The organism is Streptomyces sp. NBC_00273 (assembly GCF_036178145.1).
Classification (GTDB): Bacteria; Actinomycetota; Actinomycetes; order Streptomycetales; family Streptomycetaceae; genus Streptomyces.
Genome location: NZ_CP108067.1, coordinates 8104072 through 8161742 on the forward strand (window position 1 = coordinate 8104072; position 57671 = coordinate 8161742).

Annotated in this window: 41 protein-coding genes and 3 pseudogenes (2 of these 44 only partly in view); 28 read left to right on the forward strand and 16 right to left on the reverse strand. The window is 73.3% G+C overall.

Going from position 1 to position 57671, the window contains the following annotated elements:
* The 4 genes from OG386_RS36315 to OG386_RS36330 form a co-directional block, all read left to right on the forward strand.
* Window positions 1–122, forward strand: partial view of a tyrosine-protein phosphatase gene (locus tag OG386_RS36315; protein ID WP_328791611.1) — the final stretch only. 703 nt of this gene lie to the left of the window's left edge; 122 of the gene's 825 nt are visible here — the last part of the coding sequence; the start codon falls outside the window, past its left edge; its stop codon occupies window positions 120–122.
* A 69-nt stretch (window positions 123–191) separates the two neighbouring features.
* Complete coding sequence (locus OG386_RS36320) at window positions 192–1136, forward strand: hypothetical protein (protein ID WP_030011489.1); 945 nt, start codon at window positions 192–194, stop codon at window positions 1134–1136.
* A gap of 154 nt (window positions 1137–1290) precedes the next feature.
* Window positions 1291–1779 carry a hypothetical protein gene (locus OG386_RS36325; RefSeq protein ID WP_328791612.1) on the forward strand — a complete coding sequence of 163 codons (489 nt, stop codon included), beginning with the start codon at window positions 1291–1293 and terminating at the stop codon, window positions 1777–1779.
* Window positions 1760–2590 (forward strand): inositol monophosphatase family protein, encoded by an 831-nt coding sequence (locus tag OG386_RS36330; protein ID WP_328791613.1) that lies wholly within the window; start codon window positions 1760–1762, stop codon window positions 2588–2590. Before OG386_RS36325 ends, OG386_RS36330 begins: the two co-directional genes overlap by 20 nt.
* A 205-nt stretch (window positions 2591–2795) precedes the next feature.
* On the opposite strand, the gene OG386_RS36335 is transcribed toward OG386_RS36330, so the two are convergent.
* A complete protein-coding gene (locus OG386_RS36335) occupies window positions 2796–6155 on the reverse strand; it encodes a tetratricopeptide repeat protein (protein ID WP_328791614.1) in 3360 nt (1119 codons plus the stop codon).
* Window positions 6152–6610: a hypothetical protein gene (locus OG386_RS36340; protein WP_328791615.1), complete on the reverse strand. Its 459-nt coding sequence runs from the start codon at window positions 6608–6610 to the stop codon at window positions 6152–6154. Before OG386_RS36340 ends, OG386_RS36335 begins: the two co-directional genes overlap by 4 nt.
* Window positions 6611–7241: 631 nt before the next feature.
* On the opposite strand from OG386_RS36340, the pseudogene OG386_RS36345 reads away from it, so the two are divergent.
* A pseudogene (locus OG386_RS36345) lies at window positions 7242–7636 on the forward strand (helix-turn-helix domain-containing protein); the annotation flags it as partial.
* Between the two features lie 127 nt (window positions 7637–7763).
* Here OG386_RS36345 and OG386_RS36350 read toward each other — a convergent pair.
* Window positions 7764–8954 carry an SLC13 family permease gene (locus tag OG386_RS36350; protein WP_328791616.1) on the reverse strand — a complete coding sequence of 397 codons (1191 nt, stop codon included), beginning with the start codon at window positions 8952–8954 and terminating at the stop codon, window positions 7764–7766.
* Window positions 8955–9113: 159 nt separating this feature from the next.
* On the opposite strand from OG386_RS36350, the gene OG386_RS36355 reads away from it, so the two are divergent.
* A complete protein-coding gene (locus OG386_RS36355; protein WP_443053328.1) occupies window positions 9114–14993 on the forward strand; it encodes a TIR domain-containing protein in 5880 nt (1959 codons plus the stop codon).
* Between the two features lie 281 nt (window positions 14994–15274).
* Window positions 15275–16192, forward strand: coding sequence for an aminoglycoside phosphotransferase family protein (locus OG386_RS36360; protein ID WP_328791618.1), 918 nt, complete (start codon window positions 15275–15277; stop codon window positions 16190–16192).
* Between the two features lie 175 nt (window positions 16193–16367).
* Here OG386_RS36360 and OG386_RS36365 read toward each other — a convergent pair whose 3' ends face one another.
* Together OG386_RS36365 and OG386_RS36370 are read right to left on the reverse strand one after the other, a co-directional pair.
* Window positions 16368–17126 carry an anti-sigma factor gene (locus OG386_RS36365; protein WP_328791619.1) on the reverse strand — a complete coding sequence of 253 codons (759 nt, stop codon included), beginning with the start codon at window positions 17124–17126 and terminating at the stop codon, window positions 16368–16370.
* Complete coding sequence (locus OG386_RS36370; protein ID WP_223835653.1) at window positions 17123–17707, reverse strand: sigma-70 family RNA polymerase sigma factor; 585 nt, start codon at window positions 17705–17707, stop codon at window positions 17123–17125. The genes OG386_RS36365 and OG386_RS36370 overlap by 4 nt, the downstream gene beginning before the upstream one ends.
* A gap of 222 nt (window positions 17708–17929) precedes the next feature.
* Between OG386_RS36370 and OG386_RS36375 the strand changes: the two genes are divergently transcribed.
* The 4 genes from OG386_RS36375 (at window position 17930) to OG386_RS36390 (ending at window position 22696) form a co-directional block, all read left to right on the forward strand.
* A complete protein-coding gene (locus tag OG386_RS36375; RefSeq protein WP_328791621.1) occupies window positions 17930–18568 on the forward strand; it encodes a fasciclin domain-containing protein in 639 nt (212 codons plus the stop codon).
* A 107-nt stretch (window positions 18569–18675) separates the two neighbouring features.
* The gene (locus OG386_RS36380; protein ID WP_328791622.1) at window positions 18676–20256 is read left to right on the forward strand and encodes an SDR family oxidoreductase; all 1581 of its coding nucleotides are present in this window, start codon (window positions 18676–18678) and stop codon (window positions 20254–20256) included.
* Window positions 20257–20332: 76 nt separating this feature from the next.
* On the forward strand, window positions 20333–21712 hold the full coding sequence (locus tag OG386_RS36385) for a cryptochrome/photolyase family protein (RefSeq protein ID WP_328791623.1): 1380 nt from the start codon (window positions 20333–20335) through the stop codon (window positions 21710–21712).
* A gap of 45 nt (window positions 21713–21757) precedes the next feature.
* Entirely contained in the window at window positions 21758–22696 is a 939-nt protein-coding gene (locus OG386_RS36390) for an alpha/beta fold hydrolase (protein ID WP_328791624.1), read from the forward strand.
* Here the strand turns inward: OG386_RS36390 and OG386_RS36395 are convergent.
* The gene (locus tag OG386_RS36395; protein WP_328791625.1) at window positions 22684–23751 is read right to left on the reverse strand and encodes a MerR family transcriptional regulator; all 1068 of its coding nucleotides are present in this window, start codon (window positions 23749–23751) and stop codon (window positions 22684–22686) included. The genes OG386_RS36390 and OG386_RS36395 overlap by 13 nt on opposite strands.
* Before the next feature lie 99 nt (window positions 23752–23850).
* Here OG386_RS36395 and OG386_RS36400 point away from each other — a divergent pair, with 99 nt between their 5' ends.
* The 6 genes from OG386_RS36400 to OG386_RS36425 are packed head-to-tail and all read left to right on the forward strand — an operon-like array spanning window position 23851 to window position 29367.
* The gene (locus OG386_RS36400; protein ID WP_328791626.1) at window positions 23851–24582 is read left to right on the forward strand and encodes a sigma-70 family RNA polymerase sigma factor; all 732 of its coding nucleotides are present in this window, start codon (window positions 23851–23853) and stop codon (window positions 24580–24582) included.
* Window position 24583: 1 nt separating this feature from the next.
* A complete protein-coding gene (locus OG386_RS36405) occupies window positions 24584–25840 on the forward strand; it encodes an NAD(P)/FAD-dependent oxidoreductase (RefSeq protein WP_328791627.1) in 1257 nt (418 codons plus the stop codon).
* A complete protein-coding gene (locus tag OG386_RS36410; RefSeq protein ID WP_328791628.1) occupies window positions 25837–26598 on the forward strand; it encodes a DUF1365 domain-containing protein in 762 nt (253 codons plus the stop codon). The genes OG386_RS36405 and OG386_RS36410 overlap by 4 nt, the downstream gene beginning before the upstream one ends.
* Window positions 26595–27893, forward strand: coding sequence for a cyclopropane-fatty-acyl-phospholipid synthase family protein (locus OG386_RS36415; protein ID WP_328791629.1), 1299 nt, complete (start codon window positions 26595–26597; stop codon window positions 27891–27893). The genes OG386_RS36410 and OG386_RS36415 overlap by 4 nt, the downstream gene beginning before the upstream one ends.
* Window positions 27890–28711, forward strand: coding sequence for a DUF1295 domain-containing protein (locus OG386_RS36420; RefSeq protein ID WP_328791630.1), 822 nt, complete (start codon window positions 27890–27892; stop codon window positions 28709–28711). Before OG386_RS36415 ends, OG386_RS36420 begins: the two co-directional genes overlap by 4 nt.
* Window positions 28708–29367, forward strand: a complete 660-nt coding sequence (locus tag OG386_RS36425; protein ID WP_328791631.1) for an alpha/beta hydrolase — start codon at window positions 28708–28710, stop codon at window positions 29365–29367. Before OG386_RS36420 ends, OG386_RS36425 begins: the two co-directional genes overlap by 4 nt.
* A 44-nt stretch (window positions 29368–29411) precedes the next feature.
* Here OG386_RS36425 and OG386_RS36430 read toward each other — a convergent pair whose 3' ends face one another.
* The gene (locus tag OG386_RS36430) at window positions 29412–30263 is read right to left on the reverse strand and encodes a GNAT family N-acetyltransferase (protein ID WP_328791632.1); all 852 of its coding nucleotides are present in this window, start codon (window positions 30261–30263) and stop codon (window positions 29412–29414) included.
* Between the two features lie 116 nt (window positions 30264–30379).
* Window positions 30380–30885: pseudogene (locus OG386_RS36435) on the reverse strand (IS5 family transposase); the annotation flags it as partial.
* A gap of 53 nt (window positions 30886–30938) precedes the next feature.
* On the opposite strand from OG386_RS36435, the gene OG386_RS36440 reads away from it, so the two are divergent.
* Entirely contained in the window at window positions 30939–32168 is a 1230-nt protein-coding gene (locus tag OG386_RS36440; RefSeq protein ID WP_328791633.1) for a hypothetical protein, read from the forward strand.
* Between the two features lie 106 nt (window positions 32169–32274).
* On the opposite strand, the pseudogene OG386_RS47050 reads toward OG386_RS36440, so the two are convergent.
* A pseudogene (locus tag OG386_RS47050) lies at window positions 32275–32379 on the reverse strand (IS5/IS1182 family transposase); the annotation flags it as partial.
* A gap of 387 nt (window positions 32380–32766) precedes the next feature.
* Here OG386_RS47050 and OG386_RS36445 point away from each other — a divergent pair.
* The 3 genes from OG386_RS36445 (at window position 32767) to OG386_RS36455 (ending at window position 37615) form a co-directional block, all read left to right on the forward strand.
* Window positions 32767–33894, forward strand: a complete 1128-nt coding sequence (locus OG386_RS36445) for a sensor histidine kinase (protein ID WP_328791634.1) — start codon at window positions 32767–32769, stop codon at window positions 33892–33894.
* On the forward strand, window positions 33882–34556 hold the full coding sequence (locus OG386_RS36450) for a response regulator (protein ID WP_030011604.1): 675 nt from the start codon (window positions 33882–33884) through the stop codon (window positions 34554–34556). The genes OG386_RS36445 and OG386_RS36450 overlap by 13 nt, the downstream gene beginning before the upstream one ends.
* Window positions 34557–34663: 107 nt before the next feature.
* Entirely contained in the window at window positions 34664–37615 is a 2952-nt protein-coding gene (locus OG386_RS36455) for a helix-turn-helix transcriptional regulator (protein WP_328791635.1), read from the forward strand.
* 16 nt (window positions 37616–37631) lie between these two features.
* On the opposite strand, the gene OG386_RS36460 is transcribed toward OG386_RS36455, so the two are convergent.
* The 3 genes from OG386_RS36460 to OG386_RS36470 form a co-directional block, all read right to left on the reverse strand.
* Window positions 37632–39197, reverse strand: a complete 1566-nt coding sequence (locus tag OG386_RS36460; RefSeq protein WP_328791636.1) for an ABC transporter ATP-binding protein — start codon at window positions 39195–39197, stop codon at window positions 37632–37634.
* Window positions 39194–41881, reverse strand: a complete 2688-nt coding sequence (lanKC, locus tag OG386_RS36465) for a class III lanthionine synthetase LanKC (protein ID WP_328791637.1) — start codon at window positions 41879–41881, stop codon at window positions 39194–39196. The genes OG386_RS36460 and lanKC overlap by 4 nt, the downstream gene beginning before the upstream one ends.
* Window positions 41882–41988: 107 nt before the next feature.
* Complete coding sequence (locus tag OG386_RS36470) at window positions 41989–42159, reverse strand: class III lanthipeptide (protein WP_328791638.1); 171 nt, start codon at window positions 42157–42159, stop codon at window positions 41989–41991.
* Window positions 42160–42370: 211 nt separating this feature from the next.
* On the opposite strand from OG386_RS36470, the gene OG386_RS36475 reads away from it, so the two are divergent.
* The 7 genes from OG386_RS36475 (at window position 42371) to OG386_RS36505 (ending at window position 50442) form a co-directional block, all read left to right on the forward strand.
* Entirely contained in the window at window positions 42371–44689 is a 2319-nt protein-coding gene (locus OG386_RS36475) for a WD40 repeat domain-containing protein (protein WP_328791639.1), read from the forward strand.
* 144 nt (window positions 44690–44833) lie between these two features.
* Window positions 44834–45508, forward strand: a complete 675-nt coding sequence (locus OG386_RS36480) for a hypothetical protein (protein WP_328791640.1) — start codon at window positions 44834–44836, stop codon at window positions 45506–45508.
* 190 nt (window positions 45509–45698) lie between these two features.
* On the forward strand, window positions 45699–46895 hold the full coding sequence (locus tag OG386_RS36485) for a tetratricopeptide repeat protein (RefSeq protein WP_328791641.1): 1197 nt from the start codon (window positions 45699–45701) through the stop codon (window positions 46893–46895).
* A gap of 407 nt (window positions 46896–47302) precedes the next feature.
* Window positions 47303–47905 carry a hypothetical protein gene (locus tag OG386_RS36490; RefSeq protein ID WP_328791642.1) on the forward strand — a complete coding sequence of 201 codons (603 nt, stop codon included), beginning with the start codon at window positions 47303–47305 and terminating at the stop codon, window positions 47903–47905.
* 103 nt (window positions 47906–48008) lie between these two features.
* Window positions 48009–48482: a hypothetical protein gene (locus OG386_RS36495; RefSeq protein WP_328791643.1), complete on the forward strand. Its 474-nt coding sequence runs from the start codon at window positions 48009–48011 to the stop codon at window positions 48480–48482.
* A gap of 163 nt (window positions 48483–48645) precedes the next feature.
* Window positions 48646–49209 carry a hypothetical protein gene (locus tag OG386_RS36500; RefSeq protein WP_328791644.1) on the forward strand — a complete coding sequence of 188 codons (564 nt, stop codon included), beginning with the start codon at window positions 48646–48648 and terminating at the stop codon, window positions 49207–49209.
* A 210-nt stretch (window positions 49210–49419) separates the two neighbouring features.
* The gene (locus OG386_RS36505) at window positions 49420–50442 is read left to right on the forward strand and encodes a serine/threonine-protein kinase (RefSeq protein ID WP_328791645.1); all 1023 of its coding nucleotides are present in this window, start codon (window positions 49420–49422) and stop codon (window positions 50440–50442) included.
* Between the two features lie 80 nt (window positions 50443–50522).
* On the opposite strand, the gene OG386_RS36510 is transcribed toward OG386_RS36505, so the two are convergent.
* The 4 genes from OG386_RS36510 to OG386_RS36525 form a co-directional block, all read right to left on the reverse strand.
* On the reverse strand, window positions 50523–50783 hold the full coding sequence (locus OG386_RS36510) for a response regulator transcription factor (protein WP_328791646.1): 261 nt from the start codon (window positions 50781–50783) through the stop codon (window positions 50523–50525).
* 160 nt (window positions 50784–50943) lie between these two features.
* Window positions 50944–53382, reverse strand: coding sequence for a SpoIIE family protein phosphatase (locus OG386_RS36515; protein WP_328791647.1), 2439 nt, complete (start codon window positions 53380–53382; stop codon window positions 50944–50946).
* 129 nt (window positions 53383–53511) lie between these two features.
* Window positions 53512–54174, reverse strand: a complete 663-nt coding sequence (locus tag OG386_RS36520; protein WP_328791648.1) for a 4'-phosphopantetheinyl transferase family protein — start codon at window positions 54172–54174, stop codon at window positions 53512–53514.
* Window positions 54171–57671, reverse strand: partial view of a type I polyketide synthase gene (locus OG386_RS36525; protein ID WP_328791649.1) — the 3' portion only. The gene runs 1299 nt beyond the window's last position; only the last 3501 of its 4800 coding nucleotides appear in the window; its start codon lies beyond the right edge, outside the window; it ends in the stop codon at window positions 54171–54173. Before OG386_RS36525 ends, OG386_RS36520 begins: the two co-directional genes overlap by 4 nt.

Consider the following 57671-nt stretch of genomic DNA (forward strand, 5'->3'; position numbering starts at 1 on the left):
TGCGCTCCCGTCTGCTGACCGGCGCCGGCGACACCGACACCGACACCGACAGCGGCAGCGACAGCGACAGGGGCGGCGACAGCGGCCGCGAAGCCGGGGGCGAGGACCACCGCGCGACGTGAAGTCGCTCTGGTGGCGCCACCGGCGCGTCTCCTACCATCGGAAGACGGGTGGGGGAGGGGGGTGCGTTCATGGCGGCGCACGTAGGGCGGCTGGAACGCTTCGTTGCCTGGGTGCTGCGCAACGCCGACGTCGTGGTCGCCCTGGGCATCGCGATGGCGGTCGGACTCCTCGACATCTTCGGTGACGTGATCAGTGACGACGTCTCCTCCGGTGCCACCCTCGTCGTGCTCGGCCTCCTCGCGACCGGGTCGATCGTGGAGCGGGTGCGCCGGCCCGCGAGCATCCAGGAGGCGATGAGCGGGACCCGGCAGGCCCTGGAAGACCTCGCGATGGTGCGCTCGCTCTCGGGCAACGAGGTCGGCGAGGCACTGCGCAAGGCCCGCCAGCACACCAACCTCTGGTACTTCAAGGGCGGTACGGGCACCTACCTGCGGGCGGTCACGCTGCCCCTGTGCGTGGCCGCCGCGAAGGAACAGCGCTCGCAGCTCAACGTGAAGATCGACATCGTCAATCCGGCCGACGAGCGGGCCTGCGCCGCGTACGCCCGGTTCCGGCAGATGTTCGGCGGGCAGCGTCGCGGAGACGACGTGTGGACCACCGACCGGGTCCGCCGGGAGTCGTACGCGACCGTCCTCGCCGCCTGCTGGTACCAGCGGCAGCTGACCACGCTGGAGATCAGCGTGCACCTGTCGGCCGCCGTGCCGACCCTGCGCTTCGACCTGTCCGAGACCTGCCTCATCATCACCCAGGACGACCAGTCCCGGGTGAACCTGCTGGTGGAGCGCGGGCAGCCGCTCTACGACTACTACGTGACCGAGCTGCACCAGAGCCGCGAGCAGGCGACCGTGCTCGATCTGCGCGTCGCCTCCCCACTCGGTCAGGAGCCCACCGTCGACGAGGTGCGGACGCTCTTCGACGACCTGCGGCTGCCCTTGCCGCGCGTCTTCACCGACAGCGACATCGGCAAGATCATCGAAAAGGCCCTGCACGCGGAGGACCCCTACAGGAGGTGATGCGCTCCGGCGCGTGCCCATGGACCGCGAGCTCGAAAGCACTCTCGTCACCCTGGAGGAAATCGCCTCCGGGACACGGGAGTTACATGCCGTCCGTCATCCGCTCGGATTCCTCTGTCTGCCACTGCTGAGAGAGGGGCCGCGCGGGATCTGCGTGCATCTCTTCGAGATCGGCAACCGTGCCGATCCGGAGGCGTCGCCGATGCACGCCCACAGCTGGGAACTGCGCAGCCGCGTGCTGTACGGGCGGGTGGCGAACCTCCCCGTACGGACGAGTGCGGTCCGGGACGGCGAGGAGGGCGCCACCCACCGGGTCTTCGAGGTGTTCAGCGGGAGCGACGGCGTGGACGAGATCCGGCCGACCCCCCACCTGGTACGGAGCGAGCCCGGCCCCGCCCACATCAGCGCGGGCGGGGAGACGTACACCCTGGCGGCCGGCGAGTTCCACTCCACCGCACTGGAGGGCGTGGAACCCGCGGCCACCCTGGTGCACGGCACGTCGATCCCCGGGCAGCTCGACCTCTCGCTCGGCCCGCTCGACGGCCGACCGCGCCGCACGACCCGCCGGCTGTGCGACACCGCGCAGACCGTGCGCAGCGTCCACACCGTCCTCAGGAGGATCGATGCCGAGCAGCGGGCCTGATTTCGACCACGAGAGGCAGGTCGCCGTCTCCGCGGCGGAGGAGGCGGGCGGCCTGCTGCGCAGGCGTTTCGGCACGGCGCGGTGCGTGCGGACGAAGGGCGGGTCCGGGGACGTGCAGGTGGACCTCGACCTCGCCGCCGAGAAGCTCGTGCTCAGCCGGATTCAGCGGCACTTCCCGCACGACCGGATCCTCTCCGAAGAAGCCGGGCTCCTCGACGCGGCGGGCGAACGGACCTGGCTGGTCGACCCGTTGGACGGCAGCAACAACGTCGTGATCGGGCTGCCCACCTACGCCGTCGGGATCGGACTGTGCCTGGGCGGCGCCCCCGTGATGGGCGTGGTGCACGAGCCGGTCACCGGGGAGACCTGGCACGCGGTCAAGGGGTACGGGGCCCACGGACCGTCCGGCGTGCTGCCCGGCCCCGACCCCACCCTGCCGCGCCCCGGCCCCGTCGTCGCCTGGACCCAGGGGTACGCCGTGGAACGGGGCGACGTGACGGCGGTGGCCCTGCGCGCGGTGCTGGAGCTGCGCTGCCGGCGCGTCCTGCAGCTGTGGGCGCCGCTGCTCGGCTGGAGCCTGTTGGCGCGCGGCACCATCGACGCCTTCGTCGGCTACCGCGCCGAGGGCGTCGACCTGCCGACCGGGGCGCTGCTCGCGGCCGAGGCGGGCGTGGAGCTGCGCACGCTGTCCGGGGCGACGTTCAGACCCGGCTTCGCCGGGGCCGACACCGGGCGCAGCTTCGTGGCGGCGCGCGGCGAGACCCTCGCGTACCTGCTGGGGGAGGTGGGAGCCGTCCCCCCGAGCGCCTAGGACTTGCCCGCAAAGTACGCCGGCCGCCCGAAGGGCGGGCCCCGCGGCGTCCCGCTGGTTTTGCGGTTCGGCTGGGGAGTTCCTGCGGTGGGCGACCGGCTTCGAGGTTCACACCACCCCGAACTCTGCGACGGCATCGACGAGACGGGATGAGCCCTGGCCGCCCGTACGGGCGTACCTCCCAGGCCGGCCAGGGCGCTCGAGTTCAGCGGGCATGCTGTTCGCCGCGGACGGCGGCGGCTTGCTCGGGGTGGCCCAGGGCCTCCAGGGCAGCGGCGTGGACGATCGGGAAGTCGGGCAGGCCGGGGAAGAGGTGGTCGCCGCTCAGTTCCCCAGGTGCCAACAGCTGGCAGGCACGCAGTGCGGCGCCGCTCGCCCCCAGCGCGTCGGGGAGTTCCATACCTGCTTGGAGCCGCACCAGCGCGAACGCCTTCAGACTGTGGGCGCAGTCGGCAAGATGGGCCTGCTGATCGGCCTGGGCGAGCCGGCTGAGTTCCTCTGCGCCTTCACGCGTCGTCAGGAGTGCCTGGTCGAACTGGCCGGCCTGGGCGAGCCGTAGGCCGAGCAGGACCACGCCGCGCGCGATTTCGGGCTGATAGGAGGCCGGGTCGTCGTTGACGGCGGTTTCCAGGGCCCTGAGGGCGAGAGCGGTCACCCGCACCGCTTCCGACGTCCGCCCGGTTTCGACCAGGTACAGGCTGTACAGCGCCACGGTGCTGTGCAGCAGGGCGAGTTCGGCCACCTGCCCGGCCGCTGCGGCGCCGGTGCGCACCGCAACCTCCTCGGCCAGCGGCTCGAAGGCCTCCTGCACGCGGCCCGCGCGGCTGTACCGGGTGCTGGTGATCTGCAGGGCCTCTGCCAGCTGGAGCCGGTGCGCCGCGGGGTCCGCCTCGGTTAGGCGACGGCGCACGGCCAGTTCTTCCCCGGCCACTGCCAGGGCCTCTTCGTGCTCCTCGCGCCAGGCGTGCCAGTGGCCGAGGGCGCCGAGCGCGGTTGCGAAGTCGGGCAGGTGAGCGGGATTGGCTTCGGCCAGGGGGCGGAAGAGGCCCACCGCCCGCTGCGCGGGCGCGAGCCCGTCGAACGGGCTGTGGTCACCGCTCCGAGACCCGTTGTCGGTCTGGGAGATCCGGATGCTGAGGTTGGTCAGCGATTTGGCCAGGTCGGGTAGGTGGAGCACTGGGTCCGACGCGACCAGTTGCTCTCTGATCGCCAGCGCTTCCCGGGTCGCCGCCAGGGCGTCCTGCCCTCGTCCCAGCCGTGCCAGGAGGATGCCCAGATTGTCCCACGCCATCGCCAGCCGCGGCAGATGGGCGGTGGGGTTGACGCGGGCCAGGCGCTGGTGGAGGGTGACCGCCTCCTCGCAGGCGGGCAGCGCCTCGTCGAGCCGGTCCGCCGCCGTCAACCGCCAACCGTGGTTGATCGCCACCATCGCCAGGTCCGGCAGGTGCCGGTCCGGGTCGGCCTCCGCAAGTCGGCGATGGAGCTTCAGGGCCTCCGCGCTGGCCGCCAGTCCGTCCTCGGCCCGACCGGACTCGGAGAGGTTGTTGCTCAGGTTGGTCACTGCCGTGGCCAACTCCGGCAGGTACAGGTCGGGGTCGGCAGCGGCCAACCGCCTGTACGCGTCGACCGATTCCACCGCCGGAGCGACCGCCTCGGCGGCCTGGCCGACGCGCAGCAGCAGGATGCCCGAGTTGTTCAGCGCCATGGCCAGGTCGGGCAGTTGTCCGGCCGGGTCGGCTTCGGCGAGCTGCCGATGCAACTCGACGGCTTCGGCCGTCGGTGCCAGTGCCTCCTCGTAGCGGCCCGCCGTGTTCAGAGCGGCAGCCAATCCGGTGACCGCCAGCGCCAGCTTCACCAAGTGCCCGGGATCGCCCGCGGCGAGCTCCCGGTATAGCTCGACGGACTCCTGCGCCGGTGGCAGGGCTTCGGCAAGCAGGCCGGCGTTGCCGTAGCGCCAGGCGAGCGCGTGCAGCAGGTCGGCCCGCTCCGCGGCGGGGACCGCCTCACTGGCGAGGCGGTGGTGGACCAGCCGGCGGGTGAACACCGCCATGGCGAGGTCGAGTTCGACGTGGCGCTCGTTCGGGAGGTGGGGCAGGATCCGCTCCAGGATGAAGCTCGGCAATTCGTCCAGCTCGCACAGGCGCAGTAGCGCGGCGCCGCCGGCAGCGGGCGCCAGTGCCGGCCGGACCAGCAGCAGGGGCATCAACTGGGTGTCTAGGAGGTGCGGCCAGCGGTGGGCGGCCTCGATCATCACGGTGAGCACTTGGCGGGTCAGTGCGGGCGGTGCGCTGTCGACGGGATGGTCGAGCAGCAGGGCCGGTGCCACCCTGACCCAGTCGTCGGTCGCGTGGTATCCGGTCAGCTGCTCGCGGCCGGGCAGCGTGAGGGCGAGGAAGTCCTCGGCCAGACGGTCGGGTGACAAGGCTTCGAAAACCAAGCCGGGATCCTGAGGGGGATAGCAGCGGGTATGGTCGGCCACCGCCACGGCTGCCGCACCCTTCACATACGTTCCAGTGAGCGCGTTGGTACGGGTCAGCGCCGAGGCCGCATCGGCGGGCGGCAGCGGGCGGGTGAGGGTGGCGAGGTAGACCGCGCGGCGCAGCTCACCCTCGCCGGTACGCAGCGGACCGCGATGCCCGTCGTGCGAGGAGCGCCAGTGGTCGTGTTCGCGGTCCAGCAGGTAGGAAGAGAGCGCCGCCTGGTCCCGGCCGGACGGCGGTGTCACGCCCCGACGTGCCGCGTCCACGTCGACCAGGGCCTTCATGTGGACGGTCAGGGTCAGCGCGAACTGGGGATCGTCGAGCTCCCCGGGGACGCCCAGGTCTGCGGGCTCGGGTATGTCGAGGGCCGCGGCGAAGCTGTCGCGGGCCGAAACGTAGATTCCGGCCCGTACCCGGGCGTCGTCCGGCAGTGGTTCCAGGGGGACGGTCTCACTGTCGAAGATGTCGAGCTTGGCGAACTGGTGTGCCAGCCCCTGCCACCAGTCGCCCGCCGGGCGGGACAGCAGCAGGATCCGTAACCGGTCGCGGGCCGCGTCCCGGTGTTGGCGCACCAGGGTCAGCAGGTCCGCCAGCGGCCAGCGCTCCGCGTAGTCGACCACCAGTACCAGCCCGGGGCGACGCACCGTCAGGCTCCGGTCCCCGCCGCCTGCCGAGGCCACCTCGCTGCGGTGCCGCGCCTGTGCCACAGTCCACCCGGCCCGCGCCGAACCCGCGGCGAACTCGGCGGCCAGGCGGGTCTTCCCCCGCCCGCCCTCGCCGTGCAGCAGGCGGACCGACATGCCCGGTACGGCGTCGTCCCGCCAGGCGGCCAGCAGCTCCAGCTCCGGTCGCGGGAAGAACGGGACGACCTGGTGCCGGGCCGTCAGCAGCCGGCTGGGAACCCGTGTCAGACCGGGCGCGGGGGTGGTCGGGTGGCCGAGCGGGAACGGCTCCACCTGGTAGGGCGGCTCGGCGCGGTAGATGTAGTTGTACTGGTCACCGTGCTGGACCGCGTTCACCCGCCCACCAAAGGTGGTGATGTTCTGGGTGAAGACGATGCCTTGCGGCGCCCCGCCCTTGCTCACGCGGTCTCCCCACCGTCCGCCCGGCGCGGGGTGTCCATGAATCGGTTCTCCTGGTTGCCGTTCTGCACCACGTTGACGATCGCGTGGTCGGAAGCCTTGATGTTCTGCGTCATGCCGGGGGCGGCGTTCGGCAGGCGGTTGCGGATCTGGTCGATCAGCTCCAGAAGCTCCTTGACGGCCTCAGGGTCTTCGCGCAGCAGGGCCAGCAGCCGACGCCGCCACGGCCCTACCAGCTCCGAGCGAGCGGAGTCGGCCTCCTCGCCCGCCACCAAGGCGGCGTCGTTGTCCAGCTGGCGCTCGACCTCGGCGAGGTCGTGGCCGCGCCGGTGGAACAGCCCAGCCGTCCAGCCCCGGGTGGCCTGCCAGGCGTCGGTGCCCATCGCGGCCGCCACGGTGGTGGCGCCGGTCAAGGCCAGAGTTTCCAAGAGCTGTTGGGCTTCGTGCAGGTCGGGCATCGGGTCCCCTCGGTCGGTCCTGGACGGTTACGACTGCGCAAATCATCGCGCCTCGGCGCCGGACACCGCATGCGTTCGCCGACTCTCGGCGCCCCGGCCCGGGCGAGCCCCAAGAAGCCCGTACACAGGTATCTGTCGATCCGCAGGTCGCGAGCGGGTTCCGTCGTATCCGCGACCGGGATTTCGGGAATTCGCGAGCTTCCGCCCGCACCGACAGCAAGGCCGGCCTGCTCTCGCCTTCGACGGGGCTGTCCTCGCCGGACCTGCCAGCGCGGCGGGCAAGAAGCTCCCGCTGCTCACCCAACTCGTCGGTGCAGGCATGGTCCCGGTTCTCGCGGAAACTGCGGTCCTACTCCTCCTGGTCGTCCGGTCCAGTGTCGAGGGCCGAGGCCGCATGGCACCGGAGGGACTGCCGCCCTGGCCACAGCGGATAAGGCACGCGCTCTGGAGGGCACTGCGGGAGGATACTCGCGAGATCTGCGTCGGGTGCTCTCCGCCATAGTGGTCCGGACGTACCCGGCGCGTGGCCCGCGCGGTCGGCGCCCTCGTCGTCGCCCCGGCCTTGCGGCTCTGCCTCGTGTCGTGACCGTGAACGTTCGCGGGGTTCCTCGTTGTGCTGGCTGGAAGTGGGATGGCACAACCGGTCAGGGCTCGCAGGTTGACCGAGCTGGAGGGACAGAAACTGCAGCAGATCGTGCGGCGGGGCAGTACCAGCTCGGTTCGGTTACGCCGGGCGATGATGCTGCTGGCCTCGGCCGGCGGCAGCACCGTCCCGGTCATCGCACGACTGGTCCAGGCGGACGAGGACACCGTCCGCGACGTGATCCACCAGTTCAACGGGATCGGGCTCGCACGCCTGCACCCTCAGTGGGCGGGAGGCCGTCCCCGCCTGCTCAGCCCTGACGACGAAGACTTCGTCATCCAGACGGCCACCACCCGCCCGACCCGGGGGTCGGCAAGCCCTTCACCCGCTGGTCCATCCGCGAGCTCGCCGATCACCTGCGGCGCGACATAGCCAGGCCCATCCGCCCACACGAGCTGGCGCATGAAGCAGTGGGCGACCAAGAACGAGGCCGAACTGCTTCACCCCGACCAATGCCTCCTGGGCCAACCCCACCGAAGCTCATCCCGGTGCACCTTCCCGGTCAGAGCACTAGGTGGTGGCCGCCAGCGCCAGGGTTGCCGCCAGGGTGCCCGCCACCGCCAGCACGATGCCCGTACCGAAGAAGCGGCCCAGGTCGATCCGGGTGCCGTGCCAGCGGCAGCGCTCGAACCACAGGAGGGTGGCCAGCGAGGCCCACGGCGTGATGACCGGCCCCACGTTGACGCCGATCAGCTGGGCGAGCAGCTGCTCGTGGTTGGCCACCGGGATCGCCGCTTCGCCCGCCAGGTAGGCCGGGAGGTTGTTCAGCACGTTCGAGAAGCCCGCGCCGACCGCCGCCGACCGCAGCATTCCGACGACGCCGTTGTCGGAGCCCATCGCCGCCGCGAGGACGTCGTGCAGCCCGTGGGCGTTGACCGTCTCCACGACCAGGAACATCCCCGGGACCAGGACGAGGAGCCGCCAGGGGATCAGGGAGAGGCGCAGCGCCTCCCGGCCCCGCACCCAGAAGGCCACGACCACGATCAGCGCGGCCGCCATGGACGCCGACCACAGCGGTACGTCGGCGAGCAAGATCGCCAGCAGGAATCCGGCGCACGCCACCGCGCTCACCCGGAACAGGACCGGATCCGCGGGGCGCGGCAGGGGCGGAGGGGTGTAGCGGGTCTCGGCGCGGCGCCCCGGGCGCCAGTAGAAGCCCCACAGGCAGGCCATCGTGACCGCGATGGCGGCCAACTGCGGCGCCCACATGGTGGCGGCCATCTCCGACGGGGTCAGTGCGATGCGGTCCGCGGCCAGCAGGTTGGTCAGGTTCGACACGGGCAGCAGCAGGCTGGCCGTGTTCGCGAGCCACACCGTGGTCATCGCCAGCGGTACGGGCGCGATGCCGACCCGGGTCGCCAGCGCCAGCATCACCGGGGTCAGCAGGACCGCCGTCGTGTCCAGGTTGAGGGTGATGGTGGTGACGGACGCGAAGAGCACGCAGAGGCAGAAGAGGAGGGGGTACCTGCCGCGCCCCGCCCGGGCCACCCAGGTGGCGACGACGTCGAAGACCTCCGCCTTGCCCGTCAGTTCGGCGAGGACGATGACGGTGGCCAGGAACACCACCAGCGGACCGATGCGCTCCAGTACGTCCGAGGCGGGTCCGGTGGGCAGCAGGCCCGTAGCGACGCACAGTGCACCGAGTGCGAGCAGGCCGCCGGCCAGCCAGTCCAGTGGATGCAGACGCCTGAGGAGAGACACGGCGAACAGGTTCGCACATACACACGCCCCGGCATCAGACGGGGCGGAAGGAACCGGACAGGTCCGCCCGGGCGGGGTGTCCGGCGTCCCGCGGGGGACCGCCCCGTCCTTGCCGGGACAAACCCGCCGCCGGGGGTGCGGCCCTACGATGGAGTCATGATGACGGACGGGCAATTCGGCGCTCCCGCAAGAGAGTTCGACTTCTTCATCAGTTACTCCCCGGCAGACGAACAATGGGCCGCATGGATCGCCTGGACCCTGGAGGAAGCCGGTTACCGCACGGTGGTGCAGGCCTGGGACTTCGTACCGGGAACCAACTTCATAGACTTCATGGACCGGGGGGTCAGCGAGTCCCTGGCGGTCATCGCCGTACTGTCCCGCCACTACGAGCGTTCCACCTACGGTCGCATGGAATGGCAGGCCGCGCTCCGGGCCTCGCCCGAGTCGCCCGAACGGAGGCTGCTGACCGTCAGGGTGGACGAGATCCCGATCGAGGGACTCCTCGCCACGATCACCTACGTCGACCTCGTCGGCGTGGCGGACATCGACGCGGCCCGCTCCCTGCTGCTGAACCGGGTCGGGCAGGCCGTCGACGGCCATGCCCGACCGGGCCGCCGTCCCGGCTTCCCGGGGAGCGGGAGCGGGCCGGGACCCCTGCGCCACCCGGAGCAGCCCAATCCGGGTCAGCCGCAGCCGAGCGCGCTCGCCGGCCCCGGCTGGTCGGGACGCCGGCGGCCGGCCAGGGCGCCGCTCTACCCGCAGGCCGCCGCGGCCGGCCACAGCGCCCGGGACGCCGTGACCGTCCTGCACCTGGCCGGGCCCGACTTCGGGCGCGGCCGCGAACCCGACTCGCTCAGCCGGCAGATCCGCGGCGACCTCATCATGCTCAGGGACGCGGGGGCACCCGCCCCCGACCTGATGGTGGTCACCGGCGACCTCACCGCGTCCGGCAGCCCGCGCGAATGCGACCAGGCCCTCAGCTTCCTGACCGCCCTGCGCTCCCAGCTCGACCTGTCCCCCCAGCGGGTGATGGTGGTACCGGGCGCACAGGACGTGAACCAGGCCGCCTCCCAGGCCTACTTCCACACCTGCGAAGCCGACGAGGTGGCGCCGCAGCCGCCGTACTGGCCCAAATGGCGCCACTACACCCGGTTGTTCCGCGGCCTCTACCAGGGCCTGGACACGGTCTTCGACAGCGACCAGCCCTGGACCCTCTTTCCGGTGCCCGAATTGAGCACGGTCGTCGCCGGATTCAACTCCTCCATGGCCTACAGCCACCGCGCCGAGGAGCAGTACGGCTTCATCGGCCGCGACCAGGCCGCCTGGTTCGCCGAGGCGATGCGCCGGTACGAGGAGGAGGGCTGGCTGCGCATCGGCGCGCTCCGCCACCCGCTCACCGACGGCCGCCGCCCCGGCGACGCGGTCGGCGGCCCCGGCGGGCTGCGGGACGCCGACACCTTCGCCCGGCTGGCCGCCCCGCGGCTGCACCTGCTGCTGCACGGGCCGACCGGCGGCCCGCGCACCACCACCTCGGCCCCCAGTCGCACCCAGCTCGCCGGGGCTCCAGGGGTTTCAGGGCCTTCCCCGGCGTCCGGGGGCGCCTGGGAGCTGCCCCTGTTCGGCTCCGCGGCCCCCGCCAGGTTCCAGCTGCTCCAGGTCGGCGCCGAGGGCGTGACCCGCTGGGACGACCGGATCACCTCCGCGTCCGAGACCTTCCCCGCCGCGTGGCGGCAGACCCGCCGGGTCTTCCCCGTACCGGAACTGCCCGCCGTCATCAACGTCGAGCGGGCCGGCGGCCGGGCTCCCCTGGACGACCCGGCCGCCTCGCTCGCCGAACGGGTGAAGGAGATCTGCCGCGTGCGCCGGGAGGGCGTACGGCTGCGCGACGTCCCGCGCCGCGAACCCGGCGACATGGTGCAGATCATGGCCACCTGGCAGGAGCAGGAGGACGGCGTCGTCCAGCAGCAGCGCATAGCCGTCCACCCCGGGAGCCCCACCGAGGAGGAACTCGACCGCTTCATCGCCCAGGTGCACGCGACCGACACCGGCTCCGAGGCCGTCCTCGTGTACGCGGGCGACGCCCCGGCCGGCGGACTGCGCCGACGGGCCGCCGCGCACGGCGTCCGGGTCCGGGTCCGCAGCTTCATCGAGTTCCAGGGCCTGCTCGACCTGCGGGGTTACGTCGCCGCGCAGACGGCCCGGCTCAACAGCAGTGAGCAGTACGCCCCCGGCCTCTACCTCCCCCAGCGCTACCGCGACGCCGACCGCCCCGACGGCCAGGACGGCGCCGTCCAAGAACGCGACGGACTCGTCGAGGAACTGCTGGAGCTCCTGGAGTCCGACCACGGCCGGTTCGTCCTGCTCCTCGGCGACTTCGGACACGGCAAGACCTTCGCGCTGCGCGAGCTCGCCCGGCGCATCTCCGAACAGCTCCCGCACCTGACCCCGCTGCTGATCCCGCTCAACTCCCTCGACCGGGCGCACAGCCTCGAAGGCCTGGTAGCCGCGCACCTGGCCGGCCACGACGTCGACACCATCGACCTGCGGGCCCTGCGCTACATGCTCGCCCAGGGCCGCGTCGTCCTGCTCTTCGACGGCTTCGACGAACTGGTCAACCGGGTCAGCTACGACCGGGCCGCCGACCACCTCCAGGTCCTCCTCGACGCGGCCGTCGACCACGCCAAGATCGTCGTCAGCAGCCGCACCCAGCACTTCAAGTCGCACGCCCAGGTCCTCACCGCGCTCGGCGAGCGCGTCGGCCTGCTCCCGCAGCGCAGGATCCTGGCCGTCGAGGGCTTCACCCCCGCCCAGATCCGCTCCTACCTCGTACGCAGCTACGGCGACGAGCGTGCCGCCGACCGCCGCTACCAGCTCCTGCGCAACATCCCCGACCTCTTGATGCTCTGCCGCAATCCCCGGCTGCTCTCCTTCGTCGCCGATCTGAGCCAGGACCAGCTGCGCGCGGTCGCCGGAGCGGGCCGGGCGCTCAGCCCCGCCCGGCTGTACGAGGACGTGTTCACCTCTTGGCTCGACCACGAGGAACGGCGCGGCCAGGGCGGGCCCGGCGCGCCGCCCGGGCTCACCATCGACCAGCTGTGGGCCGCGGTCACCGCGCTGGCCTGGCGGCTGTGGGAGAGCGGCCGCAGCGCCCTGCGGCTCGACGAGCTCACCGAGACCGTGGCCGGCACCCTCAACGAACTCACCGAGTCCCCGCTCACCCCCTCCGAGCGCGCCCAGGCGGTCGGCGCGGGCAGCCTGCTGGTCCGCAGCGACGACGGGGTCTTCCAGTTCATCCACGGCTCCGTCATCGAATGGCTGGTGGCGCGCGAGGCCGCCCGCCAGCTCGCCCGCGGACAGCACACCGTGCTCCTCGCACGCCCGCTCAGCCAGCTCGCCGTCGAGTTCTTCTGCGACCTCGCCGACCACGAGCAGTGCGCCCGCTGGGTGCGCGACGTCCTCGACGCCCCGGGGCGAGCGGTCAGCGAGGCCGCCCGCGCCAACGCCGTCCGGATCTCCGACCGGCTGCGGGTGCCGGCCAACGCCGACCTGCGCGGCGCCCGGCTGGCCGGTGAGGACCTCTCGCACCGCGACTTCTCCGGGGTCGACCTCTCCGACGCCGATCTGACGGACGCCCGGCTGATCGGCGCCAACCTCTCCGGCGCGCTGCTGCGGGGCACCCGGCTGATCGGCGCCCGCCTGGACCGGGCCGACCTGAGCCGGGCCGACCTGACCGGCGCGAACCTCAGCCGGGCCCGGCTGACCCGGACCGATCTGCGGGGCGCCCTGCTGACCGGCAGCCGCTGGCACCGGGCCGCGCTCATCGACGTGACGATGGACGACGGGGTGCGGTCGGCCCCCGAGCTCGGGACCGCCGCGATCGCCCCCGGGATGCCCGTGGACGCCGGGTTCCGGCCCTCCGCCGTCGGGGTGCCGTACGGCTTCGGCATGCGCACCAGCCGCCTCCCCGAACCCATCGCGTACAGCAGCGACGGCGAACTCCTCGCGGTGGGCAGCGAGGACGGCTCCATCCTGGTCTGCGGCGCCGACGACGGCCGCGCCGTGCGCACCCTCCAGGGGCACGAAGGGCGCGTGTACGCGGTGAAGTTCCGGCCGGACGTCATCGCCACCGGTGGCTCCGACGGCGCGGTGCGCCTTTGGGACCCGGTGACCGGGGCGTGCCGGCACCACCTGCGGGTCCACCCCGACGGCGTGTGGCCGGTCTCCTTCGACGCGGACGGCACGGTGCTGGCCACCGGCGACCGCGAGGGCCTGGTCACCGTCTGGGACACGGCCACCGGCCAGCCCGTACACCGGCTGCCGGGCCACACCGCGCCCGTCTACACCGCGGTCCACGGACCGGACGGCCTGCTGCTCACCGGGGACGCGGGCGCGAAGGTACGGCTCTGGGACCTGAACACCGGGCACTGCGTCCGGGAGATCGACGGCCACCAGGGGGCCGTCTACCGCGCCCGGTTCAGCCCCGACGGGACCCTCTTCGCCACCGCCGACCGGGGCGCGCCCGGGCAGGGCGGCACCGTACGGATCTGGCGGACGGCCGACGCGCGGCTGCTGCACGAGTTCACCGGACACACCGGCCGGGTCTACGTCCTCGACTTCCACCCCGAGGGCAACCTCCTCGCCAGCGGCGACACCGACGGTCAGGTGCGGCTCTGGGACCCGGTGGTCGGCACCCCCGCCGGAATCCTCGAACGGGGCACCGGAGCCGTCTACCAGGTGCTCTTCGGCGACGACGGGAAACTCCTCGCGTCCTGCGACAGCAACGGTGCGGTCCGGCTGTGGACGGTCACCGGACGCCCCCACGGGTACACGATCGCCCTCCACCCCCAGCAGCCGACCGAGCACCGCGGCACGGCCTGGGCGTGCGCCTTCCGGCCCGGCGACAGCCAATTGCTCACCGTCGGCAACGACGGCGGCGCGCAGATCTGGGACGCGGCCACCGGCCAGGGCAAGCGCATCCTGCGCGGCCACGGCCGCCGGATCAGCGGTGTCGCCTTCAGCGCGGACGGCACGCAGTTGGCCACGGCCGGGAACGACGGGGTCGTACGGCTGTGGGAGACGCGCACGGGCCGGCGTACGGAAGAGCTCACCGGGCGCGGCGACCGGTTGGTCTCGGCGGCCTTCAGCCCCCTCGAGGCCCTCCTCGCCACGGCCAGCAACGACGGCGACATGTACCTCTGGGACCCGGTGGGCGGCGAGTACCTGAGGGAGCTCGACGCCGAGACCGAGCACGTCTGGGCGGAGGCCTTCAACGCCGACGGGACCCTGCTCGCCACCGCCAACGACGACGATTCCGTACGCGTCTGGTTCCGTCCCACGGGTTCCCCCGTGTCGACGCTGACCGAGCACCGGGGCCGGGTCCGCTCGATCGCCTTCCGCTCGGACGCCGATGTACTGGCCACCGGCTGTGACGACAGTTTCGTACGGGTGTGGGACGCCCGGAGCGGAGCCCTCGTGGAGCAGCTCGGCGGGCATGCCGACCGGGTGTACGGCGTCGCGTACGGCCCGGGGAGCACCTGGCTCGCCAGCGCGAGCTGGGACGGTACGGCCGTCGTCTGGCGGGACGGGCGGGCGGATCTGCGCCTGCGCGGACGCGGCGGCAGGCTGTGGGCGGTGGCCGCCCACCCGAGCCGCCCGCTGCTGGCCACCGGCGGCGACGACCGGGCCGTCGGCCTGTGGGACGCCGCGACGGGCGAGCACCTCACCGACCTCGTCGGTCACACCGGCCGGGTGCTCTCGCTCGCCTTCTCCCCGGACGGCACGACCCTGGCGAGCGGCGCCGAGGACGGCACCGTACGGCTGTGGAACGTCCCGGCGGACGGGGAACCGCCGTCCCTGCGGGCGACGCTGATGGGCATGGCGGGCGGCTGGGCGGCGCTGACACCGGAGGGCGGGTACAAGTACGAGGGCGACGTGGCCGGCGAGTTCTGGCACGTCGTCGGCATGTCCCGGTTCACCCCGGGGGAGCTCGACGAGTACTTGCCGGGCATCCACCGGCTGCCGCTCGGCGAGGACCTCTGACGCCCGAGGCTTCGCGGAGCAGGTTCCGGCCGGATCCGCACGAGACCCCGTAGTGCGTGTCCGCAAAAGTAGCGCCGGCCGCCGGAAGGGCGGGCCCTGCGGCGTCCGGTGCCATGGGGTCTCCCCAGACCCGCAGGGCCGAGGGGCGCCCGTGTACCGGACGTACTCGGGCGCGCCCGACAACCTGGGGGTCCCCCCGGACGGAGTCTGGGGGATGAGGTGCGGTGCCGGGCGTCGCGGGGCAGGCGGGACCGTGCGGACACGACCTAGGGTTGGCCCGCATGACGTACACCGAAACTGAGGTCACCGCGGAGCTGGTCCGGGACCTGTTACGCGACCAACACCCGGACCTGGCGGACCGCCCCGTACGGTTCGGGGCCCGTGGCTGGGACAACCAGCTGTGGCGGCTCGGGGACGACCTGGCCGTCCGGCTGCCCTGGGCGACTCCGTCCGCGGACGTGCTGCTGCGCAAGGAGCACGCCTGGCTGCCCGACCTCGCTCCGACCCTCCCCCTGCCCGTTCCCGTTCCGCAGCGCATCGGCGAACCCTCCGAGAGGTTCCCGCGCCCGTGGATCGTCACCACCTGGGTCCCCGGCGAGCCCGCCGACCGCGCCCCCGCCACGAACGCCACGGACGCGGCCGAAGGGCTGGCCGCCTTCCTGACGGCCCTTCACCGACCCGCTCCCGACGGGGCACCCGTCGGGAACTACGGCCGCGGCGGGCCGCTGGCAGACATCGCCGACGGGTTCGCCGAGGGGTTGGCCTCGGCCATCGAGCAGGGGCTGATCCCCGACCCGGACGCCGTCCGCGCGGTCTGGGAGGACGCGGTCGCCGCGCCCGTCTGGGCGGGCCCGGCGCTCTGGCTCCACAGCGACCTCCATCCGGCCAACGTCCTCACCGCGGACGGCAGTTTCTGCGGCGTGATCGACTTCGGTGACCTCTGCGCGGGCGATCCGGCCTGCGACCTCGCCGCCCCCTGGATCCTGCTGCCCGACGGGGCCGCCGACCGCTTCCACGCCGCCTACCGGCCGACCGCGGACGACGCCACCCTGCGCCGCGCCCGCGGCTGGGCCGTGCAACGCGCCCTCGGCGGCATCCTCATCGGCGAGGCCGGTGTCCGTGGCCGACCGGGCGGCAAGCCCACCTGGGGCCCGCCCGCCCACGCCGCACTGCGGCGCCTCGTGGCGACGGCCGGCTGAACGGACGTCCGCCGCCTCAGCCGAGGCAGGCGGCGGACGGGACGACGACCCCGTAGAGATCGGCGATCGTTGCGAGCGCGGCGTGGTGGAGCTGCTCGGCGGACACCTCGACACGACGCCGACGGAATACCGCAACCGGTTCCGGGTCGCCCCGGCCCTCTGACCGGCGCCCGGCTCAGACCGTCGGGAAGGCCAGCAGGGCCACCGGAGCCGTGGTCGGCTGCGGCGAGCCCCCTGCGGGTTCGACGGTGACGCCCATTCCCGACGCCTTGTTGACCGGGCCGTCGAGCAGGGTGGCCGTCGCCGGGGCACCGCTGTCCATCAGCCCCGCCGAACGCATCTTCCCGCCGCCGTCGTCGTACCAGAGCTGGTACACCTTCCCGCTGGGCGGCGCCGGCAGGCCGGAGGCCGCGAAGACCGCCTGGTTACGGGCGGCCGAGACGACCACCGTGCCCACCGCTCCGCCCCGCAGCGGCGCCGTGGTCACCCGGGCGTCGGCGGCCGCGAGGATCGAGCCGACGGCATCGTTCGTGAGACGGGCCTGCTGCGCCTGCTGCCGGGCGTCCTCGGCCTGTTCGTACTGCGCCACCGCGACACCGCCGAGCGCCACGGCCCCCGCGATGCAGGCCGCCAGTGCCCAGCTCGGCACCGGCCGCCAGCGGGGCCGTACGTGGCCGCCGCGCGCGGCCCTGACCGTCGAGGGCGGTTCCTGGCGCACCGTCGCGATCCGGCGCATCACCTCGTCCCGCAGCGCGGCGCTCGGCGGCGCCGCCACGGCGAGCCCGAGGCGCGTGGCCGTCTCGGAGAACTCCCGGACCTCCTGCGTGCAGGACACGCAGTCGGCGAGGTGCCGCTCGACGGCGGCCCGCTCCTCGGGTTCGAGGGCGTCGAGCGCGTACGCGCCCGTCAACGTGTGTGGATCCGCGGCGTTCACACGCCCACCCCCAGACAGTCACGGAGCCGGATGAGCCCGTCGCGCAACCGTGTCTTCACGGTACCCAACGGTAGGGACAGCAACTCCGCGACCTCCCGGTGGGTCAGGCCGCGGTAGTACGCCAGGGTGACCGACTGGCGCTGCAGTTCGCTGAGCCCGTGCAGACAGCGCCGCACCTGCTCGCGCTCCAACCGGGTCTCCACCTGCTCCACCACCTCGTCGTAGGCCGTGGTGTGGTCCAGCAGCGCCGCCCGCTTCTCGCGGTTGGTGGACGCCTGCGCGGAGCGCACCCGGTCGACGGCCCGGCGGTGGGCCAGGGTCAGCACCCAGTTCATCACCGAGCCCCGCGCGGGTTGGTAGCGGGCGGCGGTCCGCCAGAGCTCGACCAGGACTTCCTGGGCGACCTCCTCGGACTGGGCCGGGTCCCGCAGCACGGTCCGCACGAGGCCCAGGACGGGGCCCGACACCGCCTCGAAGACGGCCGTGAACGCCTGCTGGTCACCGCGGGCCACCCGGCCCATCAGTTCCGGCAGGTCGGGGGCGGCCGACGGGTGTCGGCCTATGCGCACGTTCTCTCTCACCGGGGAGGTCCTCCAGGAGTACTCGGTTGCACGGCTCATTCGGAGCCGCGGGGCAGGGGGATCGGTCGCGGCGGACATTTCCTTCGGCAGCCCCCGAAGCATTGTTCGGCAGTTTGTGCGAACCATCGCCCGTTCGGGTGATGGGGCCATCCGGATGAGGGCCGGAGCCGAATGGACGGCGTGACTCACCGGTGGGTTAGTCCCGTAGACGCAGGAGAGACCATGAGCATTCACACCTTTCGCCGTGCCGCCCTCGCAGTGACCGCCGCAGTGCTGCTTCCGCTGGCACTGTCCGCCTGTTCGGAGGAGAGTACGAGCAATCAGGGTGCCGCCGCGCCCGACGCGGTCTCCTCACCCCAGCCGGTCGGCGACACCGACACCGGCGGGGGCGGTCCGTTCGGTCCGGCGTGCGCCTCGGTGCCCAAGAGCGGCGCGGGCTCCTTCGACGGCATGGCGCAGGACCCGGTCGCCACCGCCGCCTCGAACAACCCGGCGCTGTCGACCCTGGTCGCGGCCGTGAAGAAGGCCGGCTTGGTGGACACGTTGAACAACGCCCAGAACATCACGGTGTTCGCGCCGACCAACGACGCGTTCGCGAAGATCCCGAAGGCGGACCTGGACAAGGTCCTGGCCGACAAGGAGACCCTGACCAAGATCCTCACGTACCACGTGGTCGGCGAGAAGCTCACTCCGCAGCAACTGGGGAGCGGCTCCTTCCAGACCCTCCAGAAGGGCATGATCACCACCAAGGGCTCGGGCACCGCCTACCAGGTGAACGATTCCTCCAAGGTGGTCTGCGGCAACGTCCCCACAGCCAACGCCACCGTCTACATCGTCGACACGGTCCTCATGCCGAAGTAGGCGCGCTCCGGACGATCGGCGCGTGGGCGGCGGTCCGTGCATCCAGCCGGACCGTGCCCCCGGAAGAGCTCCGGGGAGTACCCGCGACACCCGATCGGAGCAACTCCATGACGGACGCACAAGGACCCTCGGCCCCGGGCACGCGGTGCCTGGTCACCGGAGCCACCGGCTACATCGGCGGCCGGCTCGTCCCCGAGCTCATCGCCGCGGGCCACCGGGTGCGCTGCCTCGCCCGCACCCCGGAGAAGCTGCGCGACCACCCCTGGGCGGGGCAGGCGGAGATCGTCCGAGGCGACGTCATCGACGCCGCGTCGCTCCTGCGCGCCCTGCAGGACGTGGACGTCGCCTACTACCTCGTGCACGCCCTCGGCACGGGGCGCGACTTCGAGCACACCGACCGACTGGCCGCACGGAACTTCGCCGAGCAGGCCCGCGCCGCCGGCGTCCGCCGCATCGTCTACCTGGGCGGACTCACCCCGAGCGGGGTTCCCGACCGCGACCTCTCGCCCCATCTGCGCTCCCGCGCCGAGGTCGGGCGCATTCTCCTGGACTCCGGGGTCCCCACCACGGTGCTCCGTGCCGCCGTCATCATCGGCTCCGGCTCGGCCTCCTTCGAGATGCTCCGCTACCTGACCGAGCGACTGCCCGTGATGGTCACCCCCAGCTGGGTGCGCACCCGGATCCAGCCCATCGGCGTCCGCGACGTACTGCGCTACCTGGTCGGCAGCGCCCGCATGCCCGCCGAGGTCAGCCGCGCCTTCGACATCGGCGGCCCCGACGTCCTCACCTACCTCGACATGATGCGCCGCTACGCCCGGGTCGACGGGCTGCCCCGGCGTCTCATCCTGCCCGTACCGGTCCTCACCCCGCGGCTCTCCAGCCACTGGGTCGGCCTGGTCACCCCGGTGCCCCGCGCCATCGCCCGCCCCCTCGCGGAGTCCCTCAAGTACGAGGTCGTCTGCGACGAGCACGACATCGCCACGTGGGTGCCCGACCCGCCCGGCACCCCCCTCGACTTCGACACGGCCCTCACCTACGCCCTCCAGAAGGTCCGCGACGCCCAGGTCCTCACCCGCTGGTCCTCCGCCTCCGTGCCCGGCGCGCCCAGCGACCCGCTGCCCACCGACCCCGACTGGGCCGGCGGCAGCCTCTACACCGACGTGCGTGAACGCACCGTCGAAGCCTCGCCGCAGGCCCTGTGGCGGGTCGTGGAGGGGATCGGCGGGGAGAACGGCTGGTACTCCTTCCCGCTCGCCTGGGCCGTCCGCGGCCGGTTCGACCGGCTCGTCGGGGGCGTCGGACTGCGCCGGGGACGTCGGGACGCCGCGCACCTGCGGGTCGGCGATTCCCTGGACTTCTGGAGGGTCGAGGAGATCGAACGCGGCCGGCTGCTCAGGCTCCGCGCCGAGATGCGGCTGCCCGGCCTCGCCTGGCTGGAGATGTACGTCGAGCAGGACGGGGACGGCCCCACCCGGTACCGGCAGCGGGCGCTCTTCCACCCGCGCGGACTGGCCGGTCACCTGTACTGGTGGAGCGTCTCGCCGTTCCACGCCGTGGTCTTCGGGGGCATGGCCCGCAACATCGCGCGCACGGCGGAGGCGGGTGACGACCGCGGTCCGGCCGCATCCCAGGGATCCGCCGCGTCCCCCGCATCGGGTGCATCCGCCGCGGCCGCCCGCGCCGAATGACGGGCAAGGCCAGCCCAGCGACCACTGCGCGGCACCTCCGGGGCCCGCCCGGTGGCCCGATGCCAGGAGCAGCACCATGAACGTCTCGGTCGTCCTGTTCACCTCGGACCTCCGCGTCCACGACCATCCGCCGCTGCGCGCCGCGCTGGGCCCCGGGAACGAGACCGTTCCGCTCTTCGTCCGGGACCCGGCGGTCGACCGCGCCGGCTTCGCGGCGCCCAACCGGCTCGCCTTCCTCGCGGACTGCCTGGCCGGACTCGACTCCGGGCTGCGCGAGCGCGGCGGCCGGCTCGTGGTGCGCTCGGGGGACCCCGTCGCCGAGGTGTGCGCCGTCGTACGGCAGGCCGACGCCGACGAGGTGCACATGGCGGCCGGGTGCAGCGCCTTCGCCCTGCGCCGCGAACAGCGGCTGCGCAGCGCCCTGGAGGCCGACGGGCGGCGCCTGTACGTCCACGACGGCGTGGTCACCGCCCTGCCCGCCGGCGCCGTGACGCCCAGCGGATCCGATCACTTCGCCGTCTTCACCCCGTACTTCAGGCGCTGGTCGAGCGAGCGGCTGCGCGAGCCGCTCGCGCCGCCGCACGAGGTCCGGGTGCCCGGAGCGATCCGCTCCGAGGCGCTCCCGTCCCGCGCCGCGGTAGCCGCCGTCTCGGCGGGCCTGGCCACCGGGGGCGAGCCGGAGGGCAGACAGCGTCTCGTGGACTGGCTGAAGGAGTACGCCGACGGGTACGAGGAAGGCCACGACGACCTGCCCGGCGACGCCACCTCCCGACTCTCCCCGTACATCCACTTCGGCGCGGTCTCGGCGGCAGAGGCCGTGCACCGGGCGCGGTCCCGGGGCGGAGCGGGCGCCGAGGCCTTCGTACGACAGCTCTGCTGGCGCGACTTCCAGTACCAGCTCCTCGCCGCCCGCCCCGGCGCCGCCGCCCGGGACTACCGCACCCGGGCCGACCGCTGGCGGCGCGGCGAGGCGGCCGAGGCCGACCTGCTCGCCTGGAAGGAGGGCCGCACCGGCTACCCGGTGGTGGACGCGGCCATGCGGCAACTCGCCCACGAGGGCTGGATGCCGGGCCGGGGCCGGCTGCTCGCCGCGTCCTTCCTGACCAAGACGCTCTACATCGACTGGCGCGCCGGAGCCCGCCACTTCCTCGACCTGCTGGTCGACGGCGACGTGGCCAACAACCAGCTCAACTGGCAGTGGGTGGCCGGCACCGGTACCGACAGCCGCCCCAACCGGGTGCTCAACCCGGTGATCCAGGGCAAGCGGTACGACCCCGACGGCGCGTACGTACGGCGCTGGATCCCGGAACTCGCCGGACTGCCGGGCCCTTCGGTCCACGAGCCCTGGCGGCTGGCCGGCCCGGAACGGGCCCGGTACGACTACCCGCACCCCCTGGTCGGGCTCCCGGAAGGGCTCGCCCGCTTCCGGCAGGCCCGCGGCAAGGACGGCCCGTGACCCCACCGGCTGTCGGGGGCCACCACCGGGTGTCAGACTGGACGGGTGTTCGGAAGACGCTTGGTCCGGGCCCGTCGCGTGTCCGCCGCCGCTGTCACCCTCGCCGTCTCGCTCGCGCTGTGCGCGGGGGCGGCGCCCGAGGCGGCCCGGGACGACGGGGACGGCCGGGCCCGCCCGGTGGACATCGGTGGCGGTCGCCGCGTGCTGCTGGACTGCCGCGGATCAGGATCCCCCACGGTCGTGCTCGTGTCCGGTGCCAGGGGCGCGTCGGACGAGTGGACGCACATCGCGGACGCAGCGCGTCCGGGGGCCGACCCGAAGCCCGATCCGTCGGCGGTGCTCCCGGAGGTCGCCCGGTTCACGCGGGTGTGCGCCTACGACCGTCCCGGCACGACCCGGCTGGACGGTACGCCGAACCGTTCGACGCCGGTGACCCAGCCCACCACGGCTGCGGCGGGCGTCGGGGACCTGCGGGCAGCGCTCGCCGCGGCCGGTGAGCACCCGCCGTACGTCCTGGTCGGTGCCTCGTGGGGAGCGATGATCGCCTCGCTGTTCGCGCGTACCGAGCCGGCGCGGACCGCCGGGGTGGTGACCGTCGACGGCGCCTCCCCGTTCCTCAAGGACACCCTGACACCGGCCCAGTGGTCGGCGTGGATGGACAAGGTCCGGGCCATGGACACCGGGAAGGGCCTCGAAACACCGGACTACCCCGCCGCCGTGCGGGAGCTGCGCGGGGCGCCGGCCCTGCCCCGGGGCCTGCCCGCCGTCGTGCTCACCTCCGACCACCCCTGGGACCTCTCGGTCGGAGGCGGATCGACCTGGCCGGCCTGGCTGGCCGCCCAGCGGCGCCTGGCCGAGGACCTGCGGGCCCGGCACGTCACCGACACCGACAGCGGCCACGGCATCGCCGTCGAGCAGCCGCGGCTCGTCGTGCGGGCGATCCGCGACGTGGTCGAGCAGGCCCGCGCCGGTCAGGAGCGGTGAGCGGCCGCTCCTGCGCCTCCCCGTCCCGCCGCGGTCGTCGCCGCCTCGCACAGTCCGCGCAGCAGGCCCAGGGCCTCCCGCAGCCCGCCGGGGCGCAGCATGCCCGGGGCGGGTACCGGCCCCGCCCAGCCGGGGCCCGCCAGGAGGACCGTGGTCCGGGCCCGGGCGCCCTTGACGCCCCAGGTGGTGTCGGCGACGTGCCGGGCCAGGGCGTGGTGCGCCGTGGAGCGGGCCTGGGCCCACAGCACGACCGCGACCGGTCCCGTCCGGCGCACGGCCTGGTCGAGCGCCTCGGGCGGCACCGCCGCCCCGAACATCCGGGCGGGCAGTCCCAGTTCGGCGAGACCGGCAGTGAGCGCCTCCAGCGGGAGCGTGTGCTGCTCGCCCGGTACGCACGCCAGCAGGATCGGGGGAGCGCTCGCCCGGGGTCCGGACGGCGCCCCGATGCTCACGCGGCGCAGCGCGGTCGAGACGTGCCAGGAGAGCAGGTGCTCGACCTCGACGTACTGGTCGCCCGAGGTCTCCCACTTGCGCCCCACGGCGTGCAGGGTCGGCACCATCACCTCCTCCCAGGTGGTGACGAGGCCGTACTCGCCGATCAGGGAGCCGAGCATCTCGTCCATGGTCGGTGAATCGAGGCGGACGGCGGCGCGGCCCAGCCCCCGGCACTCCTGGCGCACGTCGCCGAGCGGCAGGCCGTTGCCCGAACCCGGCTGACGGGCCGGTGCTGCGGCGGTGACGGCCGCGGGCACCGAGGGTGCCGAGGGCGCGGGTGCGGCGGGCGCGGCGGGCACCGTCCCGGCCAGGGCGGCGCGCGCGGCCTCCGCGGGCGGCACCCCCGACGCGGTCAGGCGGCACATCTCCTGGAGGACCGCGATGTCCCCGGAGGTCCACCGCCGGTGCTTGCCGTCCTCGCGGGCGGCCGGCCCGATGCCGTACCGCCGGTCCCAGGAGCGCAGCGTCGTGGGGGCGACCCCCAGCCGGCGTGCCACGGCTCCGGTGGTGATGCCGTGCGCGGGCCCGGCGGGCTCGCCGGGCTGTGCGGGCTCGTTCATGCCTCCATCATGCGACGCACAACCGATGCGAGTGGAATCGATGCACGCGCGGGTCGGAATCTGGACGGGAACCGGTACCGGCCCCGAGGAGCAGTCGCCATGACCGCACAGAGCGTCACCGTCAGGCCGTCCCCCGTGACCGCGGCCCGGGACCGGCTCCTCGACCACGAGGTCGCCGAGGGTTTCGTACGCGGCGACGAGCGGTGCCTGAGCGCCGCGTACCGGCGCTGGGGCGGGCTCGTCCTCGCCCTGGCGGCCCGCACCCTCGGCGATTCCCGGGAGGCCGAGGACGTCAGCCAGCAGGTCTTCCTGGCCGCCTGGCAGGGCCGCGCGAACTACCGGCCGGAGCGCGGCCCGTTCCCCGGCTGGCTCGTCGGCATCACCCGGCGGAAGATCGCCGACGCGCTCACGGCCCGTACCCGCAGGCTCGACCTGGTCGCCGCGGCCGGCGCCGCCCTGCCGCACCCGGGCGAGCCGCCGGCGGGCCCGGAAACCGTCCTGGACCGGCTGCTCGTCACCGACGAACTGGCGAAACTGCCCCGCGCGCAGCGGGAGGTGCTGGCCATGGCCTTCTACGCGGACCTCACCCAGGCCCAGATCGCCGAGCGCACCGGACTGCCGCTGGGCACCGTCAAGAGCCACGCCCGGCGGGGGTTGCACCGGATGCGCCACTGCCTCGGCGGCGAGGAGCGCGACGGCGGAGGTGGTGGAGCCGGCCGGTCCGCGGCACCCGTCGAAACAAGATCCCATCCGCCGCCCGTCCAGCACCGAAGTACCCGTGAAACGGCCGGCACCGGCCGTGCGGACAGGCGAGCGCGAGGGGTTGAGTGACGTGGACCGGCAGAGAGTGGCAGTGGTGGGCGGGGGCGTGGCCGGGCTGACGGCCGCCCACATCCTGCAACGCACCTACGACGTGGTGCTGTACGAGGCGGACGACCGCCTCGGAGGCCACGCCCACACCCATGAGCTACCCACCGAGGACGCGGGAACGGTCCAGGTGGACAGCGGATTCATCGTGCACAACGAGCGCACCTACCCGCACCTGCTGCGGCTGTTCCGCGAACTCGGCGTCACCACCCAGGAATCCGAGATGAGCATGTCCGTCCGGTGCGACGGCTGCGGCCTGGAGTACGCGGGCGCCCGGGGCGCGGCCGGACTGCTCGGCGGGGGCAACCTGCTGCGCGGCCGCCACCTGCGCATGCTCGCCGAGGTGCCGCGCTTCCACCGCGCCGCCCGCCAGACGCTCGCCTCCCCCGACGACGGCCAGACCCTGGGGGAGTTCCTCGACCGGCGCGGCTTCTCCCCCTACTTCATCGGCCACTTCGCCATCCCGCTCGTCGCGGCCGTCTGGTCGTGCGCACCGGACACCGCCCTCCAGTACCCCGCCCGCTACCTCTTCCGCTTCCTGGACCACCACGGACTGCTCTCCGTCAAGGGGTCCCCGCAGTGGCGAACGGTCACGGGCGGTTCGGCGAGCTACGTGGCCAAGGCCGCCAAGCACCTGACCTCCGTCCGCACCTCGACCCCGGTCCGGGCCGTCACGCGCGCCGCCGACCACGCGCGCGTGCTCACCCCGGACGGCGACTCGACCCCGTACGCGGCCGTGGTCATCGCCGTCCACCCCGACCAGGCGCTGCGCCTGCTGGCCGATCCGACCGAGGACGAGGTCCGGATCCTCGGCGCCTTCACGTACTCCCGCAACCCCACCGTGCTGCACCGCGACACCTCGCTGCTGCCCCGCTCCGCGCACGCGCGCGCCTCCTGGAACTACTGGCTCCCCTCCTGCTCGGCCCGGCCCGAGAGCGTGCAGGTCAGCTACGACATGAACCGGCTCCAGCAGCTGCCGACCGCCGAGCCGCACATCGTCACCCTCAACGCCCGCGGCCGGGTCCACCCCTTCGACGTGATCGCCCGCATGGTGTACGAGCACCCCGTCTACACCCCCCGGTCCGTCGCGGCGCAGCAGGAACTGCCCCGGCTGAACACCTCCGTGACCGCCTTCGCCGGCGCCTACCACGGTTGGGGCTTCCACGAGGACGGCTGCCGCTCCGGCGTCGCCGCGGCCGAGGCCCTGGGGGTGCAGTGGTGAACGGCACCCCCGTGCGGCTGGCCCCGCCCCGCGTACCGGCCCTCTACGAGTGCACCGTGGCCCACGCCCGCACCACCCCCGTCCGCCACGCCTTCCTCCAGCGCACCTACTTGTGGCTCATCGACATCGACGACCCACCCCGCATACCCAGGGCGCTGCGCCCGCTGGCCCGCTTCGACCCCCGTGACCACTTCGGCGGCCGGGCCCCCACCCTGCGCGCGGGCCTGCAGGCCCAACTCGCCGCCCACGGGGTGGAGAACGCCGACGGGCGCGTCCTGATGCTCGCCCACGCCCGGGTCCTCGGCCACGTCTTCAACCCGCTGACCCTCTACTGGTGCCACGACCGCGCCGGCACCCCGGTCTGCGTCGTCGCCGAGGTCCACAACACCTACGGCGAGCGCCACTGCTACCTGCTGCGCCCCGGCGCCGACGGACTGTCCGAGGTCCCCAAGGACTTCTACGTCTCGCCGTTCTTCGCGGTCGAGGGCTTCTACCGGATGCGGCTGCCCGTCCCCGGCGACCACCTCGACCTGACCGTGCAACTGCGCCACGACGACGGGACCTGCCCGTTCACCGCGACCGTACGGGGCACTTACCGCCCGGCCGGTGCCCGCGCCCTGCTCGGCGCCGCCCTGCGCCACCCGTGGTCCACGGCCCGGGTCTCCGCCGGCATCCGCATCCACGGCATCCGCCTCTTCCTCCGCGGCCTCCCGGTCCGCCCCCGTCCCGTCCGTTCCCCGCAGGAAGGCACCCTGTGACCATCTCGTACGTCCCGGCCCACGAGAGCGCGCTCGCACCCGTCGACCCGGCGCGCTGGCCCGACGTGGCCCGGCCGCCCCACACCTCGGCCCTGCGCACCGCCGTCGCCGAGCGGATCATCGGCCGGGCCCTCGCCCGGCTCCCGCTGCGGGTCCGGCACGGGGCCGGGGAGCCGTCCCCCTACCGCGTTCCCCGGCAGGAGGGGGCGCTGCCCACCCTCACCCTCCACGACCCCGGGGCCTTCCACCGCCGGATCGGCGCGGACGGCCTGATCGGCTTCGGAGAGTCGTACATGGCCGGGGAATGGGACAGCGACGACCTGGTCGACGTGCTGACCGTGCTCGCCACCCACGTCGACGACCTGGTGCCGGCGCCGCTGCGCCGACTGCGCGAAGCCTGGGTGCGCGGGCGCCCGGAGCAGCAGCGCAACACCCCCGAGGGGGCGCGGGAGAACATCCACCGCCACTACGACCTGTCCAACGAACTGTTCACCCTGTTCCTCGACCGGAGCATGAGCTACTCCTCGGCGGTCTTCGCCGCCTTCCCCGCCTCACCCACCACCTTCACCGCCGCCCAGCACCGCAAGATCGACCGGCTCCTCGACCTCGCGGACGTCGGACCCGGCACCCGGATGCTGGAGATCGGCACCGGGTGGGGCGAGCTGGCGATCCGGGCCGCCTCCCGGGGTGCCGAGGTGCTGACCGTGACCCTCTCCGCCGAGCAGCGCGACCTGGCCCGGGAACGCATTGCCGCAGCCGGACTCGGCGACCGGATCACCGTCGAACTGCGCGACTACCGGCACGTCGAAGGCTCCTTCGACGCCGTCGTCAGCGTCGAGATGATCGAAGCGGTCGGCGCCGAGTACTGGGCCACCTACTTCGCCGCCCTGCGCCGGCTCCTCGCCCCCGGCGGCCGCGTCGCCCTCCAGGCCATCACCATGCCCCACGAGCGCATGCTCCTCACCGCCCGCACGCACACCTGGATCAGCAAGTACATCTTCCCCGGCGGGGTCATCCCCTCCCGTGAGGCGATCACCCGCGCGAGCGCGGCGGCCGGGCTCGGCATCGTGGCGGACGACGGCTTCGGCGACCACTACGCCGAGACGCTGCGGCTGTGGCGCGAGGAGTTCGACCGCCGGGCCGACTCCGTCGCCGCCCTCGGCTTCGACCGCACCTTCCACCGCATGTGGGAGCTCTACCTCGCCTACTCCGAGGCCGGATTCCGCTCGCGCTACCTGGACGTACGCCAACTCCTGCTCACCGCCGACGACCACGGGCCGCAGGAGCCCCGATGACCACCGGCGTCGACTGGGGCGCGCTGTCCCTGAACCTGTCCGTCGCGGCCGGCGCCGCGTTCGCCGTCATGCTGGTCACCTTCGCCGTGGCCGTCGTCAAGAGCCTGCACCGGATCGTCGACGTCGCCTGGGGCGTCGCCTTCGCCGCGGTGGCGCTCACCAGCTGGCTGCTGTCGGCCGGGTACGGCGACGACGGCCGGCGTTTCGCGGTCGCCGCGGCGACCGCCGTGTGGGGGCTGCGCCTGGCCCTGCACATCGCCCGGCGCGGCCGGGGGCACGGCGAGGACCCGCGCTACGCCCGCATGCTCGCCCGGGCACCGGGCAGCACCCGGCTCTACGCCCTGCGCAAGGTCTACCTCCTCCAGGGCGCGCTGGTCTGGCTCGTCTCGCTGCCCGTGCAGGCCGCGTCGTACGTGCCCGTTCCCCTCGGGCCGCTCGCCGCCGTCGGCCTGCTGTTCTGGGCGACCGGACTGCTCTTCGAGGCGGTCGGCGATTTCCAGCTGGCCCGCTTCAAGGAACGCCCCGAGCACCGTGGAACGATCATGGACCGCGGTCTGTGGAGCTGGACCCGGCACCCCAACTACTTCGGTGACTTCCTCGTCTGGTGGGGTCTTTACCTGCTGGCCTGTGCGACCTGGCAGACTGCGGCACTGACGCTGGTCTCGCCCTTGGTGATGAGCGTGCTGCTGATCTGGGGCAGCGGCAAGAGACTGTTGGAGGCGCACATGGCGGACCGGCCCGGTTACGCCGACTATGCAGCCCGCACCAGCGGGTTCTTCCCGCGCCCGCCGCGCCGCACGCACGGGGAGGCGGGGTGACGACCGGGACCGAGCGGGACACGGAGTCCACCGGCGAGGGCCGCGCCCTCGTGCTCCGTACGTCCCCCGAGATACCCGCGGCCGCGGTCCTCCTGCTGCACGGAGGGCGCGAGGAGGGGCCGGAGCCGCCGCCCCTGGTCAACCTGCCCGCGCTGCGGATGCGGCCCTTCGCGGCCGCCGTCGTCCGCGCCACGCGCGGACGCGACGTCCTGGTGGCGGAGGTGCGCTACCGGCACCGCGGCTGGAACGGCTCCCGCTGCGACGCCGCCCGGGACGCGGAGGCGGCCCTGGCGCGGCTGCGCGGGCTCGCCGGGGACGTACCGGTGGTTCTGGTCGGCCATTCGATGGGCGGCCGGGCGGCCCTGCGGGCCGCCGGCGAACCCCTGGTCCACGGCGTGGTGGCCCTCGCCCCCTGGTGTCCGCCGGGCGAACCGGTGGACCACCTCGCGGGCCGCCGCCTCTACCTGCTGCACGACGAGGCGGACCGGGTCACCTCGGCCGCCGGTTCCTGGGAGTTCGTCCGCCGGTCCCGGCTCGCGGGCGCCGACGCCACCGCCATCCCGATGTCCACCGGCGGCCACGCGATGCTCCGCGGCGCGGGTGCCTGGCACCGGCGTACCGCAGCGCTCGTCACCAGCCTGGTGACACGGGACTGAGGCCCGCCCCCAGGGGCGTCCTGCCGATCGGGGCCGGGCAGGGCCTAGAGGGCGATCGAGCGGTACTCGTCCAGTACGGCGAAGCCGGTGCTGTCGTACAGGCTCATCGCGACGTCGTTGCCGCCGAAGACGTTGAACATCATCGCCTCGTCGCCGCCCTGGCGGGTGGCCCACTGGCCGACGGCCATCGCGGCCCGGCCGTAGCCCTTGCCGCGTTGCTCCTCGTACACCTCGAGCGAGAAGCCGAAGGTGACGCCCGGCAGGAAGCCGTGGTTCACCCAGCCGGTGCCGACCGCCCGGCCGTCGGCCTCCATCACGTAGAAGGCGTGGCCCGGGGACCGGTACCCCTGGGGGAGGTAACGGGCGAAGTCCTGGTCGGACTTCGCCTTGGCCTGCTCCGGGGTCAGGGTTCCGGCCCGGACGATGTCCGAGATGTAGGCGGCTTCCTCGGCCGCGTACCAGGCCGGGTACTCCTCCTCGGTGAGCCGGCGGACCGTCAGGCCCGGTGGCAACTCGGGCCGTTCGGCCGTGACGCCCATCCGGATCTGTTGCCGTACGGGGTAGTCGGCGAACCCTCCCGCTCCGCCGGTGAGTCGGACCTCCACCCGCCCCGCCCCCTGCTCGGCGCACCACCGCTCGGCCCACGCACGCCCCCACGGCACCGTCACGTCATGGATCCGGCCCACGGTGGTGCCGTTGCCCTCCGTCACCCCGACCGCGATCCACCCGGTGCCGTCCGTGGCGACCGTCCAGCCGTCGACGCCCTCCACCGCGCGCTCCAGCAAGGCCCGGGCCAGCGGCTCCGAACAGCCCGCTGCGCGGTACCCGGCCAGCACCCGCTCCTCGAACCCGCCCCGCCACTCACCCTGGTCGGCCACGATCCGTATCCCGTTCATCCGCCCACCCTAGACAGTGTCTGACAAATGATCACGGGCTGGTTCGCGGAGCCAGAGGATCAGCGAGGCCAGGACGACGCCGGTACGGTAGCGGTCGGCAAGCTTGTCGAATCTCTGGCGTCGTTGACGTTGCCGGGCGTGAGCACGATGGAAAGCGCCAGTCCCCGGCCGTCGACGACGACGTGGACCTTGGTGGTCAGCCCGCCTCGGGACCGGCCGAGGGCCTGGCGCGTCTGCGAGCCGACCGGATCTTCCAGTTCGTCCCCGTCCGCAGCCCCCTTCTACATGCGCCGGCGGCGTGCTGGTGAGCACGGTTGATCGTGGGGTCGACGGCGACGGTCCACTCCACCCGGCCCTCTGTGTCGTCGCGGACCTGCACATGCTCCAACAGCCTTGCCCACGTGCCGTCCGCCTCCCAGCGGGCAAACCGCTCAGAGACGGTCTGCCACGCCCCGTACCGCTCGGGCAGGTCACGCCACGGAGCCCCGGTCCGCAACCGCCGCAGCACACCATCGACCACCTGCCGGTGATCACGCCAGGGCCGACCACGCCCATCCACCTGCGGCAACAAGGGCTCTGTCCACTCCCACGCCGCCTCCGTCGACTCACCTCGACCTGCCACAAGATCATTTTTCGGACAGGTGGCCTTAGCATGGGCACGCCATCCCCCGTGCCGTGTCCAGCCGACGGAAGACCCCCATGCGCCTCCAGCGGATATCCGCCGCGACCGCGGCCCTCGCCGCGCTCACCACCCTCGCCACCGCCTGCGAGGACTCCCCCAAGCCGGGCCCGCCCGCCGCGAGCCCCTCCGCGAGCGCTCGGGGCGCCGCCCCCGCCTCCCCCACGGCCGCCGGCGCCGCGCCCGCCACGCTGGCCGGGGCGCAGGCCCACGTACAGCAGTACACGTCCTGCGAGAACCTCAGCACCGACCCGAACGACAGCCGGGTGCCGCTGAGCGGGTTCATCGGCGCCGGGGACTGGGGCATCACGGAGCGCGGCGTCTGCACGGACAAGAAGGCGCGGGGCGAGGTCGTCCTCTTCCTGACCTCGGACATGAAGGCCTTCCAGCAGGCCGCCAAGGACAACGCCGCGAAGCTGCTCGCCGAGGGCCGGGGCGACACCGACCTCGCCAGCCGCACGGTCGTGGGCAAGACCTTCGCCCTGACCGCGCTCAAGACCGCCACCGCCGTGTCCCTGGTCGACCCGCCCAACTCCGACCTGCGCATCCTGAGCTGCAACCCCGACGTCTTCGTCCCGGAGGGGTTCAAGAAGGAGAAGGCCCTGGTCGAGGGCTGCTTCCTCACCGACTACGTCAACAGCCCCGACGGCCAGGGCAGCCCCCACCGCGGGGCGGTCCGCGACCCCTCCACCGAGGGAGCCGCGGAGCCGGGCCAGCCGTCCACCGGCAGCCCGGGCCTGCCGAGCGCCGGCAGCATCGCCGAGCTGAAGAAGCTCGTCAGCCCGCACACGGTCGACTGCACGAGCATGAAGGTCACCGACGAGCAGGTGCAGTCGATCGACTACATGCCGGTCGTCGACGGCCCCGCGAGCGCTTGGGGCGTCAAGCAGCGAGCGGTCTGCGGCCAGCTCGGCGGGGAGCAGCGCGCGCACAACCTGAACTGGCTGGACACCGTCTCCGACATGAAGACCCTCCAGACCAAGGCCAAGGCGGCGCAGCTGGCCGACCTGAAGGACGACGGGCGCCTCAAGGCCACTGCGAGCAAGCTGCTGGTCGGCACGAACATCGCCGTGGAGACCAACAACGCGAACGTCCGCCGCGGGCTGTACCAGCTCCAGTTCCTGTACCTGAACTGCGAGACCGGCTTCACCGCGCCGGCCGGCTACCGGCTGGAGAAGGCCCAGGTCGAGGGCTGCGTCCTGACCAACTACGAGCGCCCGAGCTGACACACGGCCTCCCGGGGCGTGCGCGGCGCGCCCCGGGAGGTATCGACTGGGGTGTTCCGCCATCCGCGCACCAGGAGCCGCCATGTCACTCTTCATCCCGGATTTCGACGGCTCCGTGGTCGTCCGCGGCGGGACCACGCCCATCCACCTGCGGCAACAAGGGCTCTGTCCACTCCCACGCCGCCTCCGTCGACTCGCCTCGACCTGCCACAAGATCAATTACTCGGACAGGTCTTAGGAAGGGCCGCCGCCCACCCGCCGATCTTTTCCCTCGACCGCGGCCGAGGCAGGAGGCCGATCCGGCCACCGGGGACGCCCGCGACACCCGGCGCCGGTGGCCGGCACGACGTCGTGCCCTGGCCGGCAGGCGTCGGACGCGCGCCGGACAGGCGTCGGACGGGTGCCGGGAACACCTTTCCGGCCGACCTGTGGTGGCACCTCGGCCAAGCCCGTGAGCAGGCCGGTACGCGCCTATTTGACGTGCACCTGCTAGGGCAAAATGGCAGATGTCACCGGCACATCGGTAAGGGAAGGTGTGGTCTTGGCGTTGCTGTCCTTACCGGTACGGCGCATACGGGCACTGCGTGAGACGAGGGGGGTGGCATCGGGCCTGCAACGCGCCCAGTCCTTCCTGATCGTGGCCACCCTGCTGTACCGGGCGAGCCATCTGACGGTGGGCGCCCTCGCCGTCGCCCAGCGCCGGTCGGAACTCCCCCTGCAGTACGCGGGATTCGCCGCCGCCCTGGGACTGAGCGTGCTGACCTACGGCGCCGCCCTGCGGCGCGGCTGGTTCGACCGGCGGCACATCTGGGCGGACGTCCTGGTCACCGGCTGCGCACTACCCCTGGTCCTCTGGGCCTGGGGCGGCGTCCACGAACCGCCCGCGATCGCCTGGGCCATGCTGCTCGGCGGCTCGGCGAGCGCCGTCGCCGCCATCTCCCTCCGACGGCTCCACGCCCTCGTCGTGATCGGCCTCCTCATCGGCACCCACTTCATCGGCTACCACGCGGTGGGCGCGAGCCCCGCCGTGATTCTCGGCCACACCAACTCGCTCGTGTCCTCGGCCGTGATGACCTGGCTCTTCCGGTGGTACCTGCTCCGCCAGGGCCGCCTCCTCGACGAGGCCAACGCCCGCGCGGTGGCCGCCGAGGCCCACAAGGCGCGCTACGCCGAGCGGCTGGAACACCACCGGGCGCTGCACGACACCGTCCTCGCCACCCTGACCACCCTGGCCTCTGGCTCGGTCGACGCCAACGCCCCCGAGGTGCGCCAGCGCTGCGCGCGCGAGGCCGCGTACCTGCGCCGCCTGATCCAACAAACCGCCGAGGAGGTCCACCACCGGGAGATCGGCACGGCCCTGGAAGAGGCGGTCGGACACGTCGAGAGCCTCCAACTGCGGGTCACCGCCCAGTACCACGACCTGCCGCAGGTGCCCCCCGAGGTCGCCGCCGCGCTGGGGGACGCCGTCCGCGAGGCCCTGAACAACGTACGGCGCCACGCGGGCACCGGACACGCCTACCTCACCGCCACCAGGGACCCGGACGGACGCGGGGGAGCCGTCGTCACCGTGGTCGACCGGGGGCCCGGATTCGACCCCGCGCGGTGCGAGCCCGGCCTCGGCCTGCGCGGTTCGGTCCACGGCCGGATGGCGGAGGTGGGGGGCCGGGCGACCGTGGACACCGCCCCCGGCGAGGGCGTGAGGGTGGAGCTGAGATGGCCCGGGTGATCACCGTTTCGGTGGTGGACGACGACCGGATGCTCCTCGACGGCCTACGGGCCTGGCTCGGCGGCGTGCCGGAGCTGCGGCTCGTGGCGACCGCCGCCACCGTCGGGGAGCTCCTCGGCGCACCGGACGCGCAACTGCCGTACGGCTTCGGGGCGACGGGCTACTCCCCGCCCGACATCGTCCTCCTCGATCTCGTCCTGCGCGACGGCTCCGCCCCCGCCGACAACATCCGGCGGCTGCTGCGGACCGGCAGCCGCGTCCTGATGATCAGCACGGTGCCCGACCGCTCCCGGATCATCGAAGCCATCCGGGCCGGCGCCGACGGCTACCTGACCAAGGACCACGACCTGCCCACCCTGGTCGCCGCGATCAAGGACCTGGCCTCGGGCCAGGGCGCCCTCTCCGCGGAACTCGCCTTCGCCTGCGCCTACGACGACAGCCCCGCACGCCCCCGCCTCTCGCCCCGGGAACGACAGATCCTCCTCGACTACGCCTCCGGACTGACCCTGAAGTCCGCCGCCCGGCGCGCCGGCATCACCGTCCACACCGCCAAGGACTACCTGGACCGGGTCAAGGCCAAGTACCAACAGGCGGGCCGCCCCACCTACACCAAGCTCGACCTGGCCCAGCGGGTCCGCGAGGACAGTCTCGACGCGGGCTGACCACCCCCACAAGCCCCCCAAACGGACGGCTACAGGGGGCACGCCCACCGTCCATATCGTCGTCCCCGGCGGCGCCTCGGACGGCCCGCCGGAAAGGGGACGAGCCGGTGTCCATCTTCTGGCCGGCGCTGCCGGAGGACTGTACCGCCGCGGGCCCGGGCGGCGGCCCGCACCCGAGGCGAGGGGAACTCATCGGCCGCGGCCCCGAGATGGGTCAGGTCATGCTCGCGCTGGCGGCCGCCCGGGCCGGGCGCGGCGCGGCGCTCTTCGTCACCGGCGAGCCCGGTGTCGGCAAGACCCGGCTCGCCACCGAGGCCCTCGCCGTGGCCGCCGAGACGAACATGGTCACCGTACGGGGGCGGGCCAGCGCGGTCGGCTCTCCCGTCCCGTACCGGCCGCTGGTCGAGGCGCTGCTCCTGCTGTCCCGGGCCGGCCTGCTGCCCGACCCCGAGGAACTCGGCCGCTACGGGCCGGTCATGGCCCGGCTGCTGACCGGCGCCAGGGACGCGGACGCCGACGCCGCGTCGCACCTCGTGGTCGCCGAAACCATGCTGCGCCTGCTCACCGTCGTCGGGGAACGGCAGGGCTGCCTGCTCGTCCTCGACGACCTGCACGACGCCGACGCCGGAACGCTGGCGGTCGTCGAATACCTCCTCGACAACATCGGGCACCAGCCGGCCGTACTCCTCCTCGTCACCGGATGCGCACCCGGTGCGGCGGCCGAACTCGCCACGCGGGCCCGCCAGCGCGGGGCCGCCGCGGTGCTCGACCTCGCCCCCCTCAGCCGCCCCGACGTGCACCTGCTCGTCGCGGCCGAGCTGCGCGTCCCCCCGGCCGAGGTCTGTCCCGACCTCGTCCACCGCGCGGTCGACAGCAGCGCCGGAATCCCCTTCGTCGTCAAGGAGCTCGTCCACGACCTCACCGGCCGCCCCGCCCGCCACGACCAGGGGTCGCCGTCCGTCCCGCCCACCGTCGCGGACAACGTCAGGCGCCAGGTCGAGCGGCTCGGCCCGCTCGGCGCGGAACTCCTCGGCATGGCCGCCCTGTTCGGCCGGCGCTTCGCACTGCCCGTACTGGAGCGCGCCATCGGCCGCGACCACGCCGAACTCTCCGCCGCCCTGCGTGCCGCGGTCGCCTCGTACCTGATCACGCCGGACGGGCCGGGCGCCCAGTGGTACGCCTTCCGCTACCCGCTGGCGGCCGAGGCCCTGCTGGACGACCTCGGCCCGGGCGAGCGGGCCCGGTACGTACGACGGGCCGCGCGCGCCCTCACCGAACTCCACCCCGGACTGCCCGGAACGTGGTGCGAGCACGCCGCCCAACTGCACGAGCACGCCGGCGACACCCCCGACGCCATCAGCCTGTACGTCGAGGCGGCCGGGCGGGCGACGGGCGAGGGCGCGGTGGACCGGACGGTGGAGCTGCTCACCCGGGCCCACCGGCTCGTCGAACCGGGTACCGCGCCCGAACTGCACGCCACGGTGCTGGAGCGGCTGCTGGACGCCGTCGCCCGCTCGGCGCGGTTCGACCGGCTGCCCGCGCCCGCCACCGTCCTGGACACCCTCGGCGGCGACGGCGGCGAGCACGGCATACCCGCCCAGCGGCGCGCCGGACTCCACGCCCGGCTGAGCGACATCGCCTCCCTGACGGGCCGCCCCGCGGAGGCCCTGTGGCACCTCGACATCGCCCGCGCGTTGCTCGGGAGCCACCCGGCCGACGAGTACGCCGCCCTCGTTGACCTCTGCGCCGTACAGGTGGAACTGAGCCGGCTCGCCCCCGACCGGCTGCGCACCGCCACCCGCTACGCCCTCCGGGCCCTGCACGCCGCCCAGCGCGTCGACCTGCCCGACGTGACCTGTAGGGCCCTGCTGCTGCTCGGGCAGCTGGCCCGGGAACACGACGAGCCGACGGCCGCGGCCCACTTCCGCCGGGCGCGCGCCATCGCCCTCGCCCGCCGGCTGCCGGTCCCGCGCACGGCCGCCGACGTGCACCTGGCCATCGTCGCCGCGAGCCACGACGGCCGGTCCACCCGGATCGAACAGGCCCGGCGGGAGGCCCTGGACATGGGGCTGCTGCCGCTGGTCCACGAAACCGGCTTCGTCCTCGCGCTGGACCGGATCCAGCACGGCCGGTTCGACGAGGCCCGGGACCGGATCCGCGAGGCCACCGCCGACGCCTCGCGCCTCGGACTGGGCCGCCCCCTGGCCATGCTGCGGCTCGCCGAAGCCGTTCGGTACGCCCACCAGGGCCGCCGCGCCGAGATGCGCGGAGCACTGGAGCGACTGGCCCCGCTGCTGGACGCGGCGCCCGGCCTGCGCGCGATGTCGTACGGGCTGGCGCGGGCGTTCTGCTCGCTGCTGGAGGAACGGCACGAAGCCGCCGGGCAGGAGTTCGCGCAGGCCCTCGCCTACGACGCGGAGAACCCCGCGATGGGCGGGTTCGGCAAGCACGGCATCATCCTGCTGCTCGGCGTGCTGGACGGCCGCATGGGCCGGCGCCACCACGCCGAGGTCACGCTGGCGAGCGCCGGCGCCACCCGCTGGAACCACCAGTTCACCGGCCTGGCCCACGCCGTGCTGCTCGGGCGCGAGGGCCGCCCCGACGAGGCGACGGCCGCCGCGAGCAAGGCACTCGAGGCGGCCGAACCCTTCCCCATGGCACGCAGGCTGTGTCTGCGCCTCGTCGCGCAGTCGGCGTACGACGACGGCTGGGGCACGCCGGTCGAGTGGCTGCGCGAGGCGGAGGAGTACTTCCACGAGGCCGGCCTCCAGGCGGTCGCCGGAGCCAGCCGGGCGCTGCTGCGCGGGATGGGCGCGTCGGTCCGGCAACGGCGCACGGGCACCGAGCGGGTGCCGTCGGACCTGCGCCGCTGCGGGATCACCGTCCGCGAGTACGAGGTGGCCCGGCTGGTCGCCGAACGCATCAGCAACAAGGACATCGCCGGCCGGCTGCACATCTCGCTGCGCACCGTCGAGAAGCACGTCGCGAGCCTCCTGCAGAAGACCGGCCACCCGAACCGGACGGCCTTCGCCACCGCCACCCGCGACCTGGTGGCCTAGCCCGGCCGGGCCCGGTTCAGGAGAGGCGGGCCAGCGGGTGTCCGGCCGCCAGGGTCACCACGCGGTCGAAGCGGCCGTCGAGGTCCTCGTCCCCGTGGTGCACGACGAGCAGCGCGCGCCCGGCGGTCCGCTCGCGCAGCAGCCGGAACACCAGCTCCCTGCCCCGGTCGTCGAGGTTCGCGAACGGCTCGTCGGCGAGGTACGCGTCCGCGTCCTCGCACAGGAGCGCGGCGACCCCGACGCGCTGGCGCTGGCCCGAGGACAGCTCCGAGGGCAGCTGGTCGGCCGCCGCGTCCAGCTCGAGCGCGGCGCGCAGCCGCTCGTCGGGTACGAGGTCGCGCACCGGCAGCGGGGGCAGGTTCACCGGAGCGGTCAGACTCGCCACCCGGGGCGGCAGGGTGACCGACCCGGCGTCGGGGGCGAGCGTCCCGGCGATGATGTGCAGCAGCGTGGTCTTCCCGCAGCCGTTGGGGCCGCGCAGCAGCACGTGCTCGCCGGTGTGCAGCTCGAAGGCGTCGAACGAGACCCCGGCCACCTCGCTCTCCCCGGCCCCGGCCCTGTCCTCGTCGGCGCCGCCGTACACCACACGGGCGCCGCGGACCCGGACCAGCGCCCCCTCGTCGTGGTACGGGTTCTCCTTGGCCTCCCGCAGGGACTCGATCCGTTCGAGGACGGCCGTGCTCCGGCGGGCCTGCGGAATCATGTTGATGAGGTCGAACATCCCGGTCACCGCCCGCCACAGCGAGTTGACGAAGGCGAGGAAGCTACCGAAGGACATCCGGCCGGAGAAGACGAAGAAGGCCCCGACGACCATCGAAGCGGTGTCCGACAGGTTCATCACCAGATCGCTGAGGGTCCGCTGGCGCTGCGCCAGACGGAAGTTGACGAAGGTGATGCCGAGGAAGCCGCGCAGCGCGTCCTGGTTCGCGCGGCGCGTCCCCGGCAGCAGCGACGGCAGACCGCGCAGGGCGGGGAAGGCCTCCAGGGTCCGCGTCAGCGTGTTGATGTACCGGGCCTCCGCCTCGCGTTCGGGACCGGTGTTCTCCTCGATCCGCTTGCCGAGCCGGTTGCTCACGAACACCAGCGGCGGCACGATCACCAGCAGGACGAGGCTGGCCTGCCAGGACAAGTACAGCAGGACCCCCAGGAAGACGACCGAGGTGACCGCCTGGCGCGCGATGCGCAGGGACACGTCGACGGCGGGCAGCACCCCCTGGGACACGTCGTTGTGGATGCGGCTGACGTACGAGGCGTTGCCCGCCCGCGACACCTTCCGCCCGTCCAGGCCGAGGGCGCGGCCCAGCAGCTCCGTCTCCAGCACCAGCGTGAACGCGTTCTCGAACTGCTTGCGCCGGCAGGCGATCCAGTACCCCGTGAGGTTGAGGGTCAGCCCGAGCACGAGGTACGCGAGTCCGAGGAAGAGGAAGCGCCGCAGGTCGGCCGTCAGGATCGCCTCGTCGAACAGGGCCTTGAGCAGCAGCGGGTGCAGCAGCGCCTCCAACCCGCTCATGGTGACCTCGGCGACGAGGACCACCACGAAGGGGGCACGGTGCCCCCGCAGCGTGACCCACAGTTGCTTCACCGCCCGACCTCGTCCAGCAGGAAGTCGGCCGGGCCTCCCCGGTTGACCCGGTGCAGCACCCGCAGCACGCCCGCCGAGCCCGTCAGGTAGTCGGTGGAGCAGCGCAGCAGACCCTCGCCGGGCAGTGCCAGCAGGGGCGGCCGGCCCTCGGCGCGGGGCAGCCCGAACCGTTGCGCGGGCTCGAAGAGGAAGACCTTCCGGACGAAGTCGAGCTGGCGCAGGGCCGTGTCGCGGTACGACCGGTCGCCGGTGAACTCGGCGGCGTCCAGCAGCGCGTCGGCGACCCCGGTCATACCGAAGGCGTAGCCCGGCATGACCGAGTACCGGACGTCCAGCCCGCGCAGGACGGTCCGGGCCGCGTCGGTGTCCCCGTAGCGCAGCAGCACCTTCAGCACGCCCGCGGAACCGACCTCGACGTACGGCTCCATCGTCCCCTCGTGCTCGAACATGACCGGGCCGCCCTCGTCGTCGATGGGTTTGGCGTGGGCCATCTCCCAGGCGAGCGCCTCCCGCCCGAGCCGCAGGTAGCGCTCCTCTCCCGTGATCTGGTGCATGCGCAGCAGGAACATCGCGACACCGGCCTGCCCGAAGCCCAGGCCGGTCAGCGGCTCCTTCGCGGTGAACCCGTTGAGCCAGTGGGCCTGCCCGCCGTCGCGCTGCGCCGTCTCGTACAGCGCCTGCGCGCACTCCTGCGCCGCGGCGAGGTCGCGGGGGTCGTGGCCGCGCAGGAAGAAGCGCAGGTTCGTCATGCCGACCCCGGAGAGGCCGTAGTAGAAGGTGTGGTCGCCCTTCTCCACCGCCCGCTCGTTGGCCCGGGTCAGCAGCTCCCTGGCCCGGGTGCCGAGCCCGAGGGAGTCGGCCGCCCAGGCGATGCCGGAGAGGCCGTTCATGAGACCGTCCGGGTAGCGGGCCGGATCGATGTCCGCCAGCCTGCGGCTCAGCCAGTCGCGCCATTCGGGTCGGACCGGGACACCGCTGGCGTGCAGCGCCCACAGGACGCCGCTCGCCCCGAAGCCCAGGCTCAGCGGGTTGGTGACGTGCGCGAAGGGGTCCACCGGGAAGAGCGTGTCGCGGCCGGTGTCGGCCGTGGCTTCGACGAACGCGGCCACCCCGGCCTCCGTGTCCGCCAGGGCGAGCCGCTCCTCGACGACCGGGTGCGACGGGAGGGCCTCGACCGCTTCGAGCAGTCCGGCCTCGTCCTCCAGGGCCGTCAGCAGGCCGGTGAGGTCCATCCGGTCCCGGGCCAGGTCGGTGATCAGCCGGTGCACCCGCTCCGGCCAGCCGAGTCCCTCGGTGATGAAGATCCGGTACAGGTCGAGGACGTCCTCGCGCAGGTACGACATGGCGGCGATCGGGAAGATGAAGTACGCCATGGTGGACGCGAGGGCGTACCGGTCGCCCTCCGGACCGTACGCCTTGAAGCGGTTGCGGGAGAGGCTGAACCCCGGGGTGTAGAGCTCGACCGGCTTCGCCAGAGCGGCGTCACCGCTCTCGGCCAGCCGGCAGGCCTCCAGGTCGACGATGGTCACCTCGTAGGTGTCCGGGTCGATGAGCAGGTTGGCGGCGGTGAAGTCGGCGAGGATCACGCCGCGGTCGTGGGCGGCCCGGATCGCGCGGGCCAGTCCGCGGAAGACGGCGAGGAACGTCCGCAGGTACTCCCGCGACCGCTCGATGTCGAACCCGGGCCGCGCCAGCGGGTTGCGCTCCAGCAGCACCGATCGGAGGTCGGACCTGTCGACGAACTCCTCGGCGATGTAGTGGTGTTCCCAGTGCTGGAACTTCGCGATCGGTGCCGGGTACGAGCCCGCGTCGGCCAGCCGGTTCAGGAACATCCACTCGCGGCCGAGGATGTCCACGGCGTCGTGGTCCTGGCGCGGGTTGATGTTGGTGTGCGGCCGGGCCTCCTTGAGCAGCACCGGGCGGTCGTCGTCCGCGGTGTCCTCGGCCGTGTACACGCCGCCGCTGTTGGAGAACTGGATCGCGCCGGTCACCCGGAAGCGGCCCCCGAGCAGGCCGTCGTCCCCCTCGTCCTCGTCGGCGGGCCGCCAGTCGTCGAACGGCCAGGGCACCCAGGAGGGCTGTGCATGGCCCGGGCGCCGGTCGTCGGGGACGGGTCCGTCCGGTCCGAGGACCTGCGGCAGCCTGCGGCCGAGGACGTCGACGGTGTGGGTGTCGAGGAACTGGCCGTAGCGGAAGTAGAGGGCCTTGCTGTCCCGGTACCGCAGGTCCGACAGGACGTAGGCACCCTCGACGCCCTTCAGGAGGCGGGCGAGGTCCGCCAGGCACGTGCGGAACTCGTCTTCGTCGCGCGGGTAGACGGTGACGAGCTTGCCGCCGCTGCCCCGGGACATGGCCTTGGAGTTGAGCATCTCGAAGATGTTGAGATCGAGAGCGATCTTGAAATCGATCTCGCGTTCCGTCAGGTGGCCGATCACCGAGGCGGCGACCTCGCGTACGTGGCGGTGGCTCGACGAGACGTGGATCTTCCAGCCCTGCGCAGGCAGGTTCTGGTTGTGCCGGAAGCTCCACCAGATGCCGCTGCGGACGAACCGGGCCCGCACCCGCTCGTCGAACGCGGCGAGGAAGTGGTCCGCGTTCGGCTCGTAGAAGACGTCGAGCGGGTCGAAGAACAGTGTGTCGTTCCACGCGAAGAGGAAGCGGTAGACCCAGCGTTCGTTGCGCATGTCAGCCTCTGTGATCGTCCTGGGGGCCGCCGGCAGCAGCGGCAGCGGCCGTCGGGAACGACGGGGCCGTGCGGGGGCGCGCCGAGCCCCCGCACGGCCCCGACGGGTCAGTTCGGGTTCTGCGGCTCGCGCGGAGCCTTGCAGCAGTCGCTGCTGCTGCTCGTCAGGCTGATGGTGGCGGCAGCACTGGGCGTGACGCGGGCCTCCATGTTCTGAAGCTTGAGGACGCTCATCCGGATCACCTCCTCGAAGGTCGGGTGCGCGGGTCGCGCGCTCATGCGGATTCTTGGCCGGCCGATCGACAGGTCCGACTCAACGCCATCCGCTCCAGACGCACATGGGCGGTGGCCCCGCATAATCTCCGCCCGCGCCCCCCACCGAAGTGCCGCCCGGCACGGGGCGGAATGGTGGTGGTCCGCACCCTCCGGCCGGCGGCACCCGGTGTGGTAGGGAAGGGCGATGTCAGAGGCGGTGTCTAGCCTCGGGGGCATGTCTGAGACCTCCACGGGTGCGCCCGACGACGTGAACGCCCCGCTCGACGATCCGCGGTGGACCGTGCAGTGGGCCGACGGCCCCGTACCGGACCAGCGGCGGCTGCGCCCCCTCATCGGCCACGGCGGCCCGGTGCGGGCGGTGGCCACCGCGCTCGTCGACGGCAGACCGGTCGCGGTCTCGGGCAGCCGGGACAACACCGTGCGCGTCTGGGACCTCGCGACGGGCGGGCAACTCCACGATCCGGTCACCGGCCGCACCGACCCGGTGTCCTCGATGACGGCCGAGGTGCTGTCCGTGGCCACGGCCGTCGCCGACGGCAGGCCCGTGGCCTTCAGCCTGCACGGCGACGACGCGGTCCTGGTGTGGGACCTGGCCACCGGCCGTGCGGCCGGGGAGTTCGTCAGGTTGGTGGAGAGCGCCGTCCTGGACGGGCGCCGGGTCCTCCTCACCCTCGGGGCCGACGGGACCCTGCACGTGGGGGACCTGCTCACCGGCCGCCGGGTCACCGCCTTCCCGTCGGCGGCCGGCCTCGCGACGCTGGACGGCCGCCGTGTCGTCCTCACCGTCGACGACGTCGACGTGGACCGGACGGTGCGCGTGTGGGACCTGGGCACCGGCGATCAGCTGGCCCGGTCGCTGGAGGTGGTGCGGACCGTCGAACTCGACGGACGCGTGCTCGCCGTCACCGCCCGGGAGCCGGGCCGGGAGCCGGACCAGGAGCCGGACCAGGAGCCGGGCCGGGAGGAGCAGCGGCTGTGGGACCTGGCAACCGGCGAGCCGGTGGAGACCGCCTCGGCCGACTTTGCCCTGCCCGGCGGCGCGGACCGGCCCGGCCTGACGACCGTGACGGTCGTGCACGGACGTGCCGTCGCCGTCGGCCTCGACGGCGAGGAGCCCCGCTTCATCGGCCCCCTGGCCCTCGCCCGCCAGAACGGCGCCCTGGTAGGGGCCCGGGCCCGGGAGACCGCGGTGCTGGACGGTCGCACCGTCGCCCTCACCATCGAAGCGGACGGGACCCAGCGCATCTGGGACCTGACGGACGACCGGCAGCGCGTGCACGGCATGCGGGTGATCGGCGCCCTCGCCGCCAGCGACACGGCGCCGTCCTTCCCGCCCGGCCCGGAGCAGGACGCCGACCTCTGGCACCGGATCTCCGGCCGTGGCAACGGCCCGTCCGACAGCGGCGATCCGGTCCTGCTCACCGTGGAACAGGACGACACGGTGGTGGTGCGGGACCGCGCCACCGGAAAGCCCGTGGGCCCGCCGCTCACCGGCCACACCGGCAAGGTCTGGGACGTGGCCACCGCCGTCGTGGACGGGCGGCCCGTCGCCGTCACGGCGGGCGCCGACCACACGCTCCGGACCTGGGACCTCACCCACACGTACGGCGCCGGTCCGGCCCGCACCGGCCACACCGGAACGGTTTCGGCGATCACCACGGCCGTTCTCGACGGGAGCCCGGTGGTCGTCACGGCAGCCGCCGACCGCACCCTGCGCGTCTGGGACCTGGCCACCGGCCGGCAGGTCGCGGACCCCGTGACCGGCCTGGAGGGCGAGGTGACCGCCATGGTCACGTCGGTGGTGGACGGACGGCAGGTGATCGTGACCGCGGGCTCCGGCGACATCCTGCACCTGCTGGATCCGGTGGGCGGGGAACACCTCGGCGAGCCCGTCGCCACCCACCAGGGCCGGGTGTTGGCCCTGGCGGCCGCGACCCTGGCCGGCCGGCCCGTCGTGGTCACCGCCGGCGCCGACCGCACCGCGGCGATCTGGGACCTCGCCGCCCGCCGCCCGGTCGGCGAACCGCTCAGCGGCCACACCAGTAGGGTGACCGCCGTCGCGACGGCGGAACTGGCGGGGCGGCCCGTCGCCGTCACCGGAAGCTGGGACAAGACCGTACGGCTGTGGGACCTCACCACCGGCCGGCCGATCGGGGAACCCCTGACCGGCCACACCGACTGGGTGACATCGGTGGCCACCACGCTGGTCGAGGGCAGGCCCGTCGCGGTCAGCAGGAGCCGGGACAAGACGGTGCGCGTGTGGGACCTGGCCACGATGCGGGAGACCGGCGCCCCCCTGACCGGCCAGACGGATCCGAACGGGCCCGTGGTCGTCACCTTCGGGGGAGCCCGGCCGGTGGTGGCCATCGGCCAGGGCCAGGCCGTGCGGTTCTGGGACCCCGCCGCGGAGCGAGAGGCGGGGAGCGAGTACGCGCTGCCGCTCCCGGCGGGTGCGCTCGCGCCCGCGCCGGGCGGACGGCTCGTGGTCGCCTTCGGCCCGGAGCTCACGGTGCTGTGCCCGGCGGCGGGTTGACTGAAATGGACCGTACCCCTCCGGTAGGTCGGGAAAATCTCAGGAGCAAGAGGCGGTGATCGGCCGTGCGGGCGGGAGGCGAGTGAACGGGCCCCTGTCGTACGGCGGTTCACCGATCCCCCCAGTACCGTGAGAGGCACCACGATGACCACACACCGCGTCAGGCGTTATGCGGCACGCGCGTTGACCATGGCGGTCGCGGCCTGCGCCGTCGCTGCGGCGACCACCCTTCCGGCATCCGCCGCCGACCAGCCGACCCGGCAGCAGCTCATGGCGGACTGCGCCTCGGGCGAAGGCAAGTGCACCTTCAACTCGCCCCAGCTCGGGGAGGCGTACCTGGGTGAGTTCCGCCAGGTGTCGAACTCGCTGTTCAACTGCAGTACGTCCGATGCCACCCAGTCGATGACCTGGGACGACACGGTGGGCTCCACCGACTCGTTGGGCGTCTCCGTCACGGCGGGAGGCAAGATAGCGGGCATCGTTGACCTGAGCGTAACCGCGAGTTACAGCCATAGTTGGTCGAGCAGTCACTCGGAGAGCAGCTCGCTCAACATGACGGTGAAGCCCGGCGAGGTCGGATGGATCTCGCGCGCCCAGGTGATGCAGAAGGTCTCCGGTACCTGGCAGACCCACTACGACAGCCCCAAGTGGAGCCACTACTACTGGTTCTTCCAGGACACGATCACCAGCCCGGCCAAGAACGGCACGGACGGCAAGAGCAACGCGGTGGTGGTCAAGAGCCGCAAGATGACGGCCGCGGAGAAGCGCTCCTGCGCCGCCGACGGCCACCAGGGCCAAGCGTTCGTCGCGTCCCGCTGAACCCTCCCGGCCCCGCCACGCTTCCCGGGGCGGGGCCGGACGGCGGGGGCCGCCCTCGGTTCGGGGGCGGCCCCCGCGGGCATGCTGACGGGGTCGTCGGGCGTGGGGGGCCGGTCCGGTGACACCACAGCTTCCGTCTTCGACCGGCGGGCCGGGCCGCCCCCGTCCGTCCGCGAGAGCGAGGGGCTCCATGCCCGACGGGAAGACGAAGGCCGACGACGTACCCGACCCGGCCCTGGCAGCCTTCGAGCTCAGCGCCCGGCTGGTGCTCGCCGGTCGGTACGAGGAGGCCCTGACGGCGACCGACGAGGCCGCGCGGCTCTACCGGGAACGGATCACCGACCCCCGGACCGGCCCGCTCGAAACCTTGGGCGCCGCCGCCTCGCGCGCCTACGTCCTGGTGTTCCGCTGCGAGGCGCTGTCGAAGCTCGGGCGGTGGGAGGAGTGCCTGCGCACCGCCTCCGAGGCCGTGGCCCTGAGCCGCTCGCAGCAGGCAGACGCGCCCTTCGCCGCGCCGCTCGGCGCCACCCTGATGGGCCTCGCCACCGCTCTGTGGGGGCTCGGCCGCCCGCAGGAGGCCCTCGCGATGGCCCGGGAGGCCGTCGGCCTCTACCGCAGGCTCGCCCGTGTGGACGCCGCGTACCGCCCGCAGCTCGCCAACGCACTCAACCTGCTCGGCGTGGTGCTGTCCCGCCTGGGGCGGCACGCCGAGGCGCTGAAGGTCACCAAGGAGTCCGTCGTGCTGTACCGGCGGCTGACCTCGGCGGACCCGGCCGCCCACACCCTCGGGCTCGCCCAGGCGGTGAACAACCTGGCCCGTCGCAGGTCGGTGCGCAACCACAGGCGCCGGGCGCTGCGGAGCGCCCAGGAGGCGGTGACCCTCTACCGGCAGCTGGCGCGGGAGAACCCCGCGGTCCACCGGCGGGACGTCGCGATGGCGCTCGGCAACCTCGCCCGGGCCCACTCCAGCCGAGAGGCGTCGCTGGCCGCCGCGCAGGAGTCGGTCGCCATCCTGCGGGACCTGGACCAGGGCGATCCGCGTGTCCACGGCGCGCTCTTTGCCGACGCGCTCTCCCTGCTCGCGGCGGCCCTGGCCGACCTGGGACGGCTCCGGGAGGCGGCCGAGGCCACCACGCAGGCGCTGGCGATGATGCGGGAGCAGGCCGCGATCAACCCCGTGGCCCGGCGGGGCGACCTCGCCCTGGCACTGGCGTTCCACGCCCGGGTGCGGGCCGAGGCCGGGACCGACCTCGCCGAGGGGCTGGCGGCCGCCACGGAGGCGGTCGGCCTCATGCGCGAGCTCGCGGCGGAGCTCCCGCAGATGTACGCGTCCTCCCTGGCGGAGGTCCGCGCCCTGGAAGACCGCCTGCGGGCGCTGGCCCCCTAGGCCCTGTCGTCAATGTCCCGTCGGGCCCGCGACGCCCGGCACCGCACCTGGCCGCGTTGTCGGGGCACCCGAGTACGTCCAGTACACGGGCGCCCCTCCGCCTTGCCATGCACGGCACCGGACGCCGCGGGCTCGGCCGACGCCACTTTGACGACAGGACCTAGGCGCAGCCGGGCAGCCGCCCGGCCGAGGGGGCTTTTAGGTGAAGTTCATGAGGGTGTCAAGTCCCGAGTTTCCGGAACATGACCCGGATGTGGCCCCCGGGGCTTACTTGTGGTGCGGGCCTCACCGGAAACAAAACGAGGCAGACGAAAGAAAAGGAATACCTCTTCCTTCGTCGACATCACCGCAGCGTCCCGGAAATCCGGGTACGTCATACACCCCTCTTGAATCTGTAGGAGAAAGTCATGAACCGCAAGATGCACACCAACAACGTTGTCCGTCCCACCCGCCGCGGTTTCCGCGTAGCCACTCTGGTCGCTGCGGCCGCTGTGGTCACAGGAGGAGTCGTGCTCCCGGCGTCCATGGCCTCGGCCGCTCCGGTGGCCACCCACGTCGCTACGGCCCTGCCGAACGCCGGGGGCGCCGGAGGTGACGGTGGCAAGGGCGGTACCGGCGGTCTCGTCGGTGGCGCCGGTGGTGCCGGTGGCTCCGGTGGCGGCAGCGTCACGGGCACGGGTGGCAAGGGTGGCAACGGTGGTACCGGTGGGGACGGCTTCCTGCTCGGTGGCGCCGGTGGCGGTGGCGGCGGTGGCGGCGAAGGCCGCATCGGTGGCGCCGGTGGTAACGGTGGCGACGGCGGCTTCGGCGTCCTCCAGGGCGGCAACGCCGGTGGCGGCGGCGGGGGCGGCGACGGCTTCGTCAAGGGCGGCAAGGGCGGCAACGGCGGCAACGGCGGCTTCAGCTTCTTCAACGGAGGCAACGGCGGCAAGGCCGGCGACGGCGGCTTCGGTGGCCTGATCGGTGGCGAGGGTGGCGACGGCGGCGCCGGTGGCGGCAGCCTCTTCTGACCCTCACCGCAGTACCCGCTCAACGGGGTGGAGGCCTCCGGGCCTCCACCCCCACCCCCCCCACACCCCCTCGTCGGTATGTGCCGAAACGGAGAAACCCCTCATGTTCACGAAGTCCTGGCAGCGTCCGATCATCCTGGTCACGGCCTCTCTGGCCCTCGTCACCGGTACGGCGTGCGCCGCACAGGCGTCGCAGTCCCACACCCCCACGAACATCAGCGCCTCGGCCCCGGCCGACCAGCCGGAACACTGCGTCGGCTTCGGCGCCGGCGGCAAGGGCGGAGAGGGCGGCAAGGGCGGCCGGGGCGGCGAGCCCGGTCAGCCGGGTGAGCCCGGCCAGCCCGGCGGGGTCGGCTGCTTCACGTTCGAGGACCTGCCCGACAAGCCGAAGGCGGATCTGACGGTGGTCGACAAGGTGCGCATCGTGCTCATCGTGCTGGCGGCCGACGACGCGGACGAGACCACGAAGAAGATCGCTGAGAAGTACAAGATCTCGGAGAAGCAGATCGACACCTGGAAGAAGTACTACGTCGACGGCGACTGGTTCGCCCTGATGGGAGACGACGTCCGCTCGTGAAGCCCCCGGCGTCCCGGCCCGCAACGGGCCGGGACGCCGGAAAACCTCGGGGAAAGAACGGCCGGACACCGATCGGGCCCATTCGACAGGAACGCGGGAAAGCGGGAAATCAGGACTCCGCAGCCGCGTCACGGAAAGCAATTTCCAGGCAAGGGAGATTCTCATGCGTACGCGATCCACGAAGTTTCGGCTCGGTCTCATCATTTCGGCGACCCTGATCGGCGCGGGTGCCATGGCGCCGGTCGCCACGGCGGCCCCGGCGCCGACCGCTCGGACGGTCACCGCGTTCGCCGACGGCGACGCACATCCGGGCGGGGGCCGGTTCGACGGCCGGGCGGTCCTCGACGGGGTCAAGGTGGACAAGGGCAGCGTCCGCGTCGGCGACCGGGTCTGTGCGGGCAGCTGCGAAGGATCGGTGAACGGCACCCAGGGCGGCAAGGGCGGCATCTGCGCCGGTCTGTGCAACGGCAGCGCCAACGGCGGCACCGGCGTTACGGGCGTGCCGGGCGGCACCGGCGGCACCGGCGGCAAGGGCGGCATCTGCGCCGGGACGTGCAACGGCAGCGCCAACGGCGGCACCGGCGGCACCGGTGGGGTCGCACTGCCCGGCGGTGACGGCGGCAAGGGCGGCACCGGCGGAGACGGCGGCCTCTGCTTCGGCATCGGCTGCGGGACCACCGGCGGCTTCGGTGGCAACGGCGGCGCCGGCGGCAGCGACGACGACTGACCGCCACGGACCGCGGCGCGCACCGGGACCGGTTCCCTTCGGGGACCGGTCCCGGTGCGCGTCCGTGTGCGCGCGTCCGCATGCGTGTCCGTCCCGCCCGTGCCGCTCGACGGGGCAGCGTGCGGGTGGGGCGCTCGATAGACTTCCAGGTATGGAAGAGCGGCCTGCCGCGTCCGGCGGCGCCACCCGGTGGGATGAGGGGGGCGCCCGATGAGCGAGGCATCCAACCTCAGCGTGTACGCGGGCCGTGCCTCGGGCCTCATCGGCAAGCAGATCGCGGGCTACCGGGTGGAGCGCATGATCGGCCGCGGTGGCATGGCCGTCGTCTACTGCGCGAAGGACCTGCGCCTGGACCGTACGGTCGCGCTCAAACTCATCGCCCCCGAGCGGGCCCGGGACGAGACCTTCCGACGCCGCTTCACGCACGAATCACGGGTGGCCGCATCCATCGACCACCCGCACATCGTGCCCATCTTCGAAGCCGGCGAGACCGACGGCGTCCTCTACATCGCCATGCGCTACGTCTCCGGCCTGGACTTGCGCGCGCTGCTGGACCGCGAGGGCCCGCTGCCCGTGGCCACCGCCCTGCGCATCGCCGCCCAAGTGGCATCGGCGCTCGACGCGGCCCATGACCACGATCTCGTGCACCGGGACGTCAAGCCCGGCAACATCCTGGTCGCCGCGGGCACCGACAGCGAGCACCCCGAGCACATCTACCTCACGGACTTCGGGCTGACGAAGAAGGCGCTGGCGCTGACCGGGTTCACCACGGACGGCGAGTTCGTCGGGACGCTCGACTACATGGCGCCGGAACAGATCTCCGGCAGGCCGGTGGACGGCAGGTGCGACCTCTACAGCCTGGCGTGCGTCGTCTACGAAACCCTCGCCGGCGGGCCGCCCTTCCAGCGCGAGGAGGACGCGGCGCTGCTGTGGGCGCACCAGTACGACCCCCCGCCCCCACTGACGGATAGGCGGCCGGGAATCGCTCCCGCCGCCGCCGACGTACTGACCAAGGCCCTGTCGAAGGTCCCCGAGGACCGCTACGGGTCCTGCCTCGAATTCGTGGCCGCGCTGCGCGTCGCCACGGGAGGCGGCACCGGCCGTTCCGCCGATCCGCCGTCGCGGGAGGATTCCCGTCCCCCCGGTGTCGGTGTCCCGGGGGACTCCGCGCCCCCGCGGGAGCCCCCGGTCTGGGCCCGGCCGGTCTTCTACGGCCGGCCCGACGGCACCTGAGCATGCAGGAGGGCTGTCCCGTCCGTGCCGGGCGGGACAGCCCTCCTGAGTACGTCGTTCCTGCGCGAAGGCCTCGGCCGTCACAGCCCCATCGAGATGGCCAGGCGGGTCATCTCGGCCGTGGTGCTGATGTTCAGCTTGGCGCGGATGCGGCGCAGGTAGGCGTCGACCGTGTGCTTGGAGAGCCCCATCTGGCGAGCCGTCTGCAGGTAGGTGCAGCCTGCGGCGATGTGTCGCAGTGCCTCCTGCTCGCGCGGGGCGAGGGTGGGGGCGGTGGCTTCGGTCTGCGGGGCGACGAGGGTGAGGCTCATGATTTCCTCCGACGGATCGGTCTGGATCATCACTGCTCACGTCCTCGGAAGCAGGGGACGTATACCTGAATGTCGGTGTTTGTCCCTGATAAAGAGCTTGTCGGCGGGACTTCATGGAGCTGTCCGTCGACTGTCACAGGCGCGTCACAGGGGACATTTCCGTGCATACCGCCCAGCCCTGTATGCGTCCTCAGTACTCGGAGAGGGACTGCTCGGCCCAGATGGTCTTTCCGATGGCCGCGTGCCGGGTGCCCCAGCGCTGGGCGAGCTGGGCGACCAGCAGCAGGCCCCGCCCGCCCTCGTCGAAGGTCCGGGCCCGCCGCATGTGCGGGGCGGTACTGCTCGCGTCGGAGACCTCGCAGATCAGGGTGCTGTTCTTCTCGTGGATCAGCCGCAGCTGGATGGGCGGCTGGCCGTACCTGATCGCATTGGTCACCAGCTCGCTGACCAGGAGCTCGGTGACGAAGGCGGCCTCCTCCAGCCCCCAGGCCGTCAGCTGGTCGGTGGCCTGGCGCCGGGCCGTTGCGACCACGGAGGGGTCGGAGGGCAGGTCCCAGACGACGACCTGGTCGGCGTGCAGGCTCCGGGTCCGGGCGACGAGCAGGGCCACGTCGTCGTCGGGGCGGTGCGTCAGCATGGCCGTCAGTACGCGGTCGCACACCGCGTCCAGCGTGTCCGCGGGCCGCACGAGGGCTGCGAACATGCTGTCCAGCGCCTCGTCGATGTCGTGGTCGCGGGCCTGCAACAGGCCGTCGGTGTAGAGGGCGAGGATGCTGCCCTCGGGCAGCTCGACCTCGAGCGTCTCGAAGGGCAGGCCGCCCAGGCCCAACGGGGGACCGGCGGGGACGTCCAGGAGGTACACGGAGCCCTCGGGGGAGACCACGGCGGGCGGCGGGTGGCCGGCCCGGGCGACCGTGCAGCGGCGGATGACCGGGTCGTAGACCACGTAGAGGCAGGTGGTGCCGATGCCCCCGGCCGCCTCCCCGCCGGACTCCTGGTCGCCCTCGTCGGCGGACAGGTGGATGACGAGGTCGTCGAGGTGGGTGAGCAGCTCGTCGGGCCCCAGGTCGACATCGGCCAGGGTGCGTACGGCGGTGCGCAGCCGCCCCATCGTGGCGGTGGCCCGGATGCCGTGGCCGACGACGTCCCCCACGACCAGCGCCACCCGGGCGCCCGACAGCGGGATCACGTCGAACCAGTCGCCGCCCACACCGGCCTCGCCGGCCGCGGGCAGGTACCGGGAGGCGATCTCCAACGCGGCCTGATCGGGCAGCGTGTGCGGGAGCAGGCTGCGCTGCAGCGTCATGGTCGTCGTGTGCTCCCGGCCGGACCGGTACGCGTTGCGGATCCCGGCCGCCGCCCGGGCCGTGAGCTCCCCGGCCACCCGCAGGTCCTCCGGCTGGAAGGGCTCGAGGCGCCGGTGGCGGCTGAAGACGGCCACACCGAGCGTGCCCCCGCCGGCCCGCATCGGCACCACCATGATCGAGTGGGCCCCGTACTCACCGATCCAGGCGGCTCCGGGGTCCTGGGCCGCCCAGCGGACGAGGTCCGGGTCCGCGGCCCCGTACACGACGCCGTGGCCCGCGACCAGGGCCTCGACGGGCGGCGACAGCGGCGGATAGCTGGTCGTGTCCCCGACGGCGACCATGGACTCGGGGGTTCCGTCGAGGACCGACCGCGCCGCGGCACGGCACACGGTGACCGGCCCGTCAGCCTGGACCGAGGACGGCTCGTCGCCGCGCGGGAGCGGTTCCAGCAGGTCCACGACCGCGAAATCGGCGAACCGGGGGACGGCGGCGTCGGCCAGCTCGTGCGCCGTGCGGACGCTGTCCAGCGTGGTTCCGATGGGCGCGGCGGCGACCTCTTCCGTCAGGAGCATCTGGTGCTGGACGCCCTCCACCCCGCTCCGGTCGTGCGCGGCCAGACATACGGCGTGCACCCGGCCGTCCTGGTCCCGCAACGGCGCCAGCGAGGTGGCCCAACCGTGCTCCGCGCCGGTGCCCGTCGGGTGGACGAAGGCCTCCATGTACTGCGGTTCACCGGAGTCCAACGCCAGGCGCATCCGGCGCTCGGTCTCGTCGCTCACGGGATCCGGCGCGATCTCCGGCAGCCGTAGCCCCCGCATCTCGGCCTCCGTGAGGGAGAGCGTGCGCTCCATGCCGGTGTTCGCCCGTACCAGGCGCAGGTCCGAGTCGAAGATCGCCAGGAAGCAGGGGGACTGGGTGAACGCCCATTCCTTCACCGGTTCGTCCCAGGGAGAGCGGGTTGCGCCCCCGACGGCGGACACCACGAACCACTTGACGGTCCCGCCGCTGGACGTCCAGCGGTGCGCGAGCAGTGCCACCTCCATGCGGTGACCGTCCCGGTGGCGCAGCGCCACCGTGCCGCTCCACCGCTCCTGCTCGGACGGCACCCGCCGCGCCGCGTCACCGAGGACATCGGCGAGCCGGTGGGCGGCGGGCAGCCCCACGACCTCGGACGGGACGTAGCCGAGCAGCCGGGTCGCGCCCTCGCTCCACTCGGTGACGATGCCCTGCTCGTTGATCGTCGCCGAGGCCGTGTAGGCCGACTCGAGGGAGGCGCCCGTCTCCTCGGGCCGCTCACCAGGAGAGGTGGGAACTCGCTCCATCGCCACTCATCTCGCCCTCGCTCGTTCCGCTGCCGCCGCCCCACGGGGACGTGCACGGCCAGGCGCTCCTCTGACCAGGATCATCCAGCCGGGCAAGGAGCACCAACGCAGTACCGTCACGCGGGGCACTCAGCCACCCGGGTGTGCGAGGACGAGGGCGAGCGCCGCGCCGTCCGTCCGCCACACCATCGCGCGGCGCCGTCCGCCGAGGACGGGCGGCCGGAGGCCGAGGATCGGGATGCCGCGCGGAGCGGCGCCGAAGACCCCGCTCCGGTCGGCCTTGACCGCGGCCTCCTTCAGCGCCCACGCCCCGGCCACGGCGTCGGGCCGCTCCCCGTCGATGAGGGAGCGCTCCCCGGGCGACAGGAAGTGGTCCGCGACCCGGCGTACGGCGTCCGCCGAGGCGATCTCGCACAGGTCCACCCCGACCGGCTCCGGTGCGAGGGCCGCGGCGACGTACCCGGTGGTGTGGCTGATGGAGAGGTGCAGGTCGACGATCGGGCCGCCACCGACCACGATGCGGGGGCTGCCGTCGTCCCGGGGGAGGATCTCCACGCCGTCCGCCGGCGCCGGGACCACCTCGCCCACCAGCTGCTTGGCGAGCAGCCGGCCGGCCGTCCACTCGGCCCGCCGCCAGGTCGGTAGCGCGCGGACCACGCGCCGCTCGGCCGGTGAGAGCGGCGGCACCTGCCGGAGCTCGCGGGCCCGGGCCACGATCAGGAGGGCCCCGCCCCACCGGTGGACCCGGCCCGCCGCGATCGGCCGGAAGGCGGCGGCCACGGCGGCGGTCATGAGACCGGGGCCCCGTCCGAGTCGAGGAGCAGCAGCTCGCGCGCCAGCGCGGCCACTGCTTGGCGGATCTGGCCCGGCGTGTGGTCGTAGGTGATGAAGAACCGCAGCCGGGCCAGCTCCTCCGGTACGGCCGGATGGAGGATGGGGTTGACGCTGATGCCTTGCTGGAACAGGGCCTCCGCGAGCCGCAGGGTCTTCAACGAGTCCCCGACGATGCACGGCACGACCGGAGTGTCATGGCTGTCCCCGGTGTTGATGCCCGCCTCGCGCGCGAGGTGGACGAAGAGCGCCGCGTTCTCCGAGAGCCGTGCCACCCGCTGCGGCTCGGCGCGCAGCATGCGCAGGGCGGTCAGCGAGGCCGCGGTGTCGGCCGGGGTCATTCCGGCGCTGTAGACGAAGCCCGGCACGGTGTAGCGCAGGTACTCCACCACCGGGCGGCTCCCCGCGACGTAGCCGCCGCAGCTCGCCAGTGCCTTCGACAGCGTGCCCGACCACAGCTCGACCGCCGAGCGGTCGATGCCGTAGTACTCGCCGATGCCGCGGCCCGTCCGGCCGATCGTCCCGATGCTGTGCGCCTCGTCGATCATCAGCAGCGCGCCGTGCCGGCGCTTGACGTCGACGAGGGCGGGCAGGTCGGCGATGTCCCCGTCCATGCTGTAGACGCCTTCGACGACGATGAGCACCCGCCGGTACTGGTCGCGGACCTGCGTCAGCAGGGCGTCGAGTGCGGTGGCGTCGTTGTGGGGGAAGGGCCGCCGGGTCGCGCCGGAGAGCCGGCACCCCTGCAGGATGCTGTCGTGCGCGAGGGAGTCGTGGACGATGAGGTCCCCGGGTCCGACGAGGTGGCCGATCACGGTGACGTTGGTGGCATGGCCGTTGGCCAGGGTGACCGCCGCTTCGCATCCGAGCAGGTCGGCGATCTCGCTCTCGAGTTCCAAGTGGAGCGGTCGGCTGCCGGAGAGCAGCCGGCTGGCGGAGACCGAGGTGCCGCAGCGCTCTATCGCCTCGTGGGCCGCCTCGTTCACCTGCGGGTGGGTCGCCATGCCCAGGTAGTTGTAGCTGGAGAAGGAGAGGAGCTCCCGGCCGTCGATGACGGTGGTGTCCGTCAGCGCGCCCTCGTGGACGAGGAAGTAGGGATTGGCCAGCCCCAGCCCGGAGAACGTGGCGACGCGTTCGGTGTGGGCGGTGACCTCCGGGAAGCACTCGATCCGGGTGAGCTGCTCGGGCAGCGGGGTGGCGACCGGGTCCGAGGCCGTCGGCGGGTCGCAGGCCACGCGGACGGGCGGGTCGGCGGGCGGCGGTGCCGGGGTCTCCTCTGCTCCGGAACGCTGCTCGGGGACGGGGACGGGGACGGGGGCGGGGACGGGGACGGGGGTCGGTACGGAGTCGCCGCAGCAGCGCACGATCATCGCTGCGATCCCTCCGACGGTCGGCCGGTCGGTGGCCGTTTCGTCGCGGGTCCACTGCGGCCACTGCCGCTTGAGGGAGGAGAACAGGTCGGTCAGCATCAGCGAGTCGAAACCGAGGTCGTCGATCAGCAGCTGGTCGTCGCGCAGATGGGCGATGGGGAACGCGCTGACCCGGGCCACGTGCGCGAGCACGCACTCCGTGACCGTGGTGGGGCCCCCGGTCGGCGGCGGTTCCCCGGCGTCGGGCGCACCGGGCGCACCGGGCGCGTCGGGCTCGGCGGGGGGTACCGGGGTGGTTTCGGCCGCCGCCGGGGCGACGACCTGCGCGGCCGGGTTCCGCTCGGGGAGGGTTTCGGCGAGGCGGGCCAGCAGCGCGGCCTCCGTGGCCGGGTTCGGCTCGGGGAGGGTTTCGGCGAGGCGGGCGAGCAGCGCCGTCTGCTGCTGGACCAGCCGGATCAGTTCGTCCATCGGGTGGAGCGGCGAGTCGTTCATCGTGGTCTCCTCGGGGGATACGGGACGGGACTGGGCCCGGGGCCGGTGGGAGGGGACGGAGGTGCCCGTCGCCCCCGGGCGCCGGCGGGGCATCCAGTAGGACTGGGTGGCGAGCTTCGCCACCGGCAGGTCGAGCAGTCGGCGCTCCTCCTGGGGCACCAGGGCGCGCGGGTCGACCGGAGCGCCCAGGACCGCGAGGCGGGCGAGGGCCCGTACGAAGCCCCGACCGCCGTCCGGCGCCACCCCGGCGACGGGGACGACGTGGACGTCGCCGTGGTCGGCGAGGTTGCGGCGGACCGAGGTCAGGAGCGAATTGCCGCCGGTCACCTGGAGGAAGACACGGGCACCCTGGTCGTAGGCGGTGCGCACGGCGTCGCCGAACTGCACCGGCGCGGACGCGTGCCGGGCCCACAGCTCGCGCATCCGCTCGGGGTCGGTGCAGACCTCCGCGTTCACGGAGGAGACGAACGGCAGGACGGGGCTGCTGACGGGGCGGTCGGCGAGGTCCGTGCGCATCTTCTCGTCCGCGGCGGCGAGCCGCGGCGAGTGGAAGGCGTTCGACACGTCCAGCGCCACCGTGACGACCCCCGCCTCGGCGCAGGCCTGCCGCATGGCGTCGAGCCCGTGCGGCGTGCCGCTGACCACGACCTGCCGCGGCTGGTTGAAGCAGGCGAGCCACACGTCGTCGATGCCGTTCACCAGCCGGCGGCAGGTCTCCTTGTCGGTCTGTACGGCGAGCATCCCGCCGCGCAGGCCGCTCTCGGCCTCCCGGAGTGTCGCGCCCCGGTGCACCAGCAGCCGTACGGTGTCCTCGTCGGTGAGGGCGCCGGCCGCAGCGGCGGCGGCGAACTCCCCGACGCTGTGGCCGAGGACCAGGTCGGGAGCGATGCCGAAGCCGGCGAGGAGCCGGGTGGCGGCGATCTGGACGGTCCCGAGCAGCGGCTGGCACACCTCGGTGGAGGCAAGCCGGCGCCCGGTCTCCTCGGCGTCGCCCTCTGCGGTCGCCGCCTCCCCGTACAGCAGGTCGCCGATGTCGAAGCCGGTGGCCTCGCGGGCCGCGGCGCCGAGGCCGTCGACGGTCGCCCGGAAGCCGGGGAACCGCTCGTGGAGGTCCCGCATCATGCCGGGCCGCTGGCTGCCCTGACCGGGGAAGAGGAAGGCGAGCCGGCGCCGCTCGGCCGGCAGCGGGGCGTCGGCGGCGAAGGCGTCGTCCCCCAGGTCGCCCCGGTCGCCCTCGACGAGCTGCTCGCGGGCGCGGCGCAGCCGCCGGACGAAGGACTCCGTGTCGTCGGCCACGATCGCGAGCCGGGCCGTCAGCGGCCGGCGGGAGCCGAGGGTGTGGGCCACGGCTGCCAGCGGGGCGGGGTCCGCCGTGTCGAGTGCGTCGAGAACGTCGCCGATGTGCTGGTCCAGGAGCTCGGGACTGCCGGCCGAGAGCAGGACGAGCTGGGGGCCGGTGTCCGGGGCGGCCCCGGTCTGCCCGGTGCGTTCCGGGAGACGGCCGGTAGCCGGGGCGGGGGCGGGCCGCTCCTCCAGAACCACGTGGACGTTCGTCCCGCCGAAGCCGAACGAGCTGACGGCGGCCCGGCGCGGAGC

What these genes read in the sequence shown, in the direction of transcription:
- OG386_RS36360 (WP_328791618.1), top strand. Translation starts at nt 15,275, where the DNA reads ATGACGTACACCGAAACTGAGGTCACCGCGGAGCTGGTCCGGGACCTG.
- OG386_RS36340 (WP_328791615.1), bottom strand. Translation starts at nt 6,610, where the DNA reads ATGCCCGACCTGCACGAAGCCCAACAGCTCTTGGAAACTCTGGCCTTG.
- OG386_RS36480 (WP_328791640.1), top strand. Translation starts at nt 44,834, where the DNA reads ATGACCACACACCGCGTCAGGCGTTATGCGGCACGCGCGTTGACCATG.
- OG386_RS36485 (WP_328791641.1), top strand. Translation starts at nt 45,699, where the DNA reads ATGCCCGACGGGAAGACGAAGGCCGACGACGTACCCGACCCGGCCCTG.
- OG386_RS36510 (WP_328791646.1), bottom strand. Translation starts at nt 50,783, where the DNA reads ATGATCCAGACCGATCCGTCGGAGGAAATCATGAGCCTCACCCTCGTC.
- lanKC (WP_328791637.1), bottom strand. Translation starts at nt 41,881, where the DNA reads ATGCGCAACGAACGCTGGGTCTACCGCTTCCTCTTCGCGTGGAACGAC.
- OG386_RS36515 (WP_328791647.1), bottom strand. Translation starts at nt 53,382, where the DNA reads ATGGAGCGAGTTCCCACCTCTCCTGGTGAGCGGCCCGAGGAGACGGGC.
- OG386_RS36395 (WP_328791625.1), bottom strand. Translation starts at nt 23,751, where the DNA reads ATGAACGAGCCCGCACAGCCCGGCGAGCCCGCCGGGCCCGCGCACGGC.
- OG386_RS36385 (WP_328791623.1), top strand. Translation starts at nt 20,333, where the DNA reads ATGAACGTCTCGGTCGTCCTGTTCACCTCGGACCTCCGCGTCCACGAC.
- OG386_RS36380 (WP_328791622.1), top strand. Translation starts at nt 18,676, where the DNA reads ATGACGGACGCACAAGGACCCTCGGCCCCGGGCACGCGGTGCCTGGTC.
- OG386_RS36490 (WP_328791642.1), top strand. Translation starts at nt 47,303, where the DNA reads ATGAACCGCAAGATGCACACCAACAACGTTGTCCGTCCCACCCGCCGC.
- OG386_RS36495 (WP_328791643.1), top strand. Translation starts at nt 48,009, where the DNA reads ATGTTCACGAAGTCCTGGCAGCGTCCGATCATCCTGGTCACGGCCTCT.
- OG386_RS36505 (WP_328791645.1), top strand. Translation starts at nt 49,420, where the DNA reads ATGAGCGAGGCATCCAACCTCAGCGTGTACGCGGGCCGTGCCTCGGGC.
- OG386_RS36470 (WP_328791638.1), bottom strand. Translation starts at nt 42,159, where the DNA reads ATGAGCGCGCGACCCGCGCACCCGACCTTCGAGGAGGTGATCCGGATG.
- OG386_RS36450 (WP_030011604.1), top strand. Translation starts at nt 33,882, where the DNA reads ATGGCCCGGGTGATCACCGTTTCGGTGGTGGACGACGACCGGATGCTC.
- OG386_RS36420 (WP_328791630.1), top strand. Translation starts at nt 27,890, where the DNA reads ATGACCACCGGCGTCGACTGGGGCGCGCTGTCCCTGAACCTGTCCGTC.
- OG386_RS36500 (WP_328791644.1), top strand. Translation starts at nt 48,646, where the DNA reads ATGCGTACGCGATCCACGAAGTTTCGGCTCGGTCTCATCATTTCGGCG.
- OG386_RS36375 (WP_328791621.1), top strand. Translation starts at nt 17,930, where the DNA reads ATGAGCATTCACACCTTTCGCCGTGCCGCCCTCGCAGTGACCGCCGCA.
- OG386_RS36520 (WP_328791648.1), bottom strand. Translation starts at nt 54,174, where the DNA reads ATGACCGCCGCCGTGGCCGCCGCCTTCCGGCCGATCGCGGCGGGCCGG.
- OG386_RS36320 (WP_030011489.1), top strand. Translation starts at nt 192, where the DNA reads ATGGCGGCGCACGTAGGGCGGCTGGAACGCTTCGTTGCCTGGGTGCTG.
- OG386_RS36330 (WP_328791613.1), top strand. Translation starts at nt 1,760, where the DNA reads ATGCCGAGCAGCGGGCCTGATTTCGACCACGAGAGGCAGGTCGCCGTC.
- OG386_RS36355 (WP_443053328.1), top strand. Translation starts at nt 9,114, where the DNA reads ATGACGGACGGGCAATTCGGCGCTCCCGCAAGAGAGTTCGACTTCTTC.
- OG386_RS36430 (WP_328791632.1), bottom strand. Translation starts at nt 30,263, where the DNA reads ATGAACGGGATACGGATCGTGGCCGACCAGGGTGAGTGGCGGGGCGGG.
- OG386_RS36400 (WP_328791626.1), top strand. Translation starts at nt 23,851, where the DNA reads ATGACCGCACAGAGCGTCACCGTCAGGCCGTCCCCCGTGACCGCGGCC.
- OG386_RS36475 (WP_328791639.1), top strand. Translation starts at nt 42,371, where the DNA reads ATGTCTGAGACCTCCACGGGTGCGCCCGACGACGTGAACGCCCCGCTC.